This window comes from Streptomyces chengmaiensis (assembly GCF_029846775.1).
GTDB lineage: Bacteria > Actinomycetota > Actinomycetes > Streptomycetales > Streptomycetaceae > Streptomyces > Streptomyces chengmaiensis.
On sequence record NZ_JARWBG010000016.1, the window covers coordinates 1 to 57,671 of the forward strand.

At 74.1% G+C, this 57,671-nt stretch carries 40 protein-coding genes and 2 pseudogenes; 17 read left to right on the plus strand and 25 right to left on the minus strand.

All coding sequences use genetic code 11. The annotated features are described in order from the left end of the window. The 8 genes and pseudogenes from QCN29_RS15570 to QCN29_RS15605 all read right to left on the minus strand — a co-directional run. Nucleotides 1-661 (minus strand): annotated as a pseudogene (locus QCN29_RS15570) (SWIM zinc finger family protein); the annotation flags it as partial. Then, nucleotides 658-4,518 carry a DUF5682 family protein gene (locus QCN29_RS15575; RefSeq protein ID WP_279928640.1) on the minus strand — a complete coding sequence of 1,287 codons (3,861 nt, stop codon included), beginning with the start codon at nucleotides 4,516-4,518 and terminating at the stop codon, nucleotides 658-660. The pseudogene QCN29_RS15570 and the gene QCN29_RS15575, both read right to left, overlap by 4 nt. Continuing rightward, nucleotides 4,515-5,696 (minus strand): ATP-binding protein, encoded by a 1,182-nt coding sequence (locus tag QCN29_RS15580; protein WP_279928642.1) that lies wholly within the window; start codon nucleotides 5,694-5,696, stop codon nucleotides 4,515-4,517. Before QCN29_RS15580 ends, QCN29_RS15575 begins: the two co-directional genes overlap by 4 nt. Nucleotides 5,697-5,864: 168 nt before the next feature. Then, nucleotides 5,865-10,757 carry a DNA-binding protein gene (locus tag QCN29_RS15585; protein ID WP_279928644.1) on the minus strand — a complete coding sequence of 1,631 codons (4,893 nt, stop codon included), beginning with the start codon at nucleotides 10,755-10,757 and terminating at the stop codon, nucleotides 5,865-5,867. Continuing rightward, entirely contained in the window at nucleotides 10,754-11,608 is an 855-nt protein-coding gene (locus QCN29_RS15590) for a DUF4132 domain-containing protein (RefSeq protein ID WP_279928645.1), read from the minus strand. The genes QCN29_RS15585 and QCN29_RS15590 overlap by 4 nt, the downstream gene beginning before the upstream one ends. Before the next feature lie 177 nt (nucleotides 11,609-11,785). Next, nucleotides 11,786-12,547, minus strand: a complete 762-nt coding sequence (locus QCN29_RS15595) for a response regulator transcription factor (RefSeq protein ID WP_279928648.1) — start codon at nucleotides 12,545-12,547, stop codon at nucleotides 11,786-11,788. Continuing rightward, entirely contained in the window at nucleotides 12,544-13,668 is a 1,125-nt protein-coding gene (locus QCN29_RS15600; protein WP_279928650.1) for a sensor histidine kinase, read from the minus strand. Before QCN29_RS15600 ends, QCN29_RS15595 begins: the two co-directional genes overlap by 4 nt. Nucleotides 13,669-14,028: 360 nt before the next feature. Continuing rightward, nucleotides 14,029-14,583: a hypothetical protein gene (locus QCN29_RS15605; protein ID WP_279928651.1), complete on the minus strand. Its 555-nt coding sequence runs from the start codon at nucleotides 14,581-14,583 to the stop codon at nucleotides 14,029-14,031. A 143-nt stretch (nucleotides 14,584-14,726) separates the two neighbouring features. Here QCN29_RS15605 and QCN29_RS15610 point away from each other — a divergent pair, with 143 nt between their 5' ends. After that, nucleotides 14,727-15,611 (plus strand): universal stress protein, encoded by an 885-nt coding sequence (locus tag QCN29_RS15610; RefSeq protein WP_279928653.1) that lies wholly within the window; start codon nucleotides 14,727-14,729, stop codon nucleotides 15,609-15,611. A gap of 81 nt (nucleotides 15,612-15,692) precedes the next feature. Beyond that, on the plus strand, nucleotides 15,693-17,261 hold the full coding sequence (locus QCN29_RS15615; protein WP_279928654.1) for an FAD-dependent oxidoreductase: 1,569 nt from the start codon (nucleotides 15,693-15,695) through the stop codon (nucleotides 17,259-17,261). 146 nt (nucleotides 17,262-17,407) lie between these two features. Here the strand turns inward: QCN29_RS15615 and QCN29_RS15620 are convergent, their stop codons facing one another. Further along, nucleotides 17,408-18,661 carry a DUF6777 domain-containing protein gene (locus tag QCN29_RS15620; RefSeq protein ID WP_279928655.1) on the minus strand — a complete coding sequence of 418 codons (1,254 nt, stop codon included), beginning with the start codon at nucleotides 18,659-18,661 and terminating at the stop codon, nucleotides 17,408-17,410. A 178-nt stretch (nucleotides 18,662-18,839) separates the two neighbouring features. Between QCN29_RS15620 and QCN29_RS15625 the strand changes: the two genes are divergently transcribed. Continuing rightward, nucleotides 18,840-20,120 (plus strand): streptophobe family protein, encoded by a 1,281-nt coding sequence (locus QCN29_RS15625; RefSeq protein ID WP_279928657.1) that lies wholly within the window; start codon nucleotides 18,840-18,842, stop codon nucleotides 20,118-20,120. Between the two features lie 111 nt (nucleotides 20,121-20,231). Here the strand turns inward: QCN29_RS15625 and QCN29_RS15630 are convergent, their stop codons facing one another. From QCN29_RS15630 to QCN29_RS15640, 3 genes are read right to left on the minus strand one after another with little or no spacing between them, the layout of a single operon-like run. Next, complete coding sequence (locus QCN29_RS15630) at nucleotides 20,232-21,242, minus strand: serine/threonine-protein kinase (RefSeq protein ID WP_279928658.1); 1,011 nt, start codon at nucleotides 21,240-21,242, stop codon at nucleotides 20,232-20,234. Between the two features lie 5 nt (nucleotides 21,243-21,247). Then, nucleotides 21,248-22,003: a hypothetical protein gene (locus QCN29_RS15635; RefSeq protein WP_279928660.1), complete on the minus strand. Its 756-nt coding sequence runs from the start codon at nucleotides 22,001-22,003 to the stop codon at nucleotides 21,248-21,250. Nucleotides 22,004-22,056: 53 nt separating this feature from the next. Next, nucleotides 22,057-24,411 (minus strand): FHA domain-containing protein, encoded by a 2,355-nt coding sequence (locus tag QCN29_RS15640; RefSeq protein WP_279928661.1) that lies wholly within the window; start codon nucleotides 24,409-24,411, stop codon nucleotides 22,057-22,059. 250 nt (nucleotides 24,412-24,661) lie between these two features. Here QCN29_RS15640 and QCN29_RS15645 point away from each other — a divergent pair, with 250 nt between their 5' ends. Next, a complete protein-coding gene (locus QCN29_RS15645; protein WP_279928662.1) occupies nucleotides 24,662-25,192 on the plus strand; it encodes a MarR family winged helix-turn-helix transcriptional regulator in 531 nt (176 codons plus the stop codon). A 239-nt stretch (nucleotides 25,193-25,431) separates the two neighbouring features. On the opposite strand, the gene QCN29_RS15650 is transcribed toward QCN29_RS15645, so the two are convergent. Next, nucleotides 25,432-26,091 carry a DUF4142 domain-containing protein gene (locus QCN29_RS15650; RefSeq protein ID WP_279928664.1) on the minus strand — a complete coding sequence of 220 codons (660 nt, stop codon included), beginning with the start codon at nucleotides 26,089-26,091 and terminating at the stop codon, nucleotides 25,432-25,434. Between the two features lie 273 nt (nucleotides 26,092-26,364). Between QCN29_RS15650 and QCN29_RS15655 the strand changes: the two genes are divergently transcribed. Continuing rightward, nucleotides 26,365-27,249, plus strand: coding sequence for an ABC transporter substrate-binding protein (locus QCN29_RS15655; protein WP_279928665.1), 885 nt, complete (start codon nucleotides 26,365-26,367; stop codon nucleotides 27,247-27,249). Nucleotides 27,250-27,309: 60 nt separating this feature from the next. Here QCN29_RS15655 and QCN29_RS15660 read toward each other — a convergent pair whose 3' ends face one another. After that, nucleotides 27,310-27,567: a hypothetical protein gene (locus QCN29_RS15660; protein ID WP_279928667.1), complete on the minus strand. Its 258-nt coding sequence runs from the start codon at nucleotides 27,565-27,567 to the stop codon at nucleotides 27,310-27,312. A gap of 301 nt (nucleotides 27,568-27,868) precedes the next feature. Here QCN29_RS15660 and QCN29_RS15665 point away from each other — a divergent pair, with 301 nt between their 5' ends. Further along, nucleotides 27,869-28,945 carry a hypothetical protein gene (locus QCN29_RS15665; protein ID WP_279928668.1) on the plus strand — a complete coding sequence of 359 codons (1,077 nt, stop codon included), beginning with the start codon at nucleotides 27,869-27,871 and terminating at the stop codon, nucleotides 28,943-28,945. Between the two features lie 30 nt (nucleotides 28,946-28,975). Here QCN29_RS15665 and QCN29_RS15670 read toward each other — a convergent pair whose 3' ends face one another. The 8 genes and pseudogenes from QCN29_RS15670 to QCN29_RS15705 all read right to left on the minus strand — a co-directional run. Beyond that, on the minus strand, nucleotides 28,976-30,364 hold the full coding sequence (locus QCN29_RS15670; protein ID WP_279928670.1) for an MmgE/PrpD family protein: 1,389 nt from the start codon (nucleotides 30,362-30,364) through the stop codon (nucleotides 28,976-28,978). A gap of 153 nt (nucleotides 30,365-30,517) precedes the next feature. Then, nucleotides 30,518-31,378 (minus strand): peptidoglycan-binding protein, encoded by an 861-nt coding sequence (locus QCN29_RS15675; RefSeq protein WP_279928671.1) that lies wholly within the window; start codon nucleotides 31,376-31,378, stop codon nucleotides 30,518-30,520. A 208-nt stretch (nucleotides 31,379-31,586) separates the two neighbouring features. Further along, nucleotides 31,587-32,369 carry a glucosamine-6-phosphate deaminase gene (gene nagB / locus QCN29_RS15680; RefSeq protein WP_279928672.1) on the minus strand — a complete coding sequence of 261 codons (783 nt, stop codon included), beginning with the start codon at nucleotides 32,367-32,369 and terminating at the stop codon, nucleotides 31,587-31,589. Between the two features lie 429 nt (nucleotides 32,370-32,798). Continuing rightward, nucleotides 32,799-33,206, minus strand: a complete 408-nt coding sequence (locus QCN29_RS15685; protein WP_279928673.1) for a PTS-dependent dihydroxyacetone kinase phosphotransferase subunit DhaM — start codon at nucleotides 33,204-33,206, stop codon at nucleotides 32,799-32,801. Then, a complete protein-coding gene (dhaL, locus tag QCN29_RS15690) occupies nucleotides 33,203-33,811 on the minus strand; it encodes a dihydroxyacetone kinase subunit DhaL (protein WP_279928770.1) in 609 nt (202 codons plus the stop codon). The genes QCN29_RS15685 and dhaL overlap by 4 nt, the downstream gene beginning before the upstream one ends. A gap of 77 nt (nucleotides 33,812-33,888) precedes the next feature. After that, complete coding sequence (gene dhaK / locus QCN29_RS15695; protein WP_279928675.1) at nucleotides 33,889-34,881, minus strand: dihydroxyacetone kinase subunit DhaK; 993 nt, start codon at nucleotides 34,879-34,881, stop codon at nucleotides 33,889-33,891. Between the two features lie 181 nt (nucleotides 34,882-35,062). Beyond that, complete coding sequence (locus QCN29_RS15700) at nucleotides 35,063-35,395, minus strand: plasmid stabilization protein (RefSeq protein WP_279928676.1); 333 nt, start codon at nucleotides 35,393-35,395, stop codon at nucleotides 35,063-35,065. A 241-nt stretch (nucleotides 35,396-35,636) separates the two neighbouring features. Then, nucleotides 35,637-35,876 (minus strand): annotated as a pseudogene (locus QCN29_RS15705) (cation diffusion facilitator family transporter); the annotation flags it as partial. 174 nt (nucleotides 35,877-36,050) lie between these two features. Here QCN29_RS15705 and QCN29_RS15710 point away from each other — a divergent pair. The 5 genes from QCN29_RS15710 to QCN29_RS15730 all read left to right on the plus strand — a co-directional run bounded on the left by QCN29_RS15710 (nucleotide 36,051) and on the right by QCN29_RS15730 (nucleotide 44,477). Further along, on the plus strand, nucleotides 36,051-38,312 hold the full coding sequence (locus QCN29_RS15710) for a SpoIIE family protein phosphatase (protein ID WP_398859246.1): 2,262 nt from the start codon (nucleotides 36,051-36,053) through the stop codon (nucleotides 38,310-38,312). A gap of 93 nt (nucleotides 38,313-38,405) precedes the next feature. Beyond that, nucleotides 38,406-39,605, plus strand: coding sequence for an acyl-CoA dehydrogenase family protein (locus QCN29_RS15715; RefSeq protein WP_279928677.1), 1,200 nt, complete (start codon nucleotides 38,406-38,408; stop codon nucleotides 39,603-39,605). Nucleotides 39,606-39,641: 36 nt separating this feature from the next. Next, nucleotides 39,642-40,583 carry an oxygenase MpaB family protein gene (locus QCN29_RS15720; RefSeq protein ID WP_279928678.1) on the plus strand — a complete coding sequence of 314 codons (942 nt, stop codon included), beginning with the start codon at nucleotides 39,642-39,644 and terminating at the stop codon, nucleotides 40,581-40,583. Further along, on the plus strand, nucleotides 40,565-42,886 hold the full coding sequence (locus QCN29_RS15725) for a serine/threonine-protein kinase (RefSeq protein ID WP_279928680.1): 2,322 nt from the start codon (nucleotides 40,565-40,567) through the stop codon (nucleotides 42,884-42,886). Before QCN29_RS15720 ends, QCN29_RS15725 begins: the two co-directional genes overlap by 19 nt. Nucleotides 42,887-42,908: 22 nt before the next feature. Next, entirely contained in the window at nucleotides 42,909-44,477 is a 1,569-nt protein-coding gene (locus QCN29_RS15730) for a phytoene desaturase family protein (RefSeq protein ID WP_279928682.1), read from the plus strand. Nucleotides 44,478-44,609: 132 nt separating this feature from the next. Here QCN29_RS15730 and QCN29_RS15735 read toward each other — a convergent pair whose 3' ends face one another. Next, nucleotides 44,610-46,457, minus strand: a complete 1,848-nt coding sequence (locus QCN29_RS15735) for a serine hydrolase (protein ID WP_279928683.1) — start codon at nucleotides 46,455-46,457, stop codon at nucleotides 44,610-44,612. 185 nt (nucleotides 46,458-46,642) lie between these two features. On the opposite strand from QCN29_RS15735, the gene QCN29_RS15740 reads away from it, so the two are divergent. Then, entirely contained in the window at nucleotides 46,643-47,746 is a 1,104-nt protein-coding gene (locus QCN29_RS15740) for an NAD(P)H-dependent flavin oxidoreductase (RefSeq protein ID WP_279928684.1), read from the plus strand. A 2-nt stretch (nucleotides 47,747-47,748) separates the two neighbouring features. Beyond that, nucleotides 47,749-49,305 carry an acyl-CoA synthetase gene (locus tag QCN29_RS15745; RefSeq protein WP_279928686.1) on the plus strand — a complete coding sequence of 519 codons (1,557 nt, stop codon included), beginning with the start codon at nucleotides 47,749-47,751 and terminating at the stop codon, nucleotides 49,303-49,305. Between the two features lie 178 nt (nucleotides 49,306-49,483). Here the strand turns inward: QCN29_RS15745 and paaK are convergent, their stop codons facing one another. Together paaK and QCN29_RS15755 are read right to left on the minus strand one after the other, a co-directional pair. Continuing rightward, a complete protein-coding gene (gene paaK, locus QCN29_RS15750) occupies nucleotides 49,484-50,785 on the minus strand; it encodes a phenylacetate--CoA ligase PaaK (RefSeq protein ID WP_279928687.1) in 1,302 nt (433 codons plus the stop codon). A gap of 309 nt (nucleotides 50,786-51,094) precedes the next feature. After that, complete coding sequence (locus QCN29_RS15755) at nucleotides 51,095-52,765, minus strand: acyl-CoA synthetase (protein ID WP_279928689.1); 1,671 nt, start codon at nucleotides 52,763-52,765, stop codon at nucleotides 51,095-51,097. 170 nt (nucleotides 52,766-52,935) lie between these two features. Between QCN29_RS15755 and QCN29_RS15760 the strand changes: the two genes are divergently transcribed. From QCN29_RS15760 to QCN29_RS15775, 4 genes are all read left to right on the plus strand, one after another. Next, nucleotides 52,936-53,745, plus strand: coding sequence for a crotonase/enoyl-CoA hydratase family protein (locus QCN29_RS15760; RefSeq protein WP_279928690.1), 810 nt, complete (start codon nucleotides 52,936-52,938; stop codon nucleotides 53,743-53,745). A gap of 633 nt (nucleotides 53,746-54,378) precedes the next feature. Continuing rightward, nucleotides 54,379-55,344 (plus strand): Zn-ribbon domain-containing OB-fold protein, encoded by a 966-nt coding sequence (locus QCN29_RS15765; RefSeq protein WP_240134587.1) that lies wholly within the window; start codon nucleotides 54,379-54,381, stop codon nucleotides 55,342-55,344. After that, nucleotides 55,341-56,423, plus strand: a complete 1,083-nt coding sequence (locus QCN29_RS15770; protein ID WP_279928692.1) for a thiolase domain-containing protein — start codon at nucleotides 55,341-55,343, stop codon at nucleotides 56,421-56,423. The genes QCN29_RS15765 and QCN29_RS15770 overlap by 4 nt, the downstream gene beginning before the upstream one ends. Next, on the plus strand, nucleotides 56,416-57,582 hold the full coding sequence (locus QCN29_RS15775) for a thiolase domain-containing protein (protein ID WP_279928693.1): 1,167 nt from the start codon (nucleotides 56,416-56,418) through the stop codon (nucleotides 57,580-57,582). Before QCN29_RS15770 ends, QCN29_RS15775 begins: the two co-directional genes overlap by 8 nt. Nucleotides 57,583-57,671: the final 89 nt, after the last annotated feature.

Consider the following 57,671-nt stretch of genomic DNA (forward strand, 5'->3'; position numbering starts at 1 on the left):
CGCCGGTGGCGTTGTCGGGCGCGTCGGGCGGGGTGGTGGAGGCCCCGGGTGCGGGCGGGGAGTCCTGGCGCCGGGCGGGGCGAGCGGCCCCGGCGTCGTTCGCCGCGGCGACGAGGCCGGCGGCATCGGCCGGGACGGCGGGCTCCCCGGGGGCCGCTGCGTCCGGCGGGGCGACCCCGGCCGCGGTGTGGGACGGAGGCTCCGTCGCGCCGACCGTAACGGGCGTGCCGGCCGTGCCCGTCGAGGCGGCGTCATCCGGTTCGCCCGGGATGCCGGCTCGGGTCGTTCCGGAGGCGGAGGACGCGGCTCCAGGAGACGCGGACAGCCGCCGCTCCGGCCCGCCCGAGGGCGACGCGGCGACCGGGCACAGGTGCAGCACCGCCGCACGGTGCAGACAGCGCGGGGCGAGCAGACAACTGCACCGCGCCTGTCCCGCCTCGCTCACCACGCCCGACGGGCCGGGCTCCAGCGTGACGTCGGCGTCCTCGCCGCAGGCGACCCGCCAGACCCCGCCCGAGGCGCTGACGGGGGCGCGGCGCAGGCGCTCGACCGCCGAGTCCAGCCGGCCGCGCAGCCGGGACGTGAGCTGCTCGGCGGCTTCGGCGCCGACCTCGGGCGCGACCGGCGGCAGCGAGGGGACGGCGTCGGTTGCGGGCGTCAACGGGTTTCTCCTCTGAGGCGTTCGCCCACCCAGCGGGCCAGGGCGTCGGGACTGAGCGCGGCCACGGGCATGCCGGCTGCGACGAGCTGCCGGGCGACCGGCACGGAGTAGCGGGGCGTGCCGTCGTCGTCGAGCGCGGCGCAGCCCAGCAGTTGGACCCCCGAGGCGGCCAGGGCCCGGACCTGCCCGAGCAGTTCGCCGACGGGGCCGCCCTCCTCGAAGTCGCTCACCACGACCACCAGAGTCCGGCTGGGGGCGGTCACCAGGGTGCGGGCGTGCGCCAGCCCCGCCGCGATGTGCGTGCCGCCGCCGACGCGTACCTCCAGCAGCAGCGAGAGCGGGTCGTCGATCCGGCCGCTGAGGTCGACGACTTCGGTGGAGAAGGCCAGGAAGTGCGTGGAGAGAGCCGGAACGCCGCCCAGCACCGCGGCGGTCAGGGCCGACCAGACGACCGACGCCTCCATCGAGCCGGAGACGTCCACCGCCAGGATCAGCCGCCAGTCCGCCTCCTGGCGTGCACGGGTGCGGAAGACGGGACGCTCGGGCACGACGACCGTGCGGCCGTCGTCCAGCCGCCGGGCGTGGACGATGTTGGCGTGCAGCGTCCGAGCGAGATCGAGCGCCCCTCCGGGGCGGCGGGTGGGGCGCGGTGTGCCCAGCCCGAACAGCGCCGGACGCAACCGGGTGGACAGTTCCCGCGCAAGCTCCTCCACCAGCCGCCGCACCAGCGGGCGCAGCCGGGCGAGCTGCTGCTCCGGAAGCCCGCCCGCCAGCTTCAGCACCGAGGTGAGCAGGCCCATCGACGGGCGTACGGCGTGCGGGTCCAGCTCCGCCAGCACATCGGTGCGTCCGGCGTCGACTGCCTGCGCCAGCACCTCCTCGCGCACCTGCGGGCCGAACAGCGCCCGGAGTTCGCCCGACCACTCCCGGACGCCGGGGAACGACGCCTCCCGGCCGCCGCCCGTCCCGGCCGTCACATCGTCGGCCCCCTCGCCGCGGCCGGCGCCGTAGAGCTCGTCGAGGGCCTGCGCATAGCGCCGCACCCCGGTCGGCAACCGGTCGGACTGGCGGCCGAGCAGCAGCCGCCAGCGGTCGGCCGGGTCGATGCGAGGCGCGCCGGCGTGCGGCATGCCGTCGAACTCCAGGCCCTTGGACGGGCTCGCGGCCGACGGCGCGGCCGGTGCGGCGGCGGCCCCTTTGCCCGCGGGGTCGTCGTGGACGGCTGCGGTTTCCGGCATGGCCGGTGCGGCGGTGGTCTCACCGCCGCCGGGGCCGATGCGGGCGGACGCTGCGACGGGCGCGTCTGGTGTGACGTGGGGGGCCGCCCCGCCCGGGCCGTCCTCGGCGACGGGCGCGGCTGCCGCGTCCCCCGAGCCGGGCGTGCCGGGCGCTTGGAAGGCGATCGGCAGGGAATGCAGGGCCGCCAGCCCGGCGGCGTCCGCCGCCGCCCATCGCGCGAGCAGCTCGGGCGGGGCGGCCAGCGCCGTGTCGGGACGCTCCCCGAGCCTCTCGGCCACGGTCTCAAGCAGCCGTTCGCGACCGGCCGGGGTGAGGGTGTCGAAACCGGCCCGCAGTGCCGGCAGCCGGTCGAGGAACCCCCGGTCGCCGAGCGTCTCGACCCGTGTGAGCAGCGGCTCCAGACAGGCCGGGGCCGCACGCAGCAGCGGGCCCGCGGCGGTGAGCACGCCGGCAAGCAGCCCGGTCAGCCTCCGACGCCCCTCCGGGCAGCCGGCGGCGTCCGTCCAGCCGGCGGCCCGGAGGCCGAGCGCGGCGGGGCTCTCCAGGCCGAGCAGCACCCGGGCCGCCAGCGCCGCCCCCTGCATCAGCGGGGACGCGGTCCGCGCCAGAGCGGCGAGGGCCTCGTCGAGCCCCAGCCCCAGGCGTTCCTCCGCGGCGCGCGCGGCGAGCGACGTCAGCGCCGCCGCATCCTCGGGCCGGTCGCTGCCCGCGAGGCCGGGGAGCACCCGTACGGCCGCCTCCAGCAGGACGTCGGCCAGCGCGGCGGCCTCCGTCCGGGACGCCTCGTCCGTGCCGGGCAGATGCTCCCGGCGCAGGGCCTGCAGCAGATCGAGCGCCTCCAGCAGCTCCGGCAGGCCCGCGGCGGACGGCAGCGTCGCCGCGGCCTCGGCCAGCCGGTCTCCCACCAGCTCCGGAAGGTCGCACCGAGCGGCCCTGCGCAGACCGTCCAGCACCTGGGCACAGCTCGCCCCGCCTTCGGCGGCCTGCTGCCGGAACGCCGTGCGCAGCGTTCCGGCCGCGGCCTGCCGGGCAGTGACGCCCCGCACCCCCGCGAGATCGAGACGGGCTGCGACCGAGGGCGTCCAGGCCACGCTCCACCGCGTGCTGAGCGCGGCGCCGTCCCCCGTCCCGGCCACCTCGCCCGGGTCGCCGTAGCCCGCGCCGCAGACCCGCAGCCGGTGCAGCAGGACCTCCCGACGCCGGTCGAGCCCGGAGCGCAGCGGGTCCAGCCGGACGTCCCGCCGCCCCGGCTCGTGCGGGCCCGGCAGCCGCAGCTCCGCCAACTCGGCCTCGACCGAAGGGCCGAGCCCGGAGCGGGGGGCGTTTGGTGCGACCCGGCCCCGGACGGCCCCGACCATCACCGTCTCCAGCGCGCCGGCCACCGCGCGGCCCCGGCCCAGTGGGTCGCCCTGCCCCAGTACGGATGTCACCGCCTCCACCAGCTCGCCCCGGCCCGGCGCGGGCATTCCGCGCAGCCGCGCCAGGTCGGCGGCGACGCGGAGCGTCTCGGCAGCCTCGCCGGAACCCGCCGGGTGCCCCGCGGAGCGCAGCTCCCGGCAGACGCCCGTGATGACCGAGGCCGCCGCGTCCACGACCCGCACGGGGTCGCCGCCGGCCGCCAGCAGCTCCTGCTGCCAGCGGGGGTCCCGGATTCCGGCGGGATATCCGGACCGCGAGTCCAGCAACGCGAAGGCGTACGGCACCAGCGAGGTGCCGGGCGGCACGGGCCCGCCCGCCCCGGGGACGTCGCCGCCGGGCAGGGCGCCGTCGGCGGGTGTGCCCCGCGTCCCGCGGACGCCCTCCCCTGCCACGCCGTCCGGGGAAGGCCCGGCGGCTTCACCCGGAGCCGTGCGGACGTCCCGCCCGGGCAGCAGCGCCGGGGCGTGGAAGGCCCCGACCACCGCCGCCACCCGGCGGCCCGCCGCGCCCGCCGCGGCCACCGTCCGGCGCATCCGGGCCTCACGGGCGAGGTCCACGGAAGGCACGCCGCCCGCGCCCGCGGCGTCCGTCCGCAGCGCCCAGCCCATGGCGAGGGCGGCGCGGCGCACCTCCTCGGGGGAGCTGCCGGGGGCGTGCGCCTCCACCGCGCGGTCCCACAGATCGTCGCCGTCCCGGCCGCTGGCGGAGGCCTCCAGCGCCGCGGAGAACGCGGGCCCTCGCGACTCGGCCGCCGCACCGTCATCAGACCCGCCGTCATCAGACCGGTCGTCATCAGACCGGCTGTCAGCAGACCCGCTGTCCGGACCGCCGTGCCCGTCCCACTCGGACAGCGGCAGATCACAGCAGCGCACCTCGGCCCCGCGGTCCCGCGCCCAGCGCAGCGCGGCCAGTTCGGGGGAGAAGTCGGCGAAGGGGTAGAAGCCCAGACCGCCGTCGCCGCGCGCCCCCGCCAGGGCCACCGGAGCCACGGTCGCGGGGTCCGTCAGATACGGCAGCCACGCCTCGAAGTCGGACGGCAGCTCCACGCACACCACGTCGGCGCCGGCGGCGTCCAGCAGCGCGGGCACCGCCGCGGCCAGAGCCGGGCTGTGGTGGCGGACCCCGATCAGATACGGCTCCCGGCACTCGGCCAGGCGTGTCAGCGCCGCATCGGGCCCCGCCTCCTGAACCGCCGTCATCGCAGGTCCTCCCGCAGGTCCCAGAGCCGACGCCAGACGGCGTCGCCGTCCTCGGCGCGGCGGCGGACCGGCCCGTCCCAGTACCCGAGCAGCCGGGTGCGGTCGGCCGGGTCGTCCTTGCGGACCACGCCCAGCAGATGGCCGGGCACCAGGTCGAGGACGTCGCCGTCCGGCAGATAGGCCGCCGACACACCGAGCGAGGCGGCCACCTGAACCGCTTCCGCGGTGGACATCACCGTCCCCGGCCGCTCCACGTCCCAGCCTTCGGCGGAGCGCCCCTCCCGGAGTTCCCGGAAGACCGTGACCAGCACCCGGAGAACACGGTCCGCGACGCCGAACGACGCACCGGACCGCTCCACGGCTGCCGTGGCCTGACGGCGCACCAGGGCGACCTCCGCCTCGGCGTCGGAGATCGGCTGCACGGTCTCGAAGTTGAAGCGCCGCTTGAGGGCCGCGGACATCTCCGAGACACCGCGGTCGCGCAGGTTCGCGGTGGCGATCACGGTGAAGCCGGGGACGGCTGCGACCAGTCCGTCCTCCGTCCCGGCCAGCTCCGGGACGCTGAGCCGCCGGTCGGACAGCAGGGAGACCAGCGCGTCCTGCACCTCGGGGAGACAGCGGGTGATCTCTTCCAGCCGGGCTGCCTTTCCGGTGCGCATCGCGGTGAGCACCGGGGAGTCCACGAGCGCCTCACGCGTGGGGCCCTGAGCGAGCAGCATGGCGTAGTTCCAGCCGTAGCGGAAGGCGTCCTCCGTCGTGCCCGCGGTGCCCTGGACGGTGAGCGCGCTGGTGCCGCAGACCGCCGCGGCGAGCAGCTCGGAGAGCATCGACTTGGCCGTTCCCGGCTCGCCGACCAGCATCAGTCCCCGCTCACCGGCCAGCGTCACCACACAGCGCTCGACCAGGGCCCGTTCCGAGATGAACTTCGGCGCGACCGCCAGCCGGTCCGGCAGGTCCCCGCCGCGTGCGTCCTCCGGCAGCTCCAGGGCGACCCCGTCGCTGCCGCAGATGAAAGTGACCGCCGCACGCGGGGTCAGCAGCCAGCCGGGCGGCCGCGGGCCGGCGTCCTGGGCGGCGAGGAAGGTGAGTTCGGCCGCGTACCGCTCCTCGGCCGGGAGCACCTGACGGCTGGGGGAGGAGACGGCGGGGGCGGGTGCCGCGATGGGCTGCGACGTCATACGGGATCGATCCTTCGAAGAGGGCACGGTCGGAAGAACGCGACGGACGGGAACAGGGCGGGAACAGGACGGGAACACAAGGGAAGAGGGGAGACGGAGAGAGCGAAGGCGTAAGGGACGCGGTGCCGGCGGGCCGGGGGCGGGCGGGTCCCGCCCCCGGCCCGCATCTCAGCGGCGGCGCCGGGCACGCACCGGCGCGAGCTCCCCGAGGCGCGGTACGTCGCCGCCCGCGACCCGGCCCCAGGCCGCGCGGTACAGACCGGCGGCGGGACGGGTGGGGACCAGCACGCTCAGCACCGGTCCGGCATCGGTCACATGCTCGTACAGCGGCACCTTCCACTGCTCCAGCGGAAGGTGCGCGGAGCCCGGCTCCAGCCAGCCGCCGGGCAGGAACAGCGAGCGCCCGGCCCGTGCGCGCGTCGCCTCCACGGCCCGCCCGGAACCGGACAGTTCGGCCCGTGCCGCCTTCAGCCTGCCCGGCTTCCAGCCCGTCCACCGCGCGGTGTTGCGGTCGGTGGGGTCGGGCATGGCCAGCAGCATCAGATACAGGGCGGCGGCGTCCCGGCCGAGACCGCACTCCGCGGCCGCCTCGGCCACCAGCTCCGGCACGGACCGCGAGGGGTCCTGCGGCCACCAGCAGCCGTCCTTGCCGCGCTCGCCGTCCGCCGGGTCGCCCGGGTCGGCCAGCAGCTGCGCGAACCGCTCGGAGCGGGCCAGCTCCAGCGCCGCCTCCACCGGGAAACACCGCTCCGGCTCGCTGCGCAGCGCCCGCAGATACGGGTCGTCACCCGCCCCGCTCAGCAGCGACGGCCGGATAGCCGGACACGGAAGGCTGTCCTGCGTGCCCATGAGCACCGCTCCGTACCGCTCATGGGTGTCGGTGACCTCGGTGGGCGCGCCCGCCGCCGCGCGGAAGCCGTCGAGGTCCACATACCGGCCCAGGTCCAGCAGCAGCCCCGGGTGGGCCAGCCGGTCCCGTACGGCGACGAGCGCCGCGGGCAGAGCTGCGCGCACCGGATCCCCGGCGGGCAGCCGGTGCGCCAGCCATGCGGTCAGCTCGACGGCTCCGGTCAGCGTGCCGGCGGTGAATCCGACGGCCCGGTCCTCCTCGGGAACCGCGCGGTCACGACGGACGGTCCATGTCAGATCGCGGCTCAGCCGGGGCTCGGCGGCCGGGTCGAGCAGTGCCGGGAGGGCGGTGCGGGGCTCCCAGTCGGAGCGCACCGCGCGCGTGGCCTCCATCAGCAGCCCCTCCGGAACCGCCGCCCTGCGGCCCACCTCGGCGTTCCACACGGCCGCGGCCGCCGCGGCGTCGGGTCCGTGCGTCCACAGCCGTTCCGGCTGCTCCGGCAGCAGGGCGGCGACGAGCCCGCGCCGCACACCGCCGGTCAGCCCGCGCAGTTCCTCGCGTGCGAAGGCGGCCTCGCCGACCGACACGTCCAGCACGGTGCGCACCTCCCGGGGCAGGAAGTCCCGCCCCGGGACGTCCACTCCGGGCAGACCGGCGACGACCAGGCGGGCCGTGGTCCGGGTGACTCCGGTGAGACGGGCGAACTCGTCGGCCGCCGCGGGGAACCAGGGCGCGGGACCCCGCTCGGCCAGCAGCTTCAGAAAGGCCTCCAGCCCGTGCTCCCGCCACCCCGGGCCGAGCGGCTCCGAGCCGCGCACCTCGTATGCGGCGGGTATCGGGAACCGGCCGGACGGATCGTGGCACAGCACGGTGCACTGCACGTCCCCGAAGCCGACGGACTCGCCGAGCACCGCGAGGACGGCCCCGTCGCCCAGCGGCAGCCGGCGGGCGCCGTCCTGCGGCGCGGTGATCCGCTCGCCCCCAGCCCCCTCGCCGAGGCCGAGGGTGAGCCGTCGCCACTGCGGTGAGCCGCCCGCCGCGCCGATCCCGGCCGCCGCCGCCAGCTCCAGCAGTTCTCCCAGCGGCCGCCGCTGCTCGTCCGGGGTGACGGCCGTCAGCGCACGGCAGGCCACGGCCTCGGTCCACTGCAGCAGCTTCGGAAGCGGGAGCCGGCTGTACGGCAGCGGGGGACCGTCGCGATGGGTGGCCCCCTGCGGCGCGGCCTCCGCATGCCCGGGCGCGAGGACCGTGTGCAGGAACCCGGCGACGCCATGGTCCCCCCGGTGCGCCGAGGGGCCGTAGCAGCCGCATATCCCCAGTCCGTCGAGCGCGTTGCACACCTCCTGGTCCGAGGGGCCCGCGAGCTTCTCCGGGCGCTTGTTCAGCGCCGCCTCCAGGCGGGCGGAGGTCTTCTCCAGAACCCGCTGCTGCCGGGCCGCACAGCGGACGACGCCCGCCACACCCGCTGCCAGCGCCGGGTGGCCGATCTGGGGCAGCAGCGCGCCGACCGAGGCGAGGAGGGCGTCGTCCGAGCCGGAGCCCTCGCCGTCCTTCGCCGCGGCAGCGGCCCCGGCCTTCAGCAGCTCCGCGGCGGTCTCCCGGCCGATGGCGCGCAGCGCCGCCGACCCGTGGGGGTCGCGGGGACGCAACCGGTGCCAGTGGCGCGGCGGCGGCAGCAGCGCCGTGCCCGCCGCGAAGTCGCCCGGCGCCTCGTCGGTGTCGGCCACGGCGCTGATCCGGCCGTCCGGCCCGACCAGTCGGACGCGGTAGGAGTCGATCAGCACCGCCCGCGGCCGGTCGTCGCCCGGGAAGACCAGCGCGGCTCCGGGACGTCCCGCGGCGGCCGGAACGGTGACGGAGCGTCCGGAGGCGTCCTCGCCGTACCAGGAGCCGTCCGTCAGCTTGACGGACCGCCAGCCGACCAGCCCTTCAGGGCGCTCGCCGGCCGGCAGCAGCCAGTGCGAGCGGTGGGGGCGGTCCGCGGCCATGTCCAGGAACTGCGGCGCACCCCGGTCGCCCGTCTCCTCGTTCAGCGGATCCCATGTGTACCAGCCCATGCCGTGGGAAGCGCCCTGCCCCTGCCAGACCCAGTACGACTCGCCGTCGCTGATCAGCGGCATCTCCTCGGGCACCGCAGTGTCCCCGCACCGCAGCGTCCCCGCCCCCGTGGTCCGCCCGCCTCCGGGCAGCGGCAGGGTGGAGCTCTCGGAGGTGCAGCGGTACCACGTCATCGACGCCCCCCGCCGCCGGTCGGGCCCTTCGAGACGCAGCAGCCGGCCCGCGTCGGTGTGCCAGTAGCCGCGCAACTCGCCGTCGTGCGCCTGCGAGTTCCAGTAGACGAGCAGCGAGCCGTCCGCATAGTGGCAGCCGGGTGCGCTCCGCGGCAGGTCCTCGGCGGGGATGCGCAGATCGTGCGTGAGGACGGCGGAGTCCGCGTCGAGGACCCTCGCCTGCGTTTTCCCTGCGACGATCAGATACGGCCAGGCGTCGGCGACGTACAGGCTCTCGACGTGCTCGCGGGCCGCCAGGTCCGCGACCGCCTCGTCCCAGACGGGCCAGCCCAGTTCGTCGAAGATCCCGGCGCGCAGGGTGCGGGCGAGGAGCGGGGCCAGGTCCGCTCCGAGGACGCCGCGCACCTCCCGCTCGGCCAGCGCCAGCACTTCGCCCGGCAGACCCGTGAGGGTGCCCAGCGCCTCAGGAAGCTCCGGCAGCCCGACGGCCGTGGGGCGGTCGGCGACCTCGGCCACCCACTCGGCCAGCATCGGCCGCCCGCCGGGGGAGGCGGCCAGTGTCCGCAGCGCCGTCCCGTCGGACGCGTGGTGGTTCGCGCTGCGCCGGAAGGCCGGGCGGAAGCGCGGGTCCGCCGCCAGCGCGAGCAGATCGCGCCGCTCCCCGCCGCGCGCCCAGGTGCCGAGCGCCAGCCGGCCGTCGCCGGGGTCCGCGACCGGCACGCCGAGCGACAGCAGCAGATCCAGCACATCGATGTCGTCCGGCACGTCCAGCGGCCGCCCCGCGGCCGCCGTCTCCGAGAGCAGCCGCTCGGCCATCCGCTCCAGCAGGGCGTGCAGGGCGGGCGCCGGGCCCACCCGGTAGCCGTAGCCGCGGAAGTCGAGGAAGCGCTTCAGCCACCCCGCGCTGTCGTCCGCCGGCCGCTCCGCCTCGGGCCGCGCCGGGTCGTGCAGAGCGGCGGCGGCCCCGGACTCCTGGAGGATGTCCAGCCACACCCCGGGCAGCTCGGGATCGTCGCCCTCCGGCGTCACATCGAGGAGCCGGCGGCGGACCGTGGCGTCCTCGCGGCCCAGCTGCGCCAGCGCCTTGCGGTGCTTCTTCCACCAGCCGGCCGCCGCCCGGAGCGTGGCGGGCAGCGCGAACAGGTCCGCCGTGAACGCCCGCTCAGCCTGCTGCGGGTCCTCGCCCGCCGCCTTGGCCAGCCGCCGCAGTTCGACGCTCATCGTCGGCGACGGCGTCATGCCGTGCGCGGTGCGCCGCACGCACAGCCGGATGAAGCGTCGCAGCGCCTCCCCGGCCTCCACCCGCGCCGACAGCTCCCTCGCATACCCGGCAAGGGCCTTGACCGGGATCGCCCCGGCGACGGCGAACTCCAGGAAGACGGAGTCGAGCCGCTCCTCGTCGACGGGCAGTCCATGGGCGGCCTCCGCCTGCCGGGCCCGTGCGAACAGCTGTGCCGCGTAACCGGGCTGGTCCACGGAGAGGAAGATCCGTCCGGCCTGCTCGCAGAAGACGGGCAGCATATGCGGCTTGGCGGAGTCGAGCCTCCCGGCGAGCTCCTGACACGCCTTGAGGGCGAGCTTCGGCTTGGAACCGGCCTGCTGGGCCAGCCGCTCCAGCTCCGGAACCAGGTCCAGCGCGTCGCGCCCGTCCTCGGGGTGGTGGACCAGCACCCACTCGGGGAAGCCGAGCGGGCGGCGCAGCCCGACGCCCACCTCGGCCGCCTCGCCGTCCCGCTCCAGACCGAGGTAGCCGGCGGCCAGGTCCTCCGCCTCGCCCAGTTCCTCCGGGACCAGCCGCACGACCACCCGCTCGGCCAGCGCAGGGTGCCGGTAGCCGCGTGCGGTCAGCGGGACGGCGCGCTCGCCCGCCGCCTCGCCGGCAGGCAGCACGGCGCCCGCCGCGAGCAGCTCCTCCGCCGAGGTCTGCGGCTCCGTCCCGCCGGTCCCGCCGGTCCCGCCGGTCTCGAGCGTCTGGCTCATCGGTTGCTTCCTTCCTCGACGGTGCGGCCCGCGTACAGCGCCGCGGCCATGCGCATGCCCTCCGACCAGGCGATGGGGCCGACGTCCCCAGGGCGCAGCCGGTACCCCTCGGCGTCCTGCCACTCGACCGGCCCCGTCTCCGGCTCGTAGTCGTCGTAGTACGGCTCGCCCGTCCACACCGTCGCCACGGCAGTGCGGCCCCCTTCCGTCACCGGGCAGGTGGCATGGGCGCCGGAGACCCGGTATCCCAGCGAGGCCGCGCGGGCGGTCAGGGCGAACCGGGAGGGGTACGCCGCCCCCGCGTACCGCTTCTGCTCCGTCGTCTGCCCCGCCGCGTCGTCGGGCTTGAGCCAGGTGGCGCGGTGGATCTGCTCCACGCCCTGGGTGACGCCCAGTTCGGCCGCGAACTCCCGCAGCTCCTGAAGATCGGGCAGCAGCACCGGGTGCGGCAGGCGGACGGTCCGCGGGGAGATGCGGACGGTCTCCCCGTCCAGGTCCACCAGGCGCAGTTCCCCGCCGTCGGTGACGTCGCGCAGGAAGCCCGTCTCCTCGTCGCAGCCGACCACGACCAGGTCGCGCAGCACCGACTGCCATGCCTCGTCGGGCCAGACGCGGACCAGCAGGGCCGTGGGCACCGGGAGCGAGGACATCATCCAGGAGTCCACCCGGGCCCGGCAGTCGGCGGCGTGCCGTTCCAGCCACTCGGACAGCCGCCGCAGCCGCTCGGTCCCGGGATGCCGGCGCACCGCCTTCGGCAGTGTCTTCAGCACCCGCCCGGACGCCGACCGGGCCGTCACCCGACCGCCCACCAGGGAGATTTCATAGCCGTCTGAAGCCGACACCCAGCCCACGCGCTGTCCTTCCCTCCACACACACTGCGACTGCACACCGTGCGGCCGCGCAGAGCGGCCGCACGCGCCCGGCCGGAAACAGCCGTCCGGGCGACATACGAGAGCAAGCTAGCCGCAGGCACTGACAACGCGTCGGGCGGCATCCGTCGCCGCGCGGTCCCGGCCGGACGCGGGCCCTCAGGAGGCGTCCAGGCCGTCCTCCCGGACGCGCAGCGCGAGGTCGATCTTCGTATAGGCCGGGCGGCCCGCCTGCTGGTACTTGTCCTTGACCCGATCCAGGTAGTACTTGGCCGTGTTCGCGGTGATCCCCGCACGCCGGGCCGTCGACTTGAGCGTCAGGCCGGACGCGTAGTCGAGCAGCACCTGGAGCTCCTTCGGCGACAGCCGCGGGCGGTCGGGGCGCTGATCGTGGGCCAGAGCGAAGGCCAGCTCGGGGGAGTGCGCCGAGCGCCCCGCGGCCACGTCCTGAAGGGCTGTCACCAGGGTATCCAGATCGTGGTCCTTGGTGAGATAGCCGTCGGCCCCGGCCGCGATCGCCGCGACGATCCGGCCGCGGTCGGCCACCGTGCTGATGATCAGCACCCGGCTGCCCGCCGCCCGCAGCCGGCGGATGTTCTCCGGCGGCTGCGAGCCGTCCCGCAGCACCAGATCCAGCAGTACGACGTCGAAGGCGTCGCCGTCGCCTTCCCCGTCCGCAGCCGCGTCCGCCGTGCCCGCGCCGTCCGCAGCAGCGCGGGCAGCACCGGCGCCCCCAGCACCGGCGCCCCTCGCACCGGCGCCGCCCGCCTCGGCGCCGCCCGCACCCGCCGTGTGCTGCCCGAGCAGTTCGTCCACCGTGGCCGCGGCGGCCGCCAGCCGCACCCCCGGCACATCCCGCATCCAGGACCGCAGCCCCTCCAGCAGCATGCGGTCGTCATCGACCACCGCGATCGTGATCACGCCGGCCAGCTCAGTTCCACCCGGGCCCCCTCACCGGGGACGCTCTCCACCTCGGCCGCGCCGCCGATGCCCCGCATCCGCTCGTGCACCGAACTCCGCAGCCCCAGACCGCCCGCGACGAGCTCCGGGTCAAAGCCCTTCCCGCGGTCCACCACGGTCACCACCAGCCGGCCGTCCCGCCCGGTCGCCGTGAGATACGCCCGGCCGGTGCCCGCGTGGCGCAGCACGTTGTTCAGCGCCTCGGTGACCGCCGCCGCCACCTCGGCGGCAACCTCCGGGGGAACCGACGGCACCTCCCCGTACTGCGCGCTCACCGAAAGCCCCAGGCACTCGGCCGCCCGCACCGCCTCCTCCAGCGCCGCACCCGCCTCCGGATAGGCGTCCGCGTCCGCCGACTGCTGGATCAGCCGGCGCAGATAGGCCGCCTCGCGGGCGCAGCGGGACCGCACCTGCTCGGAGTTGGCGTCCACCCCGCCGCCCGCGATCGCCGTCAGGGTGGCCAACACCGTGTCGTGCAGCGCCCGGTGGTGCACGATGCGCTCCGCGTACCGGGCGCGCTGCGCCTCCGCCTCCTTGGCCTTCTCGTTCGCGGTGTCCAGCAGCGTGCCCTGCCGCCGCAGGTACCACCAGAAGACCCACCCCAGAACCGCCGACGAGACGACCGAGTTGAGATGCCCGGCGGTCACCGCCATGGCCGCGCCGACCAGGCTGTACCCCAGCGCGTGCGTCACCGCGACGAGCGCCACCGCCAGTACGGCCTGCGCCCGGTCCAGCACCACCGCGGCCGGCGCGGACGACGATCCGCCGAGCACCATCACCCAGGCGATGGCGGGGGCCTCGTGCGCGCCGCCCCACAGATAGGCCGCGAACGGCAGTGCGCAGCCGGTCACCAGGACGTCGGCCCAGACCGTCCTGCCGTTGAACCAACCGCGGGCGCGAGCCGTGCCGTAGACGAGCACACTGCACGCCACCGCCGCGGCGAGCACCGCCCAGGACACCGGGCGGTGCCGGTGGTGCTGCACCACGGCGACCAGTCCCACCATCAGATGGCTCGCCCGGTACAAGGCCGTGGCCACGATCAGAAACGCCTGAGCCCGCTGAAGTCCCGAGCCCAGCTTCACCGCACGCCTCCTCGGCGACGCATGCCCCACTCCCCTGAAGCGACCTGCCTGCTGCACCCCCTCGATGCAACCCCCCTGAACTGGCGGTACAGCCTTCCGGCCGCGCCCGCTAGCGTCATCGACATCAGTACACCGCACCGGCGCGCCGCGCCTCGCCGTTCGGGCTACGGCGAGGCAAAGTGGCTCGATTGCTGCGCCCGGCGCGGCGTTCGCGGAGGCGGGGACGGACGGGGCTTGCGAAGACCGCGACGGGGAACGGGGGACGCGGGGAAGCGGGGACGGGCGCCTCGGCAGCAGGGGAAGTCTGCCGTGCGCCCGCCCCCGCACACACCGGGACAGGCCGGAAACAGCCGCTCCGGGTCAGTCGATCCGGGCGCAGAGATCGTCCCGATCGCCGTACACCATGGTCACCGTCTTGTATCCGGTCCGGCTGATCTCAAGCATGAAGACCCCGTCGACGAGGTACAGCCCGCGGGCGAGATTGCCGCCGCCTTCGCCGACGCCTACCAGCACCGGGCCGAAAACCGTCCACGACTGCGAGCCGTCCGCGCGGTGTTCGACGACGGCCGTGCCGCTCGCGTCCGCGTCGTAGGACGCTCCCGTATCGGCGTTCACCACCCGGACGACGAGCTCGCCCCGGTAGGCGACATGCTTCGGCGACCCGTCCGGGTGCCTGGCCAGCACCAGTCGCTCGACCTCGTCCACAACGGGCTCGCCGTGGACCGGGAAGTCGCAGCGCGCTCCTGCGGGGACGTCCCACGGCGCGGACGGCGCGGGCTCCCACCCGCCCGCGGCCGCCCCGGCGGCCGCCGGGCCTGCGGCCGCCGGGGCGGAACCCAGGACGACGGCCGCGAGTGCGCCGACGACGACACGGAGAACGCCGGGAACAAGGCCGGGCTGGCTGTTCCTCGACACCGGAGGCCGGCGCCGCTGGTGCTCCCTGGCCACCTGCGGCGCGGCGCAGGCCTGCGGCGGACGGGCGGACGACGCCAGGAGCTGAAATCCTGGAACGGCTGAGATCCCGGAACAGCCGGCCGAGCCATGCGACGGAGGCACAGATGGCGCGCCCGATCACCGCGGGGGTCGACGGATCCGACGAGAGCCTGGACGCGGCCGACTGGGCCGCCGACGAGGCAGCGCGCCGCGGGCTGCCGCTGCGCCTGCTGCACGCCTGGCTCTGGCAGCCGCTGGACCTGCCGATCGCCCAGGACCGGGATGCCCAGGCCCGGTGGGCCCAGGGCGTCGTCACCGACGCGGAGACCCGGGTGCGGGCCCGCCGGCCCGAGCTCTCCGTCTCCGCCCGGGTGGTCTCCGACACGGCCGTCGCCGCGCTGCTCGCGGCGGCCGAGGAGTCCGAGATGCTGGTGATCGGCTCCCGCGGCCACGGCGCGCTCGTCGGCTTCCTGGTCGGCTCGTACGGGCAGCAGGTGATCGCCTCGGCGAAACGCCCCGTCGTCGCCGTCCGCGCGGGCCAGAGCGGCCCCCCGGACGAGCCGGGCCTGCCGGCGGGCGGGCCGGTCACCGTGGGACAGCAGGGAACGCCGGAGGACAGCGCCTCCGTGCTGCGCTTCGCCTTCGAGACCGCTGCGGCCCGCGGCGCGACCGTACGGGCCGTACGGGCCTGGGCGCTGCCGCCGGTCCTCGGCCTCGGCGCCGACGCGCTGCGCGCCGCCGACGAGGCCGGCGGCCTGGTGGCGCTGGAGCGGCGCAGACTGGCCGAGGCGCTGGCCCCCTGGCGCAAGCGCTTCCCCGAGGTTCCCACGGTCGAGCACGTCGAGATGGGCAGCGCGGCCGAGGTGCTCCTCACGGCCTGCGCCGGAGCCCGGCTCGCCGTCGTGGGCCGGCGGGTCCGCCGCTCACCCGTCGGCGGCCGCATCGGATCGGTGGCCCACGCCGCCCTGCATCTGGCCCCCTGCCCGGTCGCCGTCGTCCCGCACGACTGACCACCGCCCGGTGACACTCTCCCGGGGCCGCCGCCGGGACGCCCCCGTTATCCGCCGCGGAGAACGGGAAAACTGCATGATATGGCGGAGGAACGGCACGTACTCGACACGTCGTACTGGATGACCGACACCCCCACGACGGAGTATCCGCCGCTCTCCGCGGACACCACCGCGGACGTCGCCGTGATCGGCGCGGGCATCGCCGGGCTGTGCACGGCCTGGGAGCTGACCGGCGCCGGTCTGGACGTCGTCGTCCTGGAGGCGGACCGCATCGCCTCCGGCGTCAGCGGGCACACCACGGCCAAGCTGACCTCGCTGCACGGCCTCGCCTACTCCCGCATCGAAGCCGAGCACGGACCAGGGCCCGGCGAGCTGTACGCCCTGGCGCAGGAGGACGCGCTCGACCACACCGCCGCGCTGTGCCGGCGGCTCCACATCGACGCACAGCTGGAGCGCGTCCCCGCCCACACGTTCGCCGTGGACCGGGAGCGCGAGCGGCAGATCGCCGCCGAGGCGGAGGCGGCCGCGAAGGCCGGGCTCGACGTCACCCTCACCGCCGAGACCGAACTGCCGTTCCCCGTCGCGGCGGCCGTGCGCACGGAAGGCCAGCTCCAGTTCCATCCGCGGGCGTTTCTGCTCGCCCTGGCCGAGCGGACCGCCGAGGAGGGCGCCCGCATCCATGAACGGACCCGCGTCACCGCCCTTCACGACGGCCGCCGATGCCGGCTCACCACCGGCGGCGGGGCGCACGTGGAGGCCCGCGACGCGGTCGTCGCCGTCGGCTATCCGGCCTTCGACCGCTCCCTGCTGGGCACCCGCCTCAAGCCCCGCAGGGAACTGGTCATCGCCGCGCCCGTCCCCGCGTCCGAGGCCCCCACGGGCATGTACTTCAGCCCCGAGGACCGGGTCCGCTCACTGCGCAGCGCCCCTTACGACGACCGGCGGCGGCTGCTGATCGTCACCGGTGAGTCCTTCGAACCCGGCGAGGGCGGTGTGCAGGCGCGGCTGGCCCGCCTCGACGCCTGGGCGAGCGGACGCCTGCCGGGCTTCGCCGACGCGGAGCGCGTCTACCGCTGGGCGGCGCAGGACAACGACTCCAGCGACCATCTGCCGTACGTCGGCCACATCCACCCCGGCACCCAGCACGTCTACGTGGCCACGGGCTTCGGCGGCTGGGGCATGAGCAACGGCGTGGCGGCCGGGAAGCTGATCGCCGCCCATGTCGCGGGCCGGCCCCGCCCCGCCTGGACCGAGCTGTTCGACCCGCGCAGACTGCCGCACATACGGGAGACGGCACAGATCGCCCGGTTCCAGAAGGCCGTCGCGCGCCACTACGCGGGCGACCGGCTGCGCGCCGGGCACGTCGAGTCGGCCGACGCGGTGCCGCCCGGCACCGGCGAGATCGTGCGCCTCGGCGCCGGCCGCAGGCGCTGCGCCGTCTACCGCGACGAGACGGGCCGGGCCTCGGCCGTCTCCGCACGCTGCACCCACGAGGGCTGTCTGGTGCAGTTCAACGACCTGGAACGCACCTGGGAGTGCCCCTGCCACGGCTCTCGCTTCGCCGTCGACGGCACGGTGCTCCAGGGCCCGGCGACCAGCCCCCTCGAACCCCGGACCGCCGAAGGCGAGCCGCAGGAGTCGCCCGGCTGAGCGGGTCCGGTGACGTCCCGCGTGCCTCGGCGGCACTCCGAAGAGGCGCAGGGCCGTGCGGACATGCGGCTCCGCCGCGTGGGCGCGACGGGCCGCGATGCGCCGCACCCGCTCGACGGCCGATCGCCGCACTCCTCGCGGGGTGCTCAGACGCTCGGCGGGACGGGCAGGCCGTACGAGGCCGCAGAGGTGCGTGCCGCGCCGTCGGGCGACGCCGCCGGGGGCCCGTACGTGCCGGTCCCGTCCGTCGGGCCGACGTCCTCGGTGGGTTCGACGGGCGTCTCGGTCGCCGGCGTCTCGGTCCCCGGCGTCTCGGTGGCCGGTGTCTCGGTCGGCGATCCGGTAGGCGAGTCCGTCGGCGTCGGGGAGGTCGGCGAATCGGTCGGAGAGGGGGACTCGTCCGGAGACGGCGGTGTGGTCGGCCTGTCCTTCTCGCCCGTGTCGCCCTTGTCGCGGGCGAACCACTCGCCGTTCTCGAAGTCGAAGAGGATGAAGACGTTCACCACCGTCGTCGACGGCGTGACCGCCACGGTGTTCGACGGGCTGTACCCGGGCCAGGAGTCACCCCTGCGCTGCACGGAGCCCTGCAGCGCCTGCGGCGGGGTCAGCGGGTTGCCGCAGGCGCACCGCACCCGGGGCACCCCGCGGTCGTCGACCAGGACTGCGGTGCCCGCTTGGAGCACCGCCTGATAGCTGGTGGCCTCGCCGTCCTTGTAGCCGTGGTTGGTCACCCGGGTGTCCGCCCGCAGCTGTACGGGGGTGAGCGAGCGCAGATAGTCGGGGACGGCGTCCGGCTGGATGTCCAGCACCGAAGCGAACGCCTGGTTCTTGTCCGGTTGGTCCGTCAGATACCGGATCTGCTGCTCCACATCGCAGCTGGGCACATTGCGCGTCCCGCCGTACAGGCCGGGCTCCGAGCCGTCCACCGTACGCGTCACCCGGCCGTCGTCCTCCTCCGGAGAGGCGGGCGAGGGCGGCGGGGGAGCGGACGGGGACGCCTCGGCCGAGGACTCGGTGAACGGGTCGGGGCCGGTCGAGCCGGCCGCCTGCAGGAACACCTCGTCCTCCGCGTCGCCGCCCCCGGCTGAGAGGACGACGGCCAGCACCGCCGCCACCACCACGGCAGCCGCGATGCCCGCCACGATCGGAACGGACCGCCACCAGGGACGCCCCGGCCCCTTTCCGGGGCCCCCGGCAGGACCGCCGCCCTCGCCCCCGCCCTCGCCCCCGCCCCCGCCTCCGCCGGGTCCGCCCTCGCCCGGCCCGCCGGGCGGCTCAGGCGGCGTCGAGGCCGGCGGAGGCGTGGGGCTCTGCTGTGTGGGCCCTTCCTGGGAGGGGCCCGAGAGAGGGCCTGACGGGGGACCGGTGGGACGGTCGGATGACGGCGGCTGGGAACTCACGGGCCTCTTCTCCCGACGTGGCAGTGCCGAACAGGCTGGATGAAACAGTGCATAAGAGGAAACATAAGACTTCTTATGTGTCTGCCTATTGTGTGCCTGTCCGTCACGGACCCCGCAAGCTGACGCGGTCGGCCCAGCCCGACAGGCGCAACCGTCCGCCGCTGCATAGCGTGGCAGCGTGAGCGCGCAGCAGACCCGGGACCGCAGCGGCGCCGGCCGTGCCGCCCACGGCTGGCCGCAGGCGCTCGCCGCAGTGCTCGCAGGGCTGGTCGCGATGGGCGTCACCGCAGGCCTCGGGCTGTGGGCGGCGGGCGCGACGGACCTTCCGGGCAACGCCTTCTGGCGGGTCGTCGCCGCCGTCCTCGTGATGGCCGTCGGCGGCGACGTCGCATTCGCCGGGGAGGCCGGAGCCATCGCCGAGACCCGGGCGGACCTCACCGCGCTGCCGCTCTCCGTCACCCTCGTCGGCGCCCTGGTCGTCGCGGCCGGCTTTCTCCGGCCACTGCGGCACCGGGCGGTCGCGGGCGCCGCCGAACTCGCCTCATGGGCGGCGCGGCTCGCCGCACTGTGGGTCCTCGCCCTCATCGGGCTGTGCGCCGCCGCCCGGTACACCTTCGTGATCCCCGTAGACGACCCGACCGGGATCACGGACCTCTTCGACGTGACCCCCACGGTCGGATTCCGCGCGTCGTACGCCCTCACTCTCGTCTACGGGCTGCTCTGGCTGGCGGGCGTGCTGGCCCTCGCCCTGCTCGTCTCCCGCAGAGCCCCGCTCCCGGCCCGCCTGGTGCGCTTTCAAGAGACCGTGCGCCCGGCCGCCTTCGCCATGGTCGTGCTGCTCCTCGCCTGTGTGGCCGCCGGGCTGATCACCGGCTTCGTCGTGGCCGCGACCCGCGGCCACACGGCCGAGACGTTCGCCGTGATCCTGCTGGGGCTGCCGAACCTGGTGTGGCTGAGCTTTACGCTGGGACTCGGCGCGACCTGGGAGGGCCGGGTGGAGGGTCCGTTCGGACTGCCCATGCCGGAGGTGCTGGACCAGGTGCTGCGCACCGAGACCCCCGAGCTGTCCGAGCTCAACGTCGGCACGCTCGCCGAATACGACGGCCGCGTCTGGTGGCTGATCCCCGCCGCCGCGGTGCTGCTGCTCGCCGCGGCCGTGGTGATGGCCGTCCGCTCACCCGCGCGGATGCGGCTGTGGCAGCACGCCGTGCATCTGGCCGTCGCCCTGGTCCTCACCGTGCTGACGATCTGTCTGATCGCCCGCGTCTCAGCGCACTACGGCCTGTCGCTGCTGGGCATCGGGGACCTCGGAGGCGCACTCGGCGGCGAGGTGATCCTGCGCCCCCGGCTGTGGACCGCGCTCGGGCTCGCGGCGGCGTGGGGGTTGGTCGCCGGCTTCCTCGGCGGCCTGCTCGCCCGGCCGGTCCACCGCCGCGGCGAGGCGCCCGCGCGCCGCTGAGGACCGATCAAGCCTCGCCCGCGATCGAGGCGCGCCCTTCCGGGGCGGAGCCCTCTGGGGCGGAGCCCCGGAGAGAGCAGGGCCCGGGGCGGAGCCTCGCGAAGGCGAGGGTCAGGCCGCGTCCGGGCCGAACACCGGCCGCGCCCACCGCGGCGGCCCCGGCGGCGGACTCACCGCCGCCCCCTCCGGCCCACCGCCGGCATGGACGTCCACCCGGGTCGGCGGGTGCCCCTCCTGACCGCCGGCCGGTGCGGCGCGGACCACCGCGGCGCGCAGCTCACCGGCGAACTCCAGGCACGACGCGTACCGCTCGTCGGGCGTCTTGGCGAGCGCGCGCTCCAGCACCGCGTCGACCTCCCGGGGCAGATCGGACCGCTGCCCGGTCAACGGCGGCGGCGGGTCGTACTGATGGGCCCACAGCAGCGCCAGATCGTCGTCCCGCTGGAACGGCGGCACCCCGGCCAGGGTCTCGTACACCACACAGCCCAGGCTGTAGACGTCGCAGCGGCCGTCCACCGGCCGCCCGGAGATCTGCTCGGGCGCCACATAGTCCAGCGTCCCCACGAACTGGCCCACGGTGGTGAAGCCGGTGAGCGACAGGGACTTCTTCGTCAGCCCGAAGTCGGTCAGATAGACATGCTCCGGATGGTCGCGGTCCGTGCCGGCGGCGATCAGGATGTTGCCCGGCTTCACATCCCGGTGCACCAGGTCGTGCGCGTGCGCGGCGTCCAGCGCCGAGGCCACCTGCGCGGCGATCCTGATCGCTGTGGCGGCGGGCAGCGGCCCCTGGCGGTCCAGCAGGGCGCGCAGATCCTGACCGGACACGTACCGCATCGCGATGTAGAGGATGCCCTCCGTCTCCCCGGCCTCGAAGACCGGGACGATGTGCGGATGGTCGATCGCGGCGGCCACCCGCGACTCATGCGTGAACCGCTTGCGGAAGGTGTCGTTGCGGGCCAGTTCGGGCGCCAGCAGTTTGAGCGCGACGACGCGGTCGAGGCGCAGGTCGCGGGCCCGGTAGACCACGGCCATGCCCCCGCGGCCGATCTCGCGTTCCACGAGGTAGCCGGCGATCCGGCGGCCCACCAGGTCCGAGGGCCGCCCGGCCGCGGCGTGCGCCATGCCGTTCACTCCGATCCGCCGCCGTCGGGCCGACCGTCACGGGACACCACCCGGGTGGGCTCGTGCCCCTCGGGGGAGCGGGCCGGCGTGCCGCTTTTCTCGCCGGGAGCTGCGGGGGCGGGAGCCTCGGGAGCCCGGGCGTCAGGTCCGGAAGGCCGGGTTTCCGGTCCTGGACCGGGTGCTTCTGGGCCTGGACCGGCTGCTTCTGGCCCGGGACCGGGAGCTTCTGGGCCGGGACCGGGAGCTCCGGCGCCCGGGGCCTCCGGTTCCGCGGCGGCAGGCGGCTCGGAGGCGGCGAAGGCGGTGAGGGCCGCCCCGTCGCCGTAGACCCAGCGCTCATGCTCGGCGTCGTACAGCCAGACCGACTCGCCGTCCACGACCGCCCCCACCCGCAGCCCCCGTGTACGGCCCCGGAACCCCTCCCCGTCCGTGCGCCCCTCCGCCAGGTCCAGCACCGCGCCGCGGTACTGCCGCAGCGTCTCCTCGACGCGCGCGAGGAGGGGCCGGGGATCCGCCGTGCGGGCGAGCGGCAGGCCCGGCGGCGGGGGGTCCCGCGGCACGGAAACCAGCAGCCTGGCGTCGACCCACGTCGACCAGCCGTTGGCGCAGAGGACCTGCCCCCAGTCGCCGCGCCGGTCGAGGAGCTGCACCGGCAGAAGCGGGTCGAGCGGGGCGGACGTGCGGGAGACGTCCGGCATCTCGAAGGACGGCAGCCCGCCCTGCGGGATCACATGCGTCGGGCGGAAGTCCTGCACCGTCATCGCCATGCTCCCTCCGTCCGCCGGTCCCCTTTGCTCTGCTTCACCCACTTCCGCTACTTCCGCATGATCGCCGGTTCCTGCCGCCGCAGCAGCCTCGACACGACGAAGCAGAACGCCACGGAGAGTCCGGCCAGCACCCCCATGTCCAGCAGCCAGACGCCTGCCGAGTGCTCGAACAGCGGATCCGCTGTGCGTTCGCCGGGGACGATGCGGGCCAGGTCGACGGTGCCGGCCATCGCCGCCAGCGCCCACCGTGCCGGAACCAGCCAGGACAGCTGCTGAAGCACCGGCACCCCGTCCACGCTCAGCAGCGCCCCGCAGAACACCACCTGGACGATCGCGAGGAGCACCAGCAGCGGCATGGTGACCTCCTCCTTGCGCACCAGCGCGGAGATCAGCAGCCCGAGCGTCATGGCGGTGAACGACAGCAGCGCCACCGCCAGCGTGATCTCCAGCAGCGGCGGCATCAGCACACCCTCGCCGCCCGGCGCGTTGAGGTCGACGCCGGCCAGTGCCACCAGGGTCAGCACGACCGCCTGCAGCACGGTCACGGTGCCGAGCACCACGACCTTCGACAGCAGGTACGCGGATCTGGACAGCCCCACGGCCCGCTCCCGCCGGTAGATCGCCCGCTCCTTGACCAGCTCCCGCACGGCGTTGGCCGCGCCCGTCAGCACCCCGCCCACACACAGGATGAGCAGGGCGTTCATCGCGGTCTCCTGCGTCAGCTCGCTGCCGGCCAGCGCCCGCGCCATCGCGCCCATCACAAACGGCAGCGCGATCATGATGGCCAGGAAGGTGCGGTCGGCGCTCAGGGCGGCCGCGTACCGGCGTACCAGCGTGCCGAGCTGAGCGCGCCGGGTACGGGGCCGGGGCGGCGGCGCGGGGGCCGCGGGCGGGGCCGCCGCCTCGGGCAGCTGCGGCTGGGCCGTGGAGTTCGCGACGTACCGCAGATGGAACGGGGAGGTCCGGTACTCCCCCGCCCAGTCGCGCGCCTGGTCCGCCTCGAACGCCTCGAACGCCTCGGGCCACTGGCCGAACCCGAAGAACGGCAGGGTGTCGTCCGGGGGTCCGTAGTAGGCGATCCGGCCCCCGGGGGCGAGGACCAGCAGCCGGTCGCACACATCGAGGCTCAGCACGCTGTGGGTGACGACGATGACGGTGCGCCCGTCGTCGGCCAGGGTGCGGAGCATATGCATCACGGACCGGTCCATGCCGGGGTCGAGCCCGGATGTGGGCTCGTCGAGGAAGAGCAGCGACGGCTTGGTCAGCAGTTCGAGCGCCACGCTGACCCGCTTGCGCTGCCCGCCGGACAGCCGGTGGATCGGCAGGTCAGCGCGTTGTTCCAGGCCCAGCTCGCGCATCACCTCGGCGACCCGGTCGCGGCGCTCGGCCCGCGCGGTGTCCTGGGGGAACCGCAGCTCGGCCGCGTAATCCAGGGCACGGCGCACGGTCAGCTGTGCGTGCAGGATGTCGTCCTGCGGAACCAGCCCGATGCGCTGGCGCAGCTCGGCGTAGTCGCGGTAGAGGTCGCGGCCGTCGTACAGGACGGTGCCGTGGTCCGCGGGCCGCAGCCCGGTCAGCGCGTTGAGCAGGGTGGACTTGCCCGAGCCGCTCGGGCCGACCACGGCGAGCAGACACCGCTCGGCCACCGGGAAGGACACATGGTCGAGGAGCACCTTGCGGCCGCGGTCGACCGCGACGGCGAGCTCCTGCACCTCCAGGGAGATCTCGCCGGTGTCCACGTACTCCTGTAGCTGATCGCCGACGAGGCTGAACGCGCTGTGGCCGACGCCCACGATGTCGCCGGGGGAGACCGGAGCGCGCTCCACGGGCTGCCCGTTGAGATAGGTGCCGTTGTGGCTGCCGAGGTCGACGATCTCGTAGCTGCCGTCCGGGTGGGCACGTAGCTCGGCATGGCGTCGGGAGACGACCAGATCGTCGATGACGAGGTCGTTGTCCGCGGCGCGGCCGATGCGCACGGTGCGGACCGGCAGCGGCCGTACCGTCGTGGGCTGCCGGAAGGTGCCGGTCGAGGAAGGCGCGGACACGGCGGAGGGCCGCTCGGGCGCGGGCGGCGGAGGCGGCTGGCGGGCCGTGAGGACGGCGCGCGGTCCGTCCTGGGGGTTCCCGAACCTGATGACGCTGCCGGGGCCGACACCCCACTCGCGGACGCGCCGGCCCTCGGTGTAGGTGCCGTTGGTGCTGTCCTCGTCCTGGAGCGTCCAGTGGTCGTCCACGGGCCGGATCACCGCGTGGTGCCATGAGACCCGGGCGTCGTCGAGCACGATGTCGCTCAGTGGGTCGCGTCCTACGTGGTAATCCCGGCCGGGGGTCATGACCGTGACGCCCGTGTCCGTTTCCAGGACGAGCTCGGGTGCGCCGGGCGCGACAGACCGCTCTCCCATGACCGAAATTCTAGCTATTGATCCATATATGCGCCTGGTTGCTGCGCCAGCTGGGCCGAAGGGGCGGACGGCCGCGGACGCCCGGGGGCGCTACTCGTGGCGGCCGCGATCAGCGAGAAGCGGTCGGGCGCCGCCGTCGGAGCCACCGAGGCGACTGCCGGCCGGGTGCGTCCGCACAGCTCCTGTCCGCGCCGCCCGGCAGCTGGACAGGGGCGCGCGCTCCGTCACCCGTGCGCGGTAGAAAGAGGGAATGACCGAACACGCGCAGGGCGCCGCCGGTGCGGATGACGTGGACGCCGTGACCCGGGCGGTGCTGACCGCCTCCCGCCTGCTGGTCGCCGTCTCCGCCCGCTCGCTCGCCGCGGTGGAGGACCGGGTGACGCTGCCGCAGTTCCGCCTGCTGGTGGTGCTCTCCATGGAGGGCTCCGCCAAGCTGGTGGTGCTCGCCGAGCGGCTCGGCGTCAACCCGTCGACGGCGATGCGGATGATGGACCGGCTCATCGCGGCCGGTCTCGCCGACCGGCAGATCAACCAGGACAACCGCCGGGAGACCGTGCTGCGGCTGACGCCCGAGGGGCGGCGCATCGTCGAGGACGTGACCGCCCGCAGGCGTCGGGAGATCGCGGCCATCGTGGAGCGGCTCGCGCCGGAGCAGCGGTCCGCGATGGTCGCCGCGCTGAAGGCGTTCACCGAGGCCGGCGGGGAGCCCTCCGCGCCCGACGAGGCTGCCGGGCTGCACCCCCTCGGCTGGGCGGATGCGCCTCTGCGTCACTCGCCCTGAAACCTGGCGCCTGCGTCACCGGGGCTCTGCGTCCCTGGCCGCTGTATGCCGCGCCACGGCCCGGCCGGCAAGGGCGCAGCGGAGGGCCCGGACGGGCCGCCGGCCCCCGCTGCTGAGCTGCGTCACCGTGCCAGTGCCGCTCCCGGACAGGGGCCGACGTGCCCGCCGGGCCTTCCGCTGACCGCATCATTGCACAGTGCAAAAGCGAGCTGAAGGCATACGGCGGAGCTGTCCGCCGGTCACTTGGGCTTGACGGCCGCCTCGACTTCCTCAAAGGTCGCCTGGTCGACCAGACCCGTGTCCTCGAGCACCTCGAGGTGGTCCAGGACCGTCTGGTTGGCCTGCCGCGCGTGCCGGCGGATCAGGTCGTTCTGCGTCGCGGCACGGACCTCGCCGATCGTGGCGAAGATCTTGCCGTGCGAAGCGCGCAGCAGATTGGCGAACAGCCGGTCGAACTCCGCGCCGCGGGCGTTCTCCATCTGCTTCACAAAGCCCTGCTGCTCTGGCGTGGCCTCATTGGGGATCTCGACGCCGAGGATCTTCGCATCCTCGCGGACCAGCTGGTCGAGCTTGCTGTGCCCGTCGATCAGATGGAGCCCGGCGCGCTTGACGGCCTCGCTCTGGGCGTGGGTCTGTGCAAGTCGCCCGGCCGGAATCTCCCACAGGCCGGCCTGGCGCACCTTGACCAGGAAGGTCCGGTCCACGTCGGTGACGATCTGCGGGCCGGCCTCGGTCTTCCCCGAGGACCCCGCCGGGCCGGCGGCGCCTCCCAGGGAATGCCCGCCGTTGTGCGGGGCGCCCGCCGTGTCGGCGGTCGCCGAGCCGGCGGTGGCCTCGCCGCTGCTGCTCTGAATGGCGACCAGGACCACGGCGATCGCCGCGACCGCGGCAGAGATCATCGCAATCAGCTTTCTGGAGATGCCACCTCGTACGGAACGTCGGTTTGAATGCATGGTGCCTCCCGGTTCGGCAGTGAGCGGTTCCAACATGTCGTCGGGAGCTGGTCTGTTGTTGCGGCTGGCACGGCGCGCAGCCTCAGGTACGGATGGGACGCGCGTGGTGTTCAACGGTCGATCAGGCACGCCGGGGATGGCGCAGCGCACCGCTGGGCAGGTACGGATGTACGGCTCCTCGGGGGGAGCACCCGGACAAGGCGGCAAGGGGCGTGCGACGTGGCGCAACAGAGGGCATGGCGGTTTTCGGACGACCGGGGGCAGTTGGCGGCCGCAGCCGCCCGGCCCTCCAAGGTGATCGCGTACATCCAGGCCGGTGCGACCCTGTGGGACCACGGCATACGCGTCTGCGGAGTGTTCGGCTCATACCACGACGGACCAGAGCCCGACCCGGCGAAGGCGGGCGAACTGCCCCTCGACTCCGTCGAGTACCTGGGCGCGGGCGGCAGGGTGGACCTGGACTCCCTCCTCGGCTCCGCGCCGGACCTCGCCGTCGCGGTCAGCTATGGCTCCGGACAGGTCTACGGCCTCGACCCGGAGACCGCCAAGCACCTTGAGGAGCAGGTGCCGCTCATCGTGCTGGACGTCGCACGGGCCCGTGATCTCGCCGCGCTGCGGGCGCGGTTCGCCGAGCTGGCCCGGTCGCTGGGCGCACCCGGGGACCCGGCCGCCGAGCGCCGGGCGCACGCGGCGTCCCACCGGCTGCGCGCGGCGGCGGACGTGCCCTCGCCACCCCGCGTGGCGGCGCTGTCGGCGGCCGGGCCCGACCGGGTGCACATCGCCCGTCCGGCCGCCTGGCCCGATCTGCGCGCGCTGACCGCCGGCGGCGTGCAGTTGGTCGAGCCGCCCGGGGCCGCGGGAGCGAACTGGGCCACCGTGTCCTGGGCCGAGGCGGCCCGGCTCCGCCCCGCGATCGTCCTTGCCGACGTACGGTGCAATGCCACGCCCTCCGGCGAGCTGGACGCGACCGCCGCCGACGGCTGGCGCCGGCTGCGCGCGGACGCCGAAGTGCTGCCGTGGAACCCGGAGGCCCCGGTCAGCGCCCGCGCCCACGCCCGCTTCCTCACCCGCGTCGCCGACGCCGTCGAAGCCGCCGCCGACTGACTCGCCCAGGCGCAGGACGGCCCGGGCGGACCCGCGGAGATACGCCGCCGCGCGCCGGAGCTACTCCCTCCGGGAGGGTCCCGAGCGCGCGGCGACCAGTCTGAGGAACTCCGCCTCATTGCCGGCGAGCCCCGCGGCCCGCAGCGCCTCGTCGGCCTCGGCCAGCGGGGCGGACAGCAGCGGCACGGCAGACGGCGAACGCCGCGGGTCCGCCAGAACGGCACGGGCGGTGCGCAGCAGCCGCACATACGCCTGCACGGCCGCAAGCTCGGCGTCGAGAACGGGACGTGGGACGGGCGCGGGATCGGGGTCGGTCATCTCGCAGTGCTCCTCGAAACGGTGTCGGACCGTCAAGCATCGCGTGTGCCACTGACAATCCCGCCGCTCGACGACCCTGCTCGGGCCGGTGCGGCCTTGCGCCGACGCCGGACGCACCGTGACCTCAGCCGCTTTCTCGGATGGAAAGCTTTGAATTTCTTATGAATTACCGTGAGAGTGGGTGGCTTTCGAATCGCTGAATCATCCGGGCCGCGCGCCTGGATGGCGTCCCGCATCGCAGCTTCTAGTTTCTTGTCCGGAGCGGGCCGACGGCCGTGCTCGTCGTGTGATGGGAGGACGAATGATTCGACGCAGGTTCCTTGCCCGCCTTCTGCTGCCGGCCGTCGCCGGGCTGAGCACTCTCGCGCTCGCCGCATGCGGTGTCGAAGGCTCCTCCGGCGTCTCGTCGCCCCCCGGCAGGGGCGAGATCAGGGCGCCGCGCGAGTTCAGCGGCATCGCCTGGCTCGACACCGAGCCGAGGCCCTTCGCCGCGGGAAGCGGTGAGGAGCCCCAGGAGGTCTTCCTGGTCTGCCACGACACGAGGGACAACGACGCCGAGCGTGATCTGCCGCGCCTCTCGATCGTGCGGACCCCCGTCGATCCCGACGGGATCATCGTCCATGAGCTCGATGTGGACTTCCCCAGCGTTCCGAACGACCTCGAGAGCATCGCCCGGGTGCCCCACCGCAAAGAGGCGCTGCTGGTGGAGAGCAACGCCGACGGCGACGACCCCGACCCCACCATCTATCTGGCCAGGTGGGACGAGGAACTCAACGTCGAGATCGCGGGTTCGACGCCATGGCCCGAGACTCCCGAGCCGCTCGTGAACGTCGAGGCCACCGCCGTCGCAACGGTCCACGGAAGAAACTACTTCGTGTACGCCGAGCGAGCGCAGGGAAGCGACACCACCAACATCAACATGACCCGCCTGACGATCCGGGAGAGCGGCAGGATCACATTCGGCAAGAAATGGACGTCGGTGTCCTTCACGGCGGACCAGCCGCCGGGCGCGCGCCCCGCCTCGGGCCTCGACATCGATGCGAAGGGCAATCTCTACATCTCGTCCGCATACGATCCCGGCGACCTCGGCCCCTTCGACAGCGCCGTGTACCGCGCGGCCACGATTCGCCCGGGCGGGCCCCTCGGCGCGAGGCTGCATCCGGTCAGGCCGGCTCAGAAACTCGCCCGCAGCTCAGGGCTCAAGGTCGAAGGCGTCGGGTTGGTGGACGGCGCCCTTCCGATCTTCATCGGCGACGATGACGAGGACTACGGCGGCCTGCTTCGCCAGCTGCGAGTGTCGGAGCCGAGCAGCCGGCCGTGGGCTTCGGCCGTGACGGGAGGCGACGCCGACCAGGCGCGTGGGCCGGGACTTCAATGACACCGGGCGGCATCGGCAGCCCCGACCGCCCTATGTGGTCGGGCCGCTGGGGCTGCCGACCGACGTCAGGTCCTGGGTGAGCGGAGCGAGCAGCTCCGCAAGGTCGTCAAGTCTTTCCAGGTCCCACAGGCCTGGGAGGACTCCCCTGCAGTCCGCCGACGTCGCCAGGTGGTCGAGGTTCCGGCGCAGCTTCTCTGAGACTTCGTCATCGGACAGCGGGTCATGCGGATCGCCTCGTGAGAACTCGCGCTCGTGCCGTATGACTTCCCCAGTGTGCAGTGTCACGGAGATCCGGCATGGCGTCGCCGGGGGGAACCTCTGCGTCATGGCCGGATCTTCGGTCACGTCGATCTTTTCCAGCAGCCGCCGAAGCTGAGGATCGTGTGCGCGCTCAGAATCGAAGTCGCTGTATTCGACGGCTTTGAGGAGCGCCGTGGCCACGCAGTAGGGGAGCGAGTGGGTGCGACCTGCGCGGCTGATCGGGTTGAAGGCCGACGAGGTGAGGCCGTTCCGTATCGCGCGACCGTAGGTTTCCACGGTCACGGCGCGGATGTCCTCTGGTGCGTCGATCCTGGAGGACAATTCCAGCGCGACGTCGATCGGAGTCTGGCAGAAGAAGAGCGCAGGCCATCTCTTGAAGATGATCTGTGTGAGGTCGGGTTCGCTGTCGAGTGACATCTCGCGGTGTCTGAAGAAGTGGTCGGCGCCGAACTCCCCCTGGTAGATGGAGCGTGGCCCGGTGAATCCGGCGCGCGCCAGCCTGGCGGCCTGCAGGCCCCGCATGGCGCAGGACGCGTATGTGCAGTGCTTCCAGTCCGTCACGTCGCCGACCGCGGCCTGATTGCTGCTGAACCCGAAACCTCCGGCGATTCGTTGCGCTTCCGCTAGCTGGTCTTCGGAAAGGTTGAACGCCTGTCCGACGGTGAGTGCTGTCCAGAAAACGGCGGCGGCGTCGTGGTCAAAGCCGCTGGCCTCGGGGTCGTAGTGGTCGGTGAACGTCGCCGCCAGGCGGAAGAAGATATTCACCGACTCCAGGAACTGGCGGCCGGACCAGTTCAGCCAGTCGGCCAGAGTGAAGGCGAGCGCCACGTTGTCGGAGGGGTGGACCCCGCCCATGCCGTACGGAGAAGAGTAGGTGTTCAGCAGATCGCTGCGGCGGGCGAGGATGGAGTTGAGGAAGACGGCGTCGATGATGTTCGACTCCTGTCCGATCCCCCAGACGGCGCTGCCCGACCCCGCCCCGGGGCCCATGGCCATCCGGCGAAACTCGCCCAGAAGCTCCCGGTCGGTCAATGAGGCGCAGATTCCCGCATAGGAATCGATGACGCTGCGTTTGATCGTGTGGAGTTCTTCTTCGTTGAGGCGACTGTTGGCGAGTTTCCGTGTGTATCGTGCCAGCTCTTTCTCGGCCTCCGCCATGGTTGCATTTTAGTGCCCGGCCGGAGATGCCGCATTTGGCCGGCTGTGGCGTGGTCCCGCTGACCCCGGGGTCGAACCGTCGCGGACGTCGAGGGGATCTGTCTCTGCGCCCTTGAGGAGTTCGCCGCGGGCGGGGAAGACCCCACCCGCTCGTCACCTGGGCACTCTCAGCCTGTCCCAGCTGGTCCTGCCGGGGATGCCGTCGGCGTCGGCCCCCGAGTAGCCCAGCTTGCGCTGCCAGGCCGCGTACGACTTGCGGTCCGCCTCCGTCCACCGGGGGCCGGGCCCGATCTCGTACCGGCCGCATCCTTCCGCGACCAGCCGTCTGCCCATCGCCGTGACCACGGGGCTGTTCCGCCCGACCTGGAAGAACGACGCTCCGGGATACGGTTCGTAGCGCGGCGGGGGCGGCCCGTCCGGGGCGCGGCCGAGGCGGCGTCCGATCCGCTCGCGCATCGCGTCCATGGTGAACCCGCGGGGGTCGACCTTGCCCGGCTGCCACTCGAGGTGACCGATCACCGAGCGCTGGTTCCAGCCGTGCGCCCGGCAGATGCCTGCCGCGGCCCTCTCGACGGCCGTCAGCTGCGCGGCGGGCCAGGGGTCCTCGCCGTTGCCGAGGTTGATGCACTCGAAGCCGTAGAAGTGGCGGTTGCCGTCGGTGTTGGCCTCGTTGTCCCGAGGCAGCTCCCGCTCGGCGATCACCGCGCGCAGCACGTCGTCGTCGCCGAGCCCGGCGTGGTTGGCGCGGCCGTTGCCGATCAGATACACCGTGCCGTCCTTGGCGATCACGCCGTGGCCCAGCGGCCCCGGCAGTCCGGCGTAGCCGTCGTAGCAGAGGTCCACCGAACTGTGGGTGCCCGAACTGACGGTGTGATGGATCATCACACCGTGGGTGGGGCCCCACGGCCCCTTGTGGTTGCGGTTGTGCGTACGCCAGCTGCGGTGCTCGACGACGATCAGGCCTTCGTCGCGGAGGGCGCTGAGGAAACGGGAGGCGGACAGAGGGGTGGCCATGGGGGGTGCTCCTTCCCGAGTAAATGACGTGTTCATGTCATTCACGGGGGGCGGCGTTCTGCGCCGTTCGCGGGGAGTGTCCGCCTCCCGCAGGAGGCGGTCAAGGGAAGGATTCGGTCACTCGTTAGGTGCGGGTTGGGGGATGGGCGACGCCGCCCGGCCGTGGCCGGGCGGCGTCGCCGGGGCCGTGGGCCGTGACCGCGAGCCCCTACAGTCCCTGCCAGGCGGGCTTGGCGGCATAGGTGGCCCGGAAGTAGTCGGCCAGCTTGAGGCGGGATGCGGCCGCCTCGTCGACCACGACCGTGGCGTGCGGATGGAGCTGCAGCGCGGACGCGGGCACCAGTGCGCAGAGCGGGCCCTCAACCGCCTGGGCCACGGCGTCCGCCTTCGCCTCACCGGTCGCCAGCAGGACCAGATGGCGGGCGTCGAGGATGGTGCCGATGCCCTGGGTGATCACGTGGTGCGGCACCTCGTCGAGGTCGTCGAAGAAGCGGGCGTTGTCCCGTCGCGTCTGCTCGGTGAGGGTCTTGATCCGGGTGCGGGAAGCCAGCGACGAGCAGGGTTCGTTGAAGCCGATGTGCCCGTCCGTGCCGATGCCCAGGAGCTGGAGGTCGACCCCGCCGGCCTCGGCGAGCGCGCGGTCGTAGGCGAGGCAGGCGGCCGCCACGTCCTCCGCGGCGCCGTCGGGGCCCATGAACGCCTCCTCGTCGAGCCCCAGAGGCTCGACGACCTCGCGCAGCACCACGGAGCGGTAGGACTCGGGGTGCCCGCACGGCAGGCCCACGTACTCGTCGAGCTGGCATATCCGAGCCCGCGAGGCGTCGGCGTCGCGGGTCCGCACCTTGGCGGCGAGAGCCTCGTAGACCGGTAGCGGAGTCGACCCCGTGGCCACGCCCAGCAGCGCGTCGGGCTTGCGCCGCAGCAGATCGGCCATGGCGTCGGCGATGAGCTCGCCGCCGGCTGCGGGGTCCGGAACGATGATGACTTCCACGAAGATCCCTGTCCTTGAAGGCCGAATGGTGTAGACCAATCTACCTGGTGGGCGGCGCCGCTGTCGCGGGTGGGTCCAGCATTCGGGAAGCGCCCCGGACGGCCGGAGAATCCACCCGTCCGGCGATCGAGGACCGGGAGGTCCGGGAGCGGAGCCCCGGGCTGCGGGAGGCGGCGGGCCGCCGCCGGGGGTTCTAAGGGCGCGCCTGGCCGTTGCGGCCGCAGTAGGCGCGGACCGGTGAGACTCCGGCCACTCGCCGGCCTTCCGCCGCGGCGCGCGCCCCTGTCCCACGGCCCTCCGGCCCGCCGTGGCCGGTGCGCGGGCACTGCCCGGCCGATCGTCCGCGCGCCGCCGGCGTCGGGCCCGGGGCCCGTGGGTGTCTTTGCCGCCTCCGCCCCGGAGGCGAAGCGGGGAGACCGCCGCCCCCGGTCACACCTTGCGGTAGGCGTACGCCTCCGAGGCAGCCGCCTCGACCGCGTCGAGGTCGCCGCCGGACGACGCCGTGACCACCGCGGCGATCGCTCCCTCCACGAACGGCGCGTCCACCAGCCGGGCGCCCTCCGGAAGCTCCCCGCCCTCTTCGAGCAGCGCCTTGACCGTCAGCACGGCGCTGCCCAGGTCGGCCAGCACCGCGACGCCCGCGCCCCGGTCGACGGCCCGCGCGGCCTCGGCGATCAGCTCCGCGCTGGTGCCCAGACCGCCGTCCGGGCCGCCTCCGGCCGCGGCGACTTCCGCGGCCGCCCCGCCGCCCGCGAGCCCCCTGGCCAGATCCGCCACCGACAGCGCCACCGCCGCGCTGTGCGAGACGAGCACGACGCCCACCGGCCCCCGGCTCACGACGCCTCCCCGGCGGCGGTCTCCGCCAGCGTGGCCACCAGCAGCGCGGACGACGTCGCCCCCGGGTCCTGATGGCCGATGCTGCGTTCGCCGAGATAGCTCGCCCTGCCCTTGCAGGCGAGCAACGGAACGGTGTCCAGGGCGCCCTGCAGTGCCGCCGCACGGGCCGCCGCGAAGGACTCGCGAAGCGCTTCCGCGGCCGGCAGCAGCGCGTCCAGCATCGTCTTGTCCCCGGCCTTGGCCCCGCCGAGCTGCGCCACCGCGGCCACGCCCGCGTCGAGCGCCTCCGCCAACTGCGCGGGCGTCACCTCCGCCGCATCGCCCAGGGCCTTGCCGGTGCGGCGCAGCAGCGTCCCGTACAGGGGGCCCGACGCACCGCCCACGGTGGAGATCAGTCGCCGTCCGGCCAGTGTCAGCACCGCCCCCGGCGTGTCCGGCGCGTCCTGCTCCAGCACGGCCGCCACCGCGGTGAACCCCCGCTGGAGATTGCTGCCGTGGTCGGCGTCGCCGATCGCCGCGTCCAGTTCGGTCAGCCGCCCCGCCTCACGGTCCACGGCCGCCGCGGCGGCGGTCATCCAGCGGTGGAAGAAGCGCGCGTCGAGCACAGGTGCTGCCTCGGTCACTCGGTCACTCCCGCTCCTCGTCATCGCCGTGGGACGGCGTCGCCCCGGCGAGGGATGCCTCAGCGACCCCACCGCAGCGCCGGCGTCTGCACCGGCGCATCCCACAGCCGCAGCAGCTCCTCGTCGATCTGACAGATCGTCACCGAGCAGCCGGCCATGTCGAGCGAGGTCACGTAGTTCCCCACGAGCGTACGGGCCACCGCCACCCGTCGCTCCGCCAGTACCCGCTGCACCTCCGCGTTGAAGCCGTACAGCTCCAGCAGCGGCGTCGCTCCCATGCCGTTGACCAGCACGATCACGGGGCCTGACGTGGGAAGGTCGTCCAGCAGCGCATGGACGGTGAAGTCCGCGATCTCGCGAGAGGTCATCATGGCGCGCCGTTCCCGCCCCGGCTCTCCGTGGATGCCGATCCCCAACTCCAGCTCGCCCGGAGGCAGATCGAATGTCGGGCTGCCCTTCGCGGGCGTCGTGCAGGCGCTCAGGGCCACGCCGAAACTCCGCGCGTTGTCGTTGACCCGGCGTGCGATCGACTCCACCCGCTCCAGCGGGGCGCCCTCCTCGGCCGCCGCGCCCGCGATCTTCTCCACGAACAGGGTCGCGCCCGTGCCGCGGCGGCCCGCGGTGTAGAGGCTGTCCGTCACCGCGATGTCGTCGTCGACCAGGACCTTGGCCAGCCGCACGCCCTCGTCCTCGGCGAGTTCCGCGGCCATGTCAAAATTCAGCACGTCGCCCGTGTAGTTCTTGACGACGAAGAGGACGCCCTCCCCGCTGTCGACGGCTGCGGCGGCCCGCACCATCTGGTCGGGCACCGGCGAGGTGAACACCTCGCCAGGACATGCGGCGGCCAGCATCCCCGGCCCCACGAAGCCCCCGTGCAGCGGCTCGTGCCCGGACCCGCCGCCGGAGACCAGCGCGACCTGCCCGGCGACCGGGGCGTCCCGCCGTACGATCACCCGGTTCTCGACGTCCACGGTCAGTTCGGGGTGCGCCGCGGCGATGCCGCGCAGGGCGTCCGGGACGACGGTCTCGGGCACGTTGATGAGCATGCGCATGTGATGCCTCCTTGGGGGCGGGCAGGCGTCCGGCCGGGCAGTGCGTCCGGGCCAGTATCGAGCCCAGCCCCCTCACAGGTCATTCACCGCGGCCCGCTTCAGGCCGTCGGGGCGGCCGCCGGAGGCATGACGTCGCGCGTTCCGCCCGGGCGATGCGTCATCACCGGGCGGCGCGGTGCGGTCAGCTCTTCTTGCCGCCCAGCGCCTGCGCCAGCTCCGCCTTGCTCATCTTGGAGCGGCCCTCCACATCGCGCCGCTTGGCCTCCTCGTACAGCTGGTCGTACGTCGGCCCCTGCGCGCCCCGGTGGGAGCGCTGCCCGCCGCGGCGGCCGGAGGAGATGTCCTCGGTCGAGACCCGGCTCGCCTGCTCGGACTCGCCCCTCCGCGCCCGCTCCTTGTTGACGGTGCGGGAGGCGATCTCCTTGGCCCTGGCCTCGCTCTCGCCGCGCTCCAGGGCGCTCTCCTTGATGTGCTCGTACTGCCGCTCCCGCTTCGGGCTGGATCCGCGAGGCATGGTCAGCCCTCCTTCCCCGCGAGGCCCCCGACGGCGCCGGGGACACAACGATGCGGACTGCGGGTACCCCTCGCACTCCGGCCGATTCGCTCCGGCCGAATCGATCCGGCCCAGGCGCCCCGCAGAACCACCCGGCCGAATCGGCCCCCGAGCCACGTCACGCGCTCATTACACGCTGTCCGGCCCCGGCGCCTCGGTGATATCCAGGAAGACATGGTCGACCTCCGGCCACACGTTGTTAGCGTTCCTTGCCGTAGCCGAACGGGTGGTGCGTGTCCGCCGGACGGCGGCTGCGGCGCAGCGCGACCAGCAGGAAGACCTCGTTCAGGGTGTCGGCGACGGAGTGCGCGGCCTCGGACAGCAGCGCGGGGGAGCCGGCCGCGAGCCCGCCGACCGCCTTCGCGGCCGCGATCACCAGGTTCGCGACAAGCGCCACCAGGACCGTGACCCGGGTCCTGCCGTCGGACTGTCTGCGGCTCACCCCGGCAAGCGTAAGGGGTGTGGCCGCACCCCGGGGTGTGCGCCGTCGTGCGGGCGTGAGGCCCGGGGGGCCGGGCCCCGGAGCCCTGTCCGCCGCCCCGCCCCCGCCCCGCCGTGCGCCGCAGGGCAATCGCGTGCAGCCTTGGTCATGGGGGGTGCGGAAGAGGCGGAAGAGGTGGTGCGCGTGTCCGACCCGACCGCCTCCCCTTCAGGGCCGCCCGACGCCGGAAGCGAGGGGGCGCATCCCCTGCTGTCCCTGGCCCTCGCCGGGATGATGGACGACGTCGGGGCGCACGCGGGCGCGGTGTACCTGCTGTCACCGGAAGACGCCGTCCTTGAGATGGCCGTCATGGCCGGGCTGCCCCGCGCCTTCGCCGCGCCCTGGGAACGCGTCGCCCTCACCTCGCCCGTCCCCGTCGCGGACGCCGTCCGCGAGCGCCGGCTCGTCTGGGTCGGCGGCGAGGAGGACATGGCCCGCCGGTACCCCCGTATCGCCGTGGTCCTGCCGTACCCCTTCGCCGTCGCGGCGCTGCCCGTCGCCAGGGCGGACACCGTGTACGGGGCTGTGTTCGTCACCTGGCCCGGTTCCCACTCGCCCGAGCCGTCCGACGCGGAGCACGCGGCCCTGCTCGCCGCCTGCGACCGGCTCGCACTGAGGCTGGAGCGGGCCGCGAAGGCCGGCCGTCCGGTGCACCCGGAGGCCGACTTCCTCGGGCCTTCAGCTATGGCGGGAACGACCGGCGCGGCGGAGGCGGCGCAGATGGCCGCCCGGATTCCGGACGGCCTGTGCGCGCTGGACGTGGACGGCCGCGTCACCTACGCCAACCCCGCCGCGGCCGAGCTGCTGGGGAGGCCCGCACGCGAACTGCTCGGCGGCAAGCCGTGGAACACCCTCCCCTGGCTGAACGACCCGGTCTACGAGGACCGCTACCGCGGCGCGATGATCAGCCAGCACCCCGTCTCGTTCACGGCGCTGCGCCCCCCGCAGGACTGGCTGACCTTCCGGCTGTATCCCAGCAGAAGCGGCCTGAGCGTGCTGATCAGCCCGGCCAGGGGAACGGGCCGGGACAAGCCCGCGGCGGAGGCGGGCCGGCACCGGGCGGGGCTGGTGGCCATCACCCATCTGCTGACCCTGGCCAGCGCGCTCACCGAGGCCGTCTCGGTCACGGACGTCATCGACCTCGTCGCCGACGAGGTGATGCCCGCCGTGGGCAGCCGCACCCTGGTCGTCCTGGTTCCGGAGGCCGGACGGCTGCGGGTCCTCGGCCACCGCGGATACCCGGACCCGTCGCTGGCCGAACACTACGACGGCATACCGCTGTCCGCCCCCCGGCCCAGCGCCCAGGCGCTGGCCACGGGCGTGCCGTCGTTCTTCGAGACACGCGAGAAGCTGGAGGCGATCTACCCCGCGCGCGTCGCCACCCCGGACGGGATGGCCGCCTGGGCGTTCCTGCCGCTGATCGCCTCCGGCCGCCCCGTCGGCACCTGCATCCTCGGCTACACCGAACCGCACCGCTTCGCCGACGAGGAGCGCGCCGTGCTCACCAGCCTCGGCGGACTCGTCGCCCAGGCGCTGGAGCGCGCCCGGCTGTACGACGCCAAGAACCGCCTCGCCCACGGGCTGCAGTCCGCGCTGCTGCCGCACTCCCTGCCGAGGCTGCCCGGCCTGGAGGTGGCCGCCCGCTATCTGCCGGGCACCCAGGGCATGGACATCGGAGGCGACTTCTACGACCTGATCCGCACCGCCCCGGACGGCGAACAGACCCCGGTCGCCGCCGCCCCGTCGCCCGGAGACGGCAGGGGGCGCGCGGCGCCCACGCGCCCTCAGGCCGGGCCCGCGCCGGCCGGCCCGGCCCGCCGCGCCACAGGCGTGCAGGCCGCCGCCGTCATCGGCGACGTCCAGGGCCACAACGTCACCGCCGCCGGACTGATGGGCCAGGTCCGCACCGCCGTACGCGCCTACACGGCCGTCGGCCAGCAACCCGGCACGGTCATGGCGTCCACCAACCTCCTGCTCATCGGCCTCGACGTCGATCTGCTCGCCAGCTGCGCCTACCTCCACCTGGACCTGCCGCGGCACCGCGCCCTGCTCGCCCGCGCCGGTCACCCGCAGCCCCTGCTGCGCGCCCCCGATGGCACGGTCCACGTCCTCGACCTCCCCGGCGGGCCGCTGCTCGGCGTCGACCCGACCGCCGTCTACCCGACCTCCGCCGTCCCGATGAGCCCGGGCTCGGTGCTCGTCCTGTACACGGACGGTCTGATCGAAGCCCCCGGCGTCGACCTGGACGCGGCGCTGGCGCAGGTGGCGGACCGGCTGGAGCGCAACGGGGACCGGCCGCTGGAAGAGCTGGCCGACCATCTGATCGAGGGGAAGGCGGCCGGGCCCCGCGACCGCGGCGACGACACCGCGCTGCTGCTGCTCCGCCCGAACCGCTGAAACCCTTCCGGATTTATGGAACGCGTTCTAGTCTGCGCTCGCCAGGGAGGACAGGACGCACCGCGAGCATCCGCGAGCACCCGGGAGGGTCCCGTGCACCTCGAATACACGCCCGAGCAGCAGCGGTTGCGCACCGAACTGCGCGCCTACTTCGCCCGGCTGGCGCCGGACCACGCCACCGCGCGGTACGCCGATGCGGCCGAGCAGAAGGCGTTCTACCGCCGCACCATCCGCCGCCTCGGCGCGGACGGCTGGCTGGGCGTCGGCTGGCCCGAGGAGTACGGCGGCCGCGGGCTGACCCCCATGGAGCAGTTCATCTTCTTCGACGAGGCCGCCCAGGCCGGGGTGCCGCTGCCGCTGATGGCCCTGAACACCGTCGGACCCACCCTCATGCGGTACGGCAGCGACGAGCAGAAGGCCTACTTCCTCCCCCGGATCCTCTCCGGCGAGATCGACTTCGCCATCGGCTACAGCGAACCCGACGCGGGCACCGACCTCGCCGCCCTCAAGACCCGCGCCGTACGCGAGGGGGACGAGGAGACCGGCAGCTATCTCGTCAACGGGCAGAAGATCTGGACCACCAACGGGGACACCGCCGACTGGGTGTGGCTCGCCGTGCGCACCGCCGCCCCGGACGACGGCGTCCCGCCGCACAAGGGCATCACCATGCTGCTGGTGCCGACCGACGACCCCGGCTACTCCTGCACCCTGATCACCACGCTCGCCGGGCACGACACCACCGCGAGCTACTACGAGAACGTCCGCGTCCCCGCCTCCCGCCGCGTCGGCCGGGAGAACCACGGCTGGCGGCTGATCACCAACCAGCTCAACCATGAGCGCGTCACCCTCGCCGCCCACGGCACGACGGCCATCCGCGCCCTCGCCGACGTCCAGCGCTGGGCCGCCGGCACCGAACTCGCCGACGGGCGGCGCGTCATCGACGTCGGCTGGGTCCGAGGCCGCCTCGCCCGCACCCACGCCAGGCTCGACGCCATGAAACTGCTCAACTGGCAGATGGTGAACGCCGTCCAGGAATCCACCCTCACTCCGCAGGACGCCTCCGCCGTCAAGGTGTACGGCTCCGAGGCGCGCCGCGACGCCTACGCCTGGCTGATGGAGGTCGTCGGCGCCGCGGGCCCGCTCAAGGACGGCTCGGCGGGCGCCGTCCTCCACGGCGAGCTGGAACGCGGCTACCGCTCCGCCGTCATCTTCACCTTCGGCGGCGGCAACAACGAGATCCAGCGCGAGATCATCTCCTGGATCGGCCTCGGCATGCCCCGCGTACGGCGCTGAAGGCGTCGACCCATGGCGAGGGCGTACCGTCGGAGCATGGCCGCGGACGCCCGCCCGGACGCCGGCCCCGGGCTCTTCGGGCCGGCCTCCGTCACCTGGCAGATGCACGGCGACCCGATGATGTGGATCGCCGGCGTCCGCGCGCTCTACCTTCAGGCGCTGCACCCCCGCGCGGTCCGCGGAGTCCTGCAGAACTCCGACTTCCGCCGGGACGCCTGGGGCCGCCTGCTGCGCACCGCCGACTTCGTGGGGACCGTCACCTACGGCGCCGCGGCGGCGGCCGAACGCGCCGGCGCCCGCGTCCGCCGCGTCCACGCGGCCCTGACCGCCCTCGACCCGGCGACCGGAGAGCGCTACCGGCTCGACGAGCCGGACCTGCTGCTGTGGGTGCACTGCGCCGAAGTCGACTCCTACCTGACGGTGCTGCGCGGCTCCGGGTTCCCGCTCACCGACGACCAGGCCGACCGCTACATCGCCGAACAGCGCACCGCCGCCCGCCTCGTGGGCCTCGACCCGGCCGCCGTGCCCGCCACCGCCGTCCAGCTCGCCGAGTACTTCCGCGCCGTGCTGCCGCGGCTGGCCGCCGGGCCCGAGGCGCGGGAGGTCGACGCCTTCCTGCGCCGCCCGCCGGTCCCGCCGCCGCTGCGTCCGGCGCGCGCCCTGCTCTGGCGGCGCGTGGCCTCGCTCGCGTACGACGCACTGCCCCCGTACGCCCACCGGCTCTACGGCAGACCCGCCGCCTCCCCTGCGCACACCCGGCGTCGCCTCGTCGCCGCGGGCACCCTGCTGCGCTGCATCCCCGCCCGGCTGCGCTGGCGGCTGCCGCCCGGCCACATCCTCAGGGCCATGGACCGGCTCGGGTCCGGCAGCAGGCCCTCCCCGTACAAACTCCGCGGTCAGACGGTCATACTGGACGCGCCGGGGAGGGTGCAGCCAAACAACGGGGGCGACGGCGGACGATGGCGGAGACGAGGCTGATCCACGGCCGCTACCGGCTGCTCGAACTCATCGGACGCGGCGGCATGGGCCAGGTCTGGCAGGCCCGCGACGAGGCCCTGGGACGGCGCGTCGCCGTCAAGCGCCTCAAGCCCCTGGGACCCCAGCACGACCCCACCTTCACCCGTGTGCTGCGCGAGCGCTTCCGTCGCGAGGCGCGCGTCGCCGCCTCGCTCCAGCACCGCGGGGTGACCGTCGTCCATGACTTCGGAGACGACGAAGGCGTGCTGTATCTCGTCATGGAACTGCTCAATGGCCGCAACCTCAGCCAGCTGATGGACGACAACGAGCAGCGTCCCCTGCCGGTCGACGACGTCGTCGACATTGCCGACCAGATCGCCGACGCCCTCGCCTACACCCACGAACAGGGCATCGTCCACCGTGACCTCAAGCCCGCCAACATCATGCGGCTCACCGACGGCACGGTGAAGATATGCGACTTTGGCATCGCCCGGCTCGGCGAGTCCATGGGCATCACCTCCCGCCTCACCGGCACCGGAATCGCCATGGGCACCCCGCACTACATGTCGCCCGAGCAGATCGGCGGCGGCGAGGTCGACTTCCGCAGCGATCTGTACTCGCTGGGCTGCGTTCTGTACGAGCTGGCCACCGGCGCGCCCCCCTTCGACCTCGAGGACTCCTGGTCGGTGCTCGTCGGACACCGGGACACCGAGCCGCAGCCGCTGCGTGTCCACCGCCCCGCGGTGCCGGTCTTCCTGGACCACGCCATACTTCGGCTGCTCGCCAAGGCGCCCGAGGCCCGTCCTGCCGACGCCGCGGAGCTGCGCGGGCTGCTGGGCCGGACCTCCCCGCCCGCCGGCACGCCCGTCGCCGGGCCGCCGCGCGAGGCCCCGGAGCTGCCGGCCTGGACCCGCGGCATGACCACCGGCGCCAAGGCGACCGCAGGCGCTCTCCCAGGGCCCGGACTGCCGGACCACACGGCGGGGCTGACGGGCGCGTGGACCTTTCCGAAGGGGGTTCCCCGGGGCGTTCCAGACAGGCCGCGGCCGGACCCCGAAGCCGACGGAGCCCCCGGCAACGCCACCGGCCCCGGCCCCGGAACCGATCGCCCCGGCCCCGGCAGCCGGACCGAACGCCCCGGCCCCGGAACCGGCCGTCCCGGTGACCGGCCCACGCCGCCGCCCGAGGTGCTCGCCGTCCTCGCCAGCCGCCACAGCGCGGGGCTCAGCCTCGGCCGGCTGGGCCGCTGGGACGAGGCCGGGCAGGTGCACCGGGCGGTCGCCGCCGAGCGGGAAAGGGCACTGGGCCCGGACCACCCGGACACCCTGGCCAGCCGCTACGAGATCGGCTTCTGCCTCAGCAGGACAGGCCGTGCCGCCGAGGCGCTGCGCGCCTTCGGCGCGGTCGCCGAGGGCCGCACCCGCGCCCTGGGCGCGGACCATCCGGACACCCTCGCAGCCCGCCAGGAGATGGCATTCGCACAGGGCCGGCTCGGACGGCACGCCGAGGCGCTCGAGCTGTACACCGCGGTGCTCCAGGCCCGGGAGCGCACCATGGGCGCCGAGCACCCCGACACCCTGCGCTGCCGGCACAACCTGGCCTTCACCCTGGGCAGGCTGGGGCGGCTCGGCGACTCCCACCGCATGGCGGACCAGGTCGCCGACGCCCGCGCCCGCGTGCTCGGCCCCGACCACCCCGACACCCTCGCCACCCGCTACGAGGCCGCCCATGCGCTTGCCGGGCTCGGCCGCTGGGCCGACGCCCTGCGCGCATACCGGGACGTGGCCGCCGCGCGCGGCCGCACCCTGGGCGCGGACCACCCCGACACGCTCGCCGCCCGCCATGCCGTCGGCATCGGGCTGGGCCGCGTCGGCCGCCACGGGGAGGCCCTGGACGCATACCGCCGTCTCATCGCCGACCACACCCGGCTCGCCGGGCCCTCCGGCGCGGAAACGCTGCGCGCCCGGCACGGCCTGGGCGTCTGCCTCGGCCGGCTGGGCCGCTGGGAGGAGGCGCTGACCGAGGCCCGCGACGTCAGCGCCCTGCGCACCCGCGTGCTGGGCCCCGAGCACCCCGACACCCTGGTCAGCCGCCGAGAGATCGCCGTCGGCCTCGGCTGGCTGGGCCGCTGGACGGACGCCCTGGCGGTGTACGCGCAGGTCGCGGACGCCCGTGACCGGGTGCTCGGCCCCGAGCACCCCGACGCGCTCGCCAGCCGCAACGACGAGGCGCACTGCCTGGAACGCCTCGGCCGGCATGCCGAGGCGGTGGAGCGGTACCGGCGGGTCGCGTCGCTGCAACAGGGGAGCGGGGACGAGACATGACATCGCCGGTAGGGTCGGCCGCATGTCCGCACTCTCCTCGCCCGGCACGCACCCCTCGCAGGCCGCACGCGGCTCGTACGACGCCGTCGTCGTGGGAGGCGGTCACAACGGCCTGGTCGCCGCCGCCTATCTCGCCCGCGCCGGACGCTCCGTCGTGGTGCTGGAACGTCTCCCCGGCACCGGTGGCGCGGCCGTCTCGACCCGTCCCTTCCCTGGGGTCGACGCCCGTCTCTCGCGCTACTCGTACCTGGTCTCACTGCTGCCCCGGAAGATCGTGCGGGAGCTGGGCCTCGACTTCGCCGTCCGCAAGCGGACCGTCTCCTCGTACACACCCGCGGGCGACGGCGGGCTGCTGGTCGGCGGGCCGCGCACGGGGGAGTCGTTCGCCCGGCTGACCGGCGGGGACGCGGAGTACGCGGCGTGGCGGGAGTTCTACGCGACGACCGGTGAGGTCGCCCGCCGCGTCTTTCCCACGCTGACCGAGCCGCTGCCCGCACGGCAGGAGCTGCGCGAGCGCATCGGCGACGAGGGCGCCTGGCGCATGCTGTTCGAAGAGCCCATCGGGGTAGCCATCGAGGAGCGGTTCGCCCATGACCTGGTCCGGGGCGTGGTGCTCACCGACGCACTGATCGGCACCTTCGCCGACGCGCACGACCCGTCCCTGGTGCAGAACCGCTGCTTCCTCTACCACGTCATCGGAGGCGGGACGGGCGACTGGGACGTCCCGGTCGGCGGCATGGGCGCGCTGACGGACGCCCTGGCCGACGCGGCGCGTTCCGCGGGCGCGGAGATCCTGACGGGCCATGAGGCGATCCGCGTCGAGACCGACGGAAAGCGGGCCGAGGTCGCCTACCGCACGGCGGACGGGGAAGGCGTCGTCGAGGCCCGGCACGTCCTGGTGAACGCCTCGCCGCAGGAGCTGGCCGCGCTGCTCGGCGAGCAGCCCCCGACGCCGGCCGAGGGCGCCCAGTTCAAGGTCAACATGCTGCTGGAGCGGCTGCCCCGGCTGCGGGACCGGTCCGTCGACCCGCGCGACGCGTTCTCCGGGACCTTCCATGTCGCCGAGGGCTACCAGCAGTTGGCGACCGCTTACGCCGAGGCCGCGCAGGGCCGGCTGCCGAGCGTTCCGCCGTCGGAGATCTACTGCCACTCGCTGACCGACCCGTCGATCCTCGGCCCCGGGCTGACCGCCCGTGGCTGCCACACCCTCACCCTTTTCGGACTGCACACCCCGGCCCGGCTGTTCGCCGCCGACAACGACGCCGCCCGCGCATCGCTGCTGACGTCGACGCTCGCCCAGCTCGACGCCTGCCTGGGCGAGCCGGTCGCCGAATGCCTGGCCCTCGACGAGCGCGGCGAGCCCTGCATCGAGGCCAAGACCCCGCTCGACCTGGAACGCGAACTGCGCCTGCCGGGCGGGCACATCTTCCACCGCGACCTCGCCTTCCCCTACGCCACCGGGGCCGCCGGCCGGTGGGGCGTGGAGACCGCCCACCCCAACATCCTCCTCTGCGGCGCGGGCGCGACGCGCGGCGGCGGCGTGAGCGGCATCCCGGGCCACAACGCGGCGATGGCGACGCTGGGCCGGTAACGAATCAAGCCCCGCCGGCGTTTGAGGCGCGGGGGCCCGGGGCGGAGCCCCGGCTACGGGACGTGCGGGGCCCCCTCCCCACGCCCCAGGGCGTAGAGGGAGGGGCGGAAGAAGGCGCCCGCCCGCACCCCGTCAGTCCCGCACCGCCTCCCACCCCCACGCCTCGATCCGCTCCGCGTCCCCCGCCCGCGACTCGTCGAACACACACCGCCCCCCGTCCTCCACGCGGAGCCCGTCCACGTACACGCCGCGCCCCACGTACCGCTCGTCCGTCCGGGACCGCCACCGCAGCCGGACCCGGGACCCGGGCACGGCCCACCGGGACAGGTCCGCGACGACGCGGTGCCAGACCCGCCCGGACCAGCCGCCGGCCGTACCCGCGGGGTGGAGCCGCGGCTCGCCGCCGTCCACCCTTGCGGAGGTGAACGGCACGGGCTCCCAGACGGCCGCTCCGCCGGCCGCCCCGCCCGCCGCTCCGCCCGCCGCTCCGCCGTCGTGCGACGCCTCCAGGAAGACCGCGTCAGAGCGGGGCTCGGTGTCCCACCACAGCGCGCACCGCAGCCACGCACTTCCGCCGGCGGACAGGGCCAGCGGCGGCAGGGCGAGCGTCGTTTCGGCGGCGGCGGCCATGCCCGTGAACCAGGCGGTGCGGCCGTGCACCGGCCGTACGGCGACCGCCCGAGCCATGTGATCCGCCGCGGCGACCCTCGGCGCGCTGCCCGAGCGCCAGGTCCGCACCGGATGGCAGGAGTTCCCGAGGACGATGAGGAACGAGTCGGTCGTCGGGTCCAGCACCAGACTGGTGCCGGTGAAGCCGGTGTGCCCGGCGCTGCGGGGCGTCGCCATCGCCCCCATGTACCAGTGCTGGTAGAGCTCGAAGCCCAGCCCGTGCTCATCGCCGGGGAAGTCCGTGTTGAAGTCCGTGAACATCAGCTCCACGGAAGCGGGCCGCAGGATGCGCCGCCGTCCGTACACCCCGCCGTTGAGCAGGGCGCGGGCCAGCACCGCCAGATCCCAGGCGCAGGAGAAGACACCCGCGTGCCCGGCCACGCCCCCGAAGCCGTACGCGTTCTCGTCGTGCACCTCGCCCCACACCATGCCGCGCTCCAGCCCGGACCACGGCTCTCTGGCGTCCTCCGTCGCCGCGATCCCGGGCCGCCAGGAGGCGGGCGGGTTGAACCGGGTGCGACGCATCCTCAGCGGCGCGGTGATCTCGTCATGGACCAGCAGGTCCAGCCCCCGGCCGGCGACCCGCTCCAGCAGCAGCTGAAGGCTGATCAGGTTGAGGTCGGAGTAGAGGTAGGCGGTGCCCGGCGCGGTGAGGGGGGCCTCGTTCCACAGCAGCCGCAGCTTTCCCTCGCGCGTCGGCTCCCGGTAGAGCGGCAGCCAGGCCCGCAGCCCGGAGGTGTGGGTGAGGAGCTGGCGCACGGTGATGTCCTGTTTGCCCGCGCCGCCGAACTCCGGCAGATAGGAGGCGACGGCCGCCTCCGGTTCCAGCGCGCCGCGCTCCATCAGCTGGACGGCCAGGATGGAGGTGAACAGCTTGGTGAGCGAGGCCAGATCGAAGACGGTGTCCCGCGCCATGGGGATCCGCCGGTCGGCCGGCAGCTCCACCCCGGTGTCGGTCTTCTCGTCGTACGCCGCATAGCGCACGGCCCAGCCGATCGGCCGGTGCAGCGCCACCGTGCCGCCGCGCCCTGCGAGCAGCACGGCCCCGGCGTACCAGGGATGCCGGGGAGAGGGGCCGAGGAACGTTTCCGCGTCCGCGACGAGCTGCTCCAGCGGTTCCCGCAGCAGCCCGGCACGCTCGGGCGGGCCGTACCGCAGCGTCGGCCGGCGGGTCGGGGAGCCGCCTTTGCCCGGCTCCCCGGCCGGGGCCGGCGCGGTCGGCGTGAGCGCCAGCGTCCCGCCCAGCGCCAGCACCCCGCCGCCCAGCCTGCGTCTGCTGATCCCCGAGCCTGCCGTGCCGTCGCGAGCCATGCGCACCCCTTCTCCGGGAGAGCCTTGAAAGTATCTTTCGGGATCCGGACCGCCCGTGAAACTTTCTTGCCGGGACCGGACGGTGTCAACCATCGCGGGCGGACCCGGCGGTCCCCGTTCCAGTGAACTGACGCTGCATCAGAAAAACTCTTCCGTCGTCGGTCCGGCTGCGGCATCCTGCGCCCATGGAGACGGAGCTGAGCAAGCAACTGGGCATCGAGCACGCTGTCTTCGGCTTCACGCCGTTCCCCGCGGTAGCCGCCGCCATCTCCCGGGCCGGCGGGCTGGGGGTGCTCGGGGCCGTCCGCTACACCGCCCCCGACGCGCTGGAACGCGACCTCGAATGGATGCAGCAGCACACCGGCGGCAAGCCCTACGGCCTGGACGTGGTGATGCCCGCCAAGAAGGTCGAAGGCGTCACCGAGGCCGACGTCGAGGCGATGATCCCCCCGGGCCACCGGCGGTTCGTCCGCGAGACCCTGGCGAAGTACGGCGTGCCCGAACTCCCCGAAGGCGAGGCCTCCGGCTGGCGCGTCACCGGCTGGATGGAGCAGGTCGCCCGCAGCCAGCTCGACGTCGCCTTCGACTATCCGATCAGGCTGCTCGCCAACGCCCTCGGCTCCCCGCCCCCGGACGTCGTCGAACGCGCCCGCGGCCGCGGGGTGCTCACCGCGGCCCTCGCCGGCAGCGCCAAGCACGCCCGCCGCCACGCCGAGGCCGGCATCGACGTCGTCGTGGCCCAGGGCTGTGAAGCAGGCGGCCACACCGGCGAGATCGCCACCATGGTGCTGACCCCCGAGGTCGTCGACGCCGTCGACCCGCTGCCGGTACTCGCCGCGGGCGGCATCGGCAGCGGCGCGCAGATCGCCGCCGGGCTCGCGCTCGGCGCGCAGGGCGTCTGGCTCGGCTCGATCTGGCTCACCACGACCGAGGCTGACCTGCACTCCCGCGCCCTCACCCGCAAACTCCTCGCCGCGGGCTCCGGCGACACCGTCCGCTCCCGGGCCCTGACCGGCAAGCCCGCACGCCAGCTGCGCACCGCGTGGACCGACGCCTGGGACGACCCCGGCGGCCCCGGCGCCCTGCCGATGCCGTTGCAGGGCCTGCTGGTCGCCGAGGCGCTCTCCCGCATACAGAAGTACGAGACCGGTCCGCTGCTGGGCACGCCCGTGGGGCAGATCGTGGGCCGGATGACGTCCGAACGCAGCGTCCGGGAGGTCTTCGACGATCTCACCCGGGGCTTCGAACGGGCCGTGGACCGCATCAACCGCATCGCCGGAAGGAGCTGACCATGACATCCCCGACAGGCGATGCGCCCAGTGGCTTCTGGGCGCAGGCGACGGCCGAACCCGGCCGTACGGCGCTGATCGCCCCGGACGGCGAGCGGTGGACCGCCGGCGGGCTGCACGCGGCCGCCAACAGGCTGGTGCACGGACTGCGCGCGGCGGGGCTCCGCCGGGGCGACGCCTTCGCGGTCGTCCTGCCCAACGGCGTCGAGTTCCTCACCGCCGCTCTCGCCGCCACCCAGGCCGGGCTCTATCTGGTCCCCGTCAACCACCATCTCACCGGCCCCGAGATCGCCTGGATCGCCGCCGACTCCGGGGCCAGGGCGCTGATCGCCCACGAGCGGTTCGCCGGCGCCGCACAGGACGCCGCCGACGAGGCGAAGCTGCCCCGGACCGCCCGCTACGCCGTCGGCGATGCGCCCGGCTTCCGCCCGTACGCCGACCTCCTCGACGGGCAGCCGTCCACGCCCCCTGACGACCGCACCCTCGGCTGGGTGATGAACTACACCTCCGGCACCACCGGCCGGCCGCGCGGCATCCGCCGCCCGCTGACCGGCAAGCTCCCCGAGGAGAGCCATCTCGGCGGCTTCCTCGGCATCTTCGGCATCCGGCCGTTCGACGGGAACGTCCATCTCGTCTGCTCGCCCCTTTACCACACCGCCGTGCTGCAGTTCGCGTCCGCGTCCCTGCACATCGGCCATCCGCTGGTGATGATGGACAAGTGGACGCCGGAGGAGATGCTGCGGCTGATCGACGCACACCGCTGTACCCACACCCATATGGTGCCGACCCAGTTCCACCGGCTGCTCGCCCTGCCGGACGAGACCAGGAACCGCTACGACGTGACCTCCATGCGCCACGCCGTCCACGGCGCCGCGCCCTGCCCCGACCACATCAAGCGAGCGATGATCGAGTGGTGGGGGAGGTGCGTCGAGGAGTACTACGCCGCCAGCGAGGGCGGCGGCGCCTTCGCCACCGCCGAGGACTGGCTGAAGAAGCCGGGCACCGTCGGAAGGGCCTGGCCGATCAGCGACATCGCCGTCTTCGACGACGACGGCAACCGGCTGCCGCCCGGCGAACTCGGCACCGTCTACATGAAGATGACCACCGGAGGCTTCAGCTACCACAAGGACACGGCGAAGACCCGCAACAGCCGCATCGGCGACTACTTCACCGTGGGAGACCTCGGCTTCCTTGACGAGGACGGCTTCCTCTTCCTCCGCGATCGCAAGATCGACATGATTATCTCGGGCGGAGTGAACATCTATCCCGCCGAGATCGAGTCCGTCCTGCTCAGCCACCCCGCGGTCGCCGACGCGGCGGCCTTCGGCATACCGCACGCCGACTGGGGAGAAGAGGTCAAGGCGGTCGTCGAAGTCGCCGACGGCCATACGGCGGACGCCGCTCTCTCCGCGGACATCCTCGACCACTGCGCAGGCCGGCTCGCCCGCTACAAGCGCCCCAGGAGCCTCGACTTCATCTCTGCCATGCCCCGCGACCCCAACGGCAAGCTCTACAAGCGCCGGCTGCGGGACCCGTACTGGGAGCACCACGGCACCTGACCGCCCCCGGGGCTCCGCCGAACTCCAGCCCGGCGCGACAGAGGAGCGGGGGAGTGGGGGCGGAGCCCCCGGGCGCCGGCGCATCGGCGCGGCCCGGCAGCAGCGTCTCGATCCGCCGGGCCTGCTCCTGGTACGCGCCGTCCTCAAGCACCCGCGCGGCGTGTGAAGTGACGGGGTGTCAAGAGCGGGATCCAGCCGCCGCCCGCAGATCCACGATCCGCTTGATCTTCCCTGCCGACCGCTCCAGCGTCTCCGGGTCCACCACCTCGACCCCGACCGTCACGCCGATCCCGTCCTTCACGGCCTGGGCGATGGATGCCCCGGCGGCCGCCCGCTGCTCGGCGCTCGCCCCGGACCGCGCCTCCGCGCGCACCGTCAGCACGTCGAGCCGCCCCTCGCGGGTGAGGCGCAGCTCGAAGTGCGGGGCCGTGTACGGGGTGCGGAGCACGATCTCCTCGATCTGGGTGGGAAAGAGGTTCACCCCGCGCAGGATCACCATGTCGTCGCTGCGCCCCGTGACCTTCTCCATCCGCCGGAAGACCCGTGCCGTGCCCGGCAGCAGCCGGGTCAGATCGCGCGTCCGGTAGCGGATCACCGGCATGGCCTCCTTGGTGAGCGAGGTGAACACCAGCTCGCCGGGCTCGCCGTCCGGCAGCGCCTCGCCGGTCGCCGGATCCACGATCTCGGGGTAGAAGTGGTCTTCCCAGATGTGCAGGCCGTCCTTCGTCTCCACGCACTCCTGCGCGACGCCCGGACCGATCACTTCCGACAGCCCGTAGATGTCGACGGCGTCGATCGCGAACCGCTCCTCGATCTCGGCCCGCATCTGCTCGGTCCAGGGTTCGGCGCCGAAGACGCCCACCCGGAGGGACGTCGAGCGCGGGTCGACCCCCTGGCGCTCGAACTCGTCGAGGAGCGTGAGCATGTACGAAGGCGTCACCATGATGATCCCGGGGCGGAAGTCCTGGATCAGCTGCACCTGCCGGGCCGTCATGCCGCCGGAGGCGGGCACGACGGTGCAGCCGAGCCGCTCGGCCCCGTAGTGCGCGCCCAGCCCGCCGGTGAACAGCCCGTAGCCGTAGGCCACATGGACGGTGTCGCCGGGCCTGCCGCCCGCCGCGCGGATCGAGCGGGCCACCACGTCCGCCCAGACGTCCAGATCACGCTCGGTGTAGCCGACCACGGTGGGGCGGCCGGTCGTCCCGCTGGAGGCATGGATGCGGCGCACCTCCGACCGGTCCACCGCGAACATCCCGAAGGGGTAGTTGTCCCGCAGGTCGGTCTTGGCGGTGAAGGGGAAGCGTGCGAGATCGGAGAGGGTGCGGCAGTCCTCGGGGCGTACGCCCGCCCGGTCGAAGGCCGTCCGGTAGAACGGCACTCGGTCGTACGCATGGCGCAGGGCGGACTGCAGCCGGGTGAGCTGCAGAGCCTCGAGTTCCTCGCGGCCGAGCCGCTCCGCCGCGTCCAACAGGTCCGTCATCCGTGGCTCCTCCCGCCTCAAACCGGACGACCGATCATTCGGTCGAGTCGGCGGGGTCAGTAATTCAGTCCAAAGCCGGCCGCGTCAAGGCGCGAGCGGCGAGGATGCGGGACGCCCGCCGCGGAGACCGTCGGCGGCATCCAGCACCTGGCCCTGTCGGTGGGCCCGGCTCAGTACGACGCGGCCCGCCGGGCGCTCGACAAGGCGGGGATCGCCTATGCGGGCCCGACCGGGGGGTCGAGGACAGCATGTACTTCCGCGACCCCAACGGCGTGCCCCTGGAGCCCTACCGCGAGCCCCTGGGCGTCTTCAACGGCGAGCGCCTCGTTCAGGCGTGACGGACCGAGGGGCCGCGGCGGGCTCCTCCTCCGCCGCCGTGGCCACCGTGCGCGCCCACCGGTAGTCCGCCTTGCCGCTGGGCGAGCGCCGGATCTCCGGGACGGTCACCAGCCGGCGGGGGATCTTGTAGCCCGCCAGCCGGCCCCGGCAGTGCGCCTGGAGCTCCGCGAGGCCCGGTTCCGCCGCCCCGGCGCGCAACTGCACTACCGCCGCCACCCGGCTGCCCCACCGCGCGTCCGGGACGCCCGCCACCAGCGCGTCGTACACGTCCGGATGGGCCTTCAGCGCCTGCTCGACCTCCTCCGGATACACCTTCTCGCCGCCGGTGTTGATGCACTGCGAGCCCCGTCCCAGCACGGTGACGACGCCGTCCTCGTCCACGGTCGCCATGTCGCCGAGCAGCACCCAGCGTTCACCCCCGCGCCGGAAGAACGTCTCCGCCGTCTTCCCGGGATCGTTGTAGTACCCCAGCGGCACATGGCCGCGCTGGGCGATGCGGCCCGGCTCACCCGGCTTCACCGGCTCGTGCGTCACCGGGTCGACCACCGTCGTGCGGTCGTTGACCCGCAGCCTGAACCCCTTGCCGGGCCCCGAGTCCTCCGTCGCCGTTCCGTTGAAACCGGACTCCGACGAGCCGAAGTTGTCGAGCAGCATCGTCCCAGGGGCCAGTTCGGCGAACTGCGCCCGCACCGTCTCGGACATGACCGCCCCGGAGCTCGAGACGCTGAACAGCGCGGAGAGATCCGTACCCCGAGACGGGCCCGACAGCGCGTCGACCAGCGGGCGCAGCATCGCGTCCCCCACCAGGGACACGCTGCTGACCCGCTCCTTCTCGATCGTGCGGAGCACTTCCTCCGGGACGAACTTGCGGTGCAGCACCACCCGCTGGCCGAAGTCGAAGGCGATGAACGCGGTCAGCGTGGAGGTGCCGTGCATCAGCGGGGGAACGGGGAAGAAGGTGATCCCGTCGCCCCCCGCCGCGACCCGCTCCGCCAGCTCCTCGGGCCGGGTGACCGGCTCGCCCGTGGGCGCGCCCCCGCCCAGACCGGAGAAGAACAGATCCTCCTGACGCCACATCACCCCCTTGGGCATGCCCGTCGTGCCCCCGGTGTAGATGATGAACTGGTCGTCGGCGGAGCGCGGCGCGAAGCCCCGCAGCGGGGATCCGCCGGCCTCGGCGTCCGTGAAGGCCACGGCGGGCAGGTCCGGCGCATCCGACGGCGCGTTCCCCGCCCGCACCAGATGGCGCAGCCTTCCGCACCGCGGCAGCGCCGCGGCGACCCGTCCGGTGAACTCCGCGTCGAAGACCAGCGCCGCGAGGTCGGCGTCCCGGTACAGATAGACGAGTTCCTCCTCCATGTACCGGTAGTTGACGTTCACCGGCACGATCCGCGCCTTGAGGCAGCCGAGCACCGTCTGCAGATACTCGACGCCGTTGTACAGATGCAGCCCCAGATGCTCGCCCGGGGAGACGCCCGCGCCGAGGAGGTGGTGGGCGATCCGGTTGGCGGCCGCGTCCAGCTCCGCGTAGCTCAGCCGGCGCTCCGCGCCCGTACCCGGAATGTCGATGAAGACGAGCGCCTCGCGGTCCGGAACCACGTCCACGACCGACTCGAACAGGTCGGCAAGGTTGTACTCCACCGCTCCTCCTGACCGAAGACGACGCCATCGACTCGGCGTCATCAGAGCAGAGCTCCCCACGACTGGGAAGACTCGGCGCAGCAGAAATCTGACTACATGTCAGAAAACCCTTGAACTGGCTCTGCGCCTCCTGCAACCTGTTCTCGTTCCTGACACGGGAGGCGGCAGGCATGCGAGAAGGCGGCGGTACGGAACACCTGGCCGTGCGGCGCGAAGGCGCGACGCTGGTGCTCACCCTGAACAGGCCCGAGGCCAAGAACGCGCTCTCGATCGCCATGCTCGTCGGCCTCTACGACGGCTGGCTCGCGGCGGACGAGGACGACCGCATCCGCTCCATCGTGCTGACCGGCGCGGGCGGAGCGTTCTGCGCCGGCATGGACCTCAAGGCCCTCGCCGGCCAGGGCATGGCGGGGGAGGGGCACCGGGAACGGCTCAAGGCCGACCCCGAACTCCACTGGAAGGCCATGCTGCGCGGCCACCGCCCCCGCAAACCCGTCATCGCCGCGGTCGAGGGCCCGTGCGTCGCGGGCGGCACGGAGATCCTCCAGGGCGCCGACATCCGGGTGGCGGGGCGCGGCGCCACGTTCGGGCTGTTCGAGGTGGCGCGCGGCCTCTTTCCCATCGGCGGCTCCACCGTCCGCCTCCAACGCCAGATCCCCCGCACCCACGCCCTGGAGATGCTCCTCACCGGCCGGCGCTACAGCGCCGAGGAAGCAGAGCGCATCGGTCTCATCGGCCGTGTCGTGCCCGACGGCGAGGCCCTCGCCACGGCGCTGGAGATCGCCGAACGGATCAACGCCTGCGGCCCGCTGGCCGTCGAAGCGGTCAAGGCTTCCGTCTACGAGACCGCCGACATGACCGAGGCCGACGGCCTCGCGGCCGAACTCGAGCGCGGCTGGCCGGTCTTCGACACGGAGGACGCGAGGGAGGGCGCACGCGCCTTCGCCGAGAAGCGGCCCCCGGTCTACCGCCGCCGATGACACCCTCGCGACCCCGGCCCCCCGGGACTCCCCGGACCCCCGGGAACACCCCCGGGCCTCCGAGCCTCTGGGCCCCCACGGGAGCCCCGGGGCTCCCGGTCCCCGGGCCACGGGACCCCGCGAGTCTCGGGCCTCCGGGACACCCCGGGCCTCATGGGCCTCCGGAGCCTCAGGCCTCTGGGACAGGCCGGGGGCCCCGGGGACCGGGGGGCCCACAGGCTCACAGGCTGGCGAGAGCCTCGGGCCCCCGGACCCCCGGGAACACCCCCGGACCCCCGAGCCTCTGGGCCCCCACGGGCCCCCGGACCCCCACGGGCCCCCGGACCCCCGGGGACGCCCTTGGGCCCCCACGGGCCCCGGGGCCCCCGTCCCCGGGCCACGGGACCCCGCGAGTCTCGGGCCTCCGGGACACCCCGGGCCTGCGGGCTACCACCGGGCCCCTGCCGCATGCGCGACTCCCCCGGCTTCTCGCCCCCGGGCAGAAGGCGCCACCCCGCGGGAGGCCTCAGGCGCGTCTTCGCCCGCTCGTCCGGGGCGAGCCGCCCGACCGGGGCCGGAAGCGGCCCCACCACCCCTCCGGCGGACACCGGAGCACAGACCGCCGCCCCCGGCGGAGAATGGAGCGCGCCGCAGATGACCGCCACCCCCGCGCCGGGCGCCCCGCTCAGCGCCCCGCTGGTCGTGGAGTTCCCCTTCACCCGGTCCCTCGGGCCCGTGCAGTCCGCGTTTCTGACCGGGCTGCGCGAGCGCACCGTACTCGGCGTGCGGACCGACGCCGGGACGGTGCTCGTGCCGCCCGTCGAGTACGACCCCGAGACCGCCGGCGAACTCCGCGACCTCGTCCGCGTCGCGCCCGCCGGCACGGTCACCACCTGGGCCTGGAACCCTGCGCCCACCAGCGGCCAGCCGCTGCCCACCCCCTTCGCCTGGGTGCTCGTACGGCTCGACGGCGCCGACAGCGCCCTGCTGCACGCACTCGACGCCCCCGGCCCCGACGCCGTCCGCACCGGGATGCGCGTCCGCATCCGCTGGGCCGGGCGGCGCAGCGGCGCGATCACCGACATCGCCTGTTTCGAACCCTGCCGGGATGCGCCGGGGGAGGACTGGCCCCGCCCGCACAGCGGGCGGTTCGACGACCCGGTCACCGGCTTCGTCGCCCCCGCCCGACTGGAGTACACGTACGCGCCCGGCCGGGCCCAGAGCGCCTACCTGCACGCCCTCGCCGAGCGGCGCACGGTCGGCGAACGCTGCCCCTCCTGCCGGAAGGTGTACGTCCCGCCCCGCGGCGCCTGCCCCACCTGCGGGGTCGCCACCGCCGAACAGGTCGAGGTCGGCCCCCGCGGCACGGTCACCACCTTCTGCATCGTCAACATCAAGGCCAAGAACGCCGCGATAGAAGTGCCGTACGTCTACGCCCACATCGCCCTCGACGGCGCGGACCTCGCCCTCCACGGCCGGATCGGCGGCATTCCGTACGACCGGGTGCGCATGGGCCTGCGCGTGGAACCGGTGTGGACCGACGACGGCCGCTACCCCGATCACTACCGCCCCACGGGCGAGCCGGACGCCGACTACGACACCTACAAGGAGCTCCTGTGACTCCGCAGGCCCCGCCGCGGCGGGACGTGGCGATCGTCGCCTTCGCCCAGACCGTGTGCCGCCGCCGCACCGACGAACTCTCCGAAGTCGAGATGCTGATGCCCGTGCTGCACGAGGTGCTGCGCCGGACCGGACTGAAGACCGGGGACATCGGATTCACCTGCTCCGGCTCCAGCGACTACCTCGCGGGCCGCGCCTTCTCCTTCACCATGGCCCTCGACGGCGTGGGCGCCTGGCCGCCCATCTCCGAGTCCCACGTCGAAATGGACGGCGCCTGGGCCCTGTACGAGGCATGGGTGAGACTCCTGACGGGCGAGGCGGACACCGCCCTCGTCTACGCCTACGGCAAGTCGTCGCCCGGCGCCCTGCGCGAGGTGCTCACCCGGCAGCTCGACCCGTACTATCTGGCCCCGCTGTGGCCCGACTCGGTCGCGCTCGCCGCCCTCCAGGCGCAGGCGCTCATCGACGCGGGCCGCGCCGACGAAGCCGCGCTCGCCGCCGTCGCCGCGCGCAGCCGCACCGCCGCCGCCGACAACCCCCGCGCCCAGCTCACCGCCCCCACCCCGGACGGCGGCTATGTCGTGGCTCCGCTGCGCACCGCCGACTGCCCGCCCATCGGCGACGGCGCGGCGGCCGTCGTGCTGGCCGCCGGGGACCGCGCTCGCCGGCTCTGCCCGCGGCCCGCCTGGATACGCGGCATGGACCACCGCACCGAGGCGCACAGCCCGGGCGTACGCGATCTCACCGACTCGCCCTCCACCCGCCAGGCCGCGGAGCGCGCCGGAGCCTTCGACCGGCCCGTCGACACCGCAGAACTGCACGCCCCCTTCACCTCCCAGGAGATCGTGCTGCGCACCGCCCTCGGGCTCGACGACCGCGTCGCCGTCAACCCCTCCGGGGGCGCGCTCGCCGCCAACCCGATGATGGCCGCCGGGCTGATCCGCCTCGGCGAGGCCGCCGCCCGCATCGGCCGCGGCGCGTCCGACCGCGCCCTCGCCCATGCCACGTCCGGCCCCTGCCTCCAGCAGAACCTGGTCGCCGTCCTAGAGGGAGACCCCGAAGGAGACCCCGGTGAGTAGAGAGCCCGTGGCCGTCGTCGGCGTCGGCCAGACCAGACACGTCGCCGCCCGCCGGGACGTCTCGATCGCCGGCCTCGTCCGCGAGGCCGCCGCCCGCGCACTGGAGGACGCCGAGCTGACCTGGACGGACATCGACGCCGTCGTCATCGGCAAGGCCCCGGACTTCTTCGAGGGCCTGATGATGCCCGAGCTGTACCTCGCCGACGCCCTCGGCGCGGTCGGCAAGCCCATCCTGCGCGTGCACACCGCCGGCTCCGTCGGCGGCTCCACCGCTCTCGTCGCCGCGAACCTCGTCGCCGCCCGCGTCCACCGCACCGTCCTCACCCTCGCCTTCGAGAAGCAGTCGGAGTCCAACGCGATGTGGGGCCTGTCGCTGCCCGTCCCCTTCCAGCAGCCCCTGCTGGCGGGCGCGGGCGGCTTCTTCGCCCCGCATGTCCGCGCCTATATGCGCCGCAGCGGCGCCCCCGACACCGTCGGCGCCCTCGTCGCGTACAAGGACCGCCGCAACGCCCTGAAGAACCCCTGCGCCCATCTCCACGAGAACGACATCACCCTGGAGAAGGTCATGGCGTCGCCGATGCTGTGGGACCCCATCCGCTACTCGGAGACCTGCCCCTCCTCCGACGGCGCCTGTGCCATGGTGCTCGCCGACCGCGCGGGCGCGGCCCGCTCGCCGAGGCCGCCCGCCTGGGTCCACGGCGGGGCGATGCGCAGCGAGCCCACCATGTTCGCCGGAAAGGACTTCGTCTCCCCGCGGGCTGGCCGGGACTGCTCCGCCGACGTCTACCGGCAGGCGGGAATCGCCGAGCCGCGCCGAGAGATCGACGCCGCCGAGATATACGTCCCCTTCTCCTGGTACGAACCGATGTGGCTGGAGAACCTGGGCTTCGCCGAAGAGGGCGAGGGCTGGAAGCTCACCGAGTCCGGAGTCACCGAACTCGACGGAGACCTGCCCGTGAACCCCTCCGGCGGAGTGCTGTCGGCCAATCCCATCGGCGCGTCCGGCATGATCCGCTTCGCGGAGGCGGCTCTCCAGGTGCGCGGGCAGGCGGGCGAACACCAGGTCGACGGGGCGCGCCGGGCCCTCGGCCACGCCTACGGCGGCGGTTCGCAGTTCTTCGCCATGTGGCTGGTCGGCGACCGGCCGCCCGACCGCTGACCTCCCGTACGGCAGGGAGCGGCCCGCGGGCCGCACGCCCCGTTCGCGGCCTGTCCTCGGCGGGAGACGGTGGCTAGGCTGAGCGGCGG

What these genes read in the sequence shown, in the direction of transcription:
- QCN29_RS15730 (WP_279928682.1), top strand. Translation starts at nt 42,909, where the DNA reads ATGTCCGCACTCTCCTCGCCCGGCACGCACCCCTCGCAGGCCGCACGC.
- QCN29_RS15635 (WP_279928660.1), bottom strand. Translation starts at nt 22,003, where the DNA reads ATGACGGTGCAGGACTTCCGCCCGACGCATGTGATCCCGCAGGGCGGG.
- QCN29_RS15615 (WP_279928654.1), top strand. Translation starts at nt 15,693, where the DNA reads ATGGCGGAGGAACGGCACGTACTCGACACGTCGTACTGGATGACCGAC.
- QCN29_RS15760 (WP_279928690.1), top strand. Translation starts at nt 52,936, where the DNA reads ATGCGAGAAGGCGGCGGTACGGAACACCTGGCCGTGCGGCGCGAAGGC.
- QCN29_RS15640 (WP_279928661.1), bottom strand. Translation starts at nt 24,411, where the DNA reads ATGGGAGAGCGGTCTGTCGCGCCCGGCGCACCCGAGCTCGTCCTGGAA.
- QCN29_RS15675 (WP_279928671.1), bottom strand. Translation starts at nt 31,378, where the DNA reads ATGGCCACCCCTCTGTCCGCCTCCCGTTTCCTCAGCGCCCTCCGCGAC.
- QCN29_RS15645 (WP_279928662.1), top strand. Translation starts at nt 24,662, where the DNA reads ATGACCGAACACGCGCAGGGCGCCGCCGGTGCGGATGACGTGGACGCC.
- QCN29_RS15650 (WP_279928664.1), bottom strand. Translation starts at nt 26,091, where the DNA reads ATGATCTCTGCCGCGGTCGCGGCGATCGCCGTGGTCCTGGTCGCCATT.
- QCN29_RS15720 (WP_279928678.1), top strand. Translation starts at nt 39,642, where the DNA reads ATGGCCGCGGACGCCCGCCCGGACGCCGGCCCCGGGCTCTTCGGGCCG.
- dhaK (WP_279928675.1), bottom strand. Translation starts at nt 34,881, where the DNA reads ATGCGCATGCTCATCAACGTGCCCGAGACCGTCGTCCCGGACGCCCTG.
- QCN29_RS15735 (WP_279928683.1), bottom strand. Translation starts at nt 46,457, where the DNA reads ATGGCTCGCGACGGCACGGCAGGCTCGGGGATCAGCAGACGCAGGCTG.
- QCN29_RS15585 (WP_279928644.1), bottom strand. Translation starts at nt 10,757, where the DNA reads ATGAGCCAGACGCTCGAGACCGGCGGGACCGGCGGGACCGGCGGGACG.
- QCN29_RS15745 (WP_279928686.1), top strand. Translation starts at nt 47,749, where the DNA reads ATGACATCCCCGACAGGCGATGCGCCCAGTGGCTTCTGGGCGCAGGCG.
- QCN29_RS15630 (WP_279928658.1), bottom strand. Translation starts at nt 21,242, where the DNA reads ATGGCGCACGCCGCGGCCGGGCGGCCCTCGGACCTGGTGGGCCGCCGG.
- QCN29_RS15660 (WP_279928667.1), bottom strand. Translation starts at nt 27,567, where the DNA reads ATGACCGACCCCGATCCCGCGCCCGTCCCACGTCCCGTTCTCGACGCC.
- QCN29_RS15670 (WP_279928670.1), bottom strand. Translation starts at nt 30,364, where the DNA reads ATGGCGGAGGCCGAGAAAGAGCTGGCACGATACACACGGAAACTCGCC.
- QCN29_RS15725 (WP_279928680.1), top strand. Translation starts at nt 40,565, where the DNA reads ATGGCGGAGACGAGGCTGATCCACGGCCGCTACCGGCTGCTCGAACTC.
- paaK (WP_279928687.1), bottom strand. Translation starts at nt 50,785, where the DNA reads ATGACGGACCTGTTGGACGCGGCGGAGCGGCTCGGCCGCGAGGAACTC.
- QCN29_RS15700 (WP_279928676.1), bottom strand. Translation starts at nt 35,395, where the DNA reads ATGCCTCGCGGATCCAGCCCGAAGCGGGAGCGGCAGTACGAGCACATC.
- QCN29_RS15765 (WP_240134587.1), top strand. Translation starts at nt 54,379, where the DNA reads ATGACCGCCACCCCCGCGCCGGGCGCCCCGCTCAGCGCCCCGCTGGTC.
- QCN29_RS15740 (WP_279928684.1), top strand. Translation starts at nt 46,643, where the DNA reads ATGGAGACGGAGCTGAGCAAGCAACTGGGCATCGAGCACGCTGTCTTC.
- QCN29_RS15610 (WP_279928653.1), top strand. Translation starts at nt 14,727, where the DNA reads ATGGCGCGCCCGATCACCGCGGGGGTCGACGGATCCGACGAGAGCCTG.
- QCN29_RS15580 (WP_279928642.1), bottom strand. Translation starts at nt 5,696, where the DNA reads ATGACGTCGCAGCCCATCGCGGCACCCGCCCCCGCCGTCTCCTCCCCC.
- QCN29_RS15575 (WP_279928640.1), bottom strand. Translation starts at nt 4,518, where the DNA reads ATGACGGCGGTTCAGGAGGCGGGGCCCGATGCGGCGCTGACACGCCTG.
- QCN29_RS15665 (WP_279928668.1), top strand. Translation starts at nt 27,869, where the DNA reads ATGATTCGACGCAGGTTCCTTGCCCGCCTTCTGCTGCCGGCCGTCGCC.